The following is a 54,436-nucleotide window of genomic DNA, read 5'->3' on the forward strand; positions in this document are numbered from 1 at the left end:
CCCCGGTACCTCGTCGAGGTACCGGGGCCCGCGGCCGTTTCAGGGGCGCCACAGCGGATGTTCACGCTCCGCCCAGTCCCGGCCGACCGCTCCCGTGCGCATGCCGCGCCGGGCCTCGGGGTCCGCCAGGGCCATGCCGATGTGCCCGGCGAGGACGATGCCGATGGTCAGCGCCAGCCAGTCGTGGACGAAGGTCGCGCTGGTGCGCCACACCAGCGGGGTGAGGTGGGTGAACCACATCAGCAGTCCGGTGCCGAGCATCACCAGCGTGGCGCCCGCGATCCAGGCCGCGTAGATCTTCTGGCCGGCGTTGAACTTGCCGGCCGGTCGGGACGAAGGGCGCTTGTCGCGGCGCAGGGCGGCCCGCAGCCAGGTCCGGTCGTGCCGACCGAAGCGGTTGAGGCGCCCGAGGTCGGCGCGGAAGGCGCGGGAGACGAGACCGGCGAGGACGGGGACGGGCAGGGCGAGTCCGGACCACTGGTGGAGGGTGACGACGAGGGCGCGGCGGCCCACGAGCTGGGCGAGCTGGGGAACGTAGAGGCAGGCGGCCGTGACCACGCAGACGCCCATCAGCGCGGCCGTGGTCCGGTGCACCCACCGTTGGGCCCGGCCGAAGCGCCGTACGGCGGTGGCGGCGGGCGGGGCGTCAGTCCGTGGGCTCATCGTCGCGTCCGTTCGAGCGGCCGACCCAGGCGTCGACGTCGTAGCCGCGCTCCTCCCAGTAGCCGGGTTCGACGTCCTCGGTGACGGTGATGCCGGAGAGCCACTTGGCGGACTTGTAGAAGTACATCGGGGCCACGTAGAGGCGGGCCGGGCCGCCGTGGGCGTGGCCCAGGTCCTCGTCCCGCATGCGCAGGGCCACCAGGACGTCGGCGCGGCGGGCCTGGTCGAGGGTGAGGCTCTCGGAGTACGCGCCGTCGAAGCAGGTGAAGCGCACCGCCCCGGCCGAGGGGCGCACTCCCGCGGCGTCCAGGAGCCGGGACAGGCGCACCCCCTCGAACGGCGTGTCCGGCACCCGCCAGCCGGTGACGCACTGGACGTCCCGGACCGTGCGGGTCTGCGGCAGGGCCTTCAGTTCGGCCAGGGTGTAGGCGGTGGGGCGGTCGACGAGGCCGTCGACGGTGAGGCGGTAGGTGTCGGCGTTCTTCCGCGGGACGGACGAGGTGACCGAGTAGTAGCGGAAGCCGCCGCCGTTCGGGAGCAGTCCGGTCAGGCCGGTGGGGTCCTTGTCGGAGGCTCCGGCGAGGAAGGATTCGAGGCCGCGTTGCAGGGTGGGCGCGGTGACCACGCCGAGGGCGCCCAGTCCGAGGGTGCCGAGGAGGACACGGCGGCCGATGGGTGTGCCCCGCGCGTCCCTGTCGTCGTCCGGGTCCCGCGGCGGCTGTTCGGAGTTCACCCCTCCATTCGAGCACCCGCGTTCCCGGGGGACCAGGAATCGCGGGCGCCCGTCAGACTTCCGTAATCCGCGCTCTCCTACGAGGTGCGCTCGGCCTCCTTCGCCAGTTGGAACGCCTCGTTGCCGAGCCCGATGCGGGCGTGCTTCTCGGGGGCGCGGACGCGCAGGACCGCGCCCTGGACCAGGCCGACGGCCAGGGCGAGCCCGATGATGCCGGGCAGGATCCAGCTGAGCGAGGAGCCGGGGCCCGCACCGACCAGGACGTCGAAGTCCTTGACCGTGTAACCCGCGATGACGACCAGGGCGATGCCCGCCAGTGCGGAGGTGACCAGCCGCCAGCTCTGCGCGCCCGCGGCGCCGCGCCGGACGAAGAAGACGACGACGGACAGGGAGGCGACGGCCATCAGCACGATCACGCCGAGCGCGCCGACGTTGCCGCCCCAGGTGAACAGGTGCAGGACCGGCGCGGTCGGGTCGCCGGCCGGCTTGTCGTCGGTGAGCGCGAAGGCGAGGACGAGCACGGCGGCGATGCCGGTCTGGAGCAGGGAGCCGGTGCCGGGGGCGCCGCTGGTGCCGGTGGTACGGCCGAAGGCGGCGGGCAGCAGGCCCTCGCGGCCCATGGCGAAGGCGTACCGGGCGACGACGTTGTGGAAGCTGAGCATCGCCGCGAACATGCCGGTCACGAAGAGGATGTGCAGGACGTCGGTGAAGGTGCCGCCCAGGCGGTCCTCGGTGAGGAAGAACAGCAGTCCCGCGCTCTGCTCCCGGGAGGCGCCGACGATCCCGGCGGGGCCTGTGGCGACGGTGAGCGCCCAGCTGCTGAGGGCGAAGAAGACGGCGACGCCGGTGACCGCGAGGAACATCACGCGCGGCACGAGCACATGCGGCCTGCTGGTCTCCTCGGCGTACACGGGGGCCTGTTCGAAGCCGAGGAAGGCGGCGATGCAGAAGCACAGGGCGGTGCCGACGCCGGCGCCGGTGAGCGTGTCCGGGTTGAAGGCGTGCAGCGACAGGCCCTCCTTGCCGGGGTCGGCGACGGCGGCGATGTCGAAGACGACGACGAGCAGCACCTCGATGACCAGCAGCACGCCGAGCACGCGCGCGTTGACGTCGATCTTCAGCCAGCCCAGCGCGCCGACGGCGAGCACGGCCACCAGCGCCGGTATCCACCAGGCGACTTCGAGGTCGGCGTAGGTGGCGAAGAGGCCGGAGACCTCGAAGCCGAAGATGCCGTAGATGCCGACCTGGAGGGAGTTGTAGGCGACGAGCGCGACGAGCGCGGCACCCGCTCCGGCGGTGCCGCCGAGGCCGCGGGAGATGTAGGCGTAGAAGGCGCCGGCGTTGTGGACGTGCCGGCTCATCTCGGCGTAGCCGAGGCTGAAGAGGACCAGTACGACGCCGAGGGCCACGAAGAGCAGCGGCTGGCCGACGATGCCCATCACCGCGAATGTGGTGGGCATGACACCCGCGACCACCATGAGGGGGGCGGTCGCGGCGAGGACGGAGAGCAGCAGGCCCCCCGTGCCGAGGCGGTCGGCGCGCAGGGCGCGCTCCTGCCCCTTGAAGGTACTGATGCCGTCGGCGGCTGTCGCTCTGCTCGTGCTCGAACTGTCCGTCGTCATCGGAAGGCCGTCCTTGGTCGGTTGTGGTTGCGGCGGGCGGGATGCGGGGGGACGCGGAGGGCTTGGGTCAGGCCGTGCCCAGGGCTGCGGCGCGGGCGGTGCGGAAGGCGGTCAGGGCGTCGCGGCCGGGGTACGACCAGGGAGCGGGTGTGGCGTGGTCGCCGATGCGGTGGAAGAGGGCGGCGGCCTCGGCGCCCCGGCCCTCGCAGACCTTGGCGTGGGCGAGGAAGTTGAGGTCGACCAGGCGGCGCGGGTGACCCTCGTGCTCCCACTCCAGCCACCAGTCGAAGGCCGCCTTCATCACCTGCCGGGCGCGGCGGCCGACCCAGTGGCCGGAGGCGACCGGATCGGCGGGTTCGTGTCCGGCGGCGGCCAGGGTGCGGTAGCGCTCGGCGTGCGCGATGACCGGCAGGATCGCCAGCGGCGAGTCGGCGGGGGCCTGCTCGGCGGCCCAGTTGGCGAAGTCGTACACCTCGTGCAGCGGGTCCGGGCCCGCCTCCACGCGGCGCTCGGCGAGCCAGGCGACCACCAGGTGGTGAGCGTGGTGGTGGTCCGCGTACCGGGTGCGGATCTGCTCGAAGAGCCGCACCACGTCCCCCTCGGCCCCCTGGACGCACTCCAGCAGGAGCAGTCCGAGCCAGGGGGTGGGGTCGGCGGGCACGAGTTCCGCCGCCCGGTGGCAGACCTCGCGGGCACGGGCCGGTTTCTCCTTGCCGCGCAGCGCGCGCCGCACCTGGGCCAGGGCGAACAGCACGGACGCGTCACCGGAGTCGGGTTCGGCGAGCAGCCACTCGCGGGCCCAGGGGGCGCAGTACGACTCCTTGGCGAGCACCGTGATCCGGTGGCCCCGGCGGTCCCAGTCCTCCCCCGTGCGGACCAGCAGCGAGCGGGTGCTCTGCCATCGGCCCTGTGCCAGAGCGGCCCGCGCGGCCACGAGTTCGGCGTCGTCGAGAGCCTCGTCGTGGGCCTGTGCCGCACGTTTGCGGGCACGGCCGAGGGGAGGCGGGGGTGGGGGCACCGCGGAACTTCCTCACGCGCTCTTCTTGTGGTCGCCGGCTCACGACGGGTGGTCGGCACGGCAGTGGTCGGCTGCCGATTGCCATGAGCTGATCACTCACAGCAAACCGCCCGCCAACGGACCACGTCAAGGGCGCCCCATGCGTTACTCGCGTCAACTGCGTTCACGAACGGGCTACTTGTGACGTCCGGGGCCGGAAATCCGCCCAGGTGGGGTGAGCGGCCGGGCACGGGCCGGCGCTGCTTGGATGGCCGTATGAGTGCTGAGGAGATCATCGACATCGTCGACGAGAACGACCGGGTGGTCGGACGGTCCCCGCGCGGAGAGGCCTACGCACGGGGACTGCGCCACCGCTGCGCCTTCATCCTCGTCCGGGACGCCGAGGGGCGGATCTTCGTGCACCGCCGCACCCCGGCCAAGCAGGTCTTTCCCTCCCTGTACGACATGTTCGTCGGCGGGGTCGTCGGCGCGGGCGAGAGCTACGACGAGGCGGCGCTGCGGGAGGCCGAGGAGGAGCTGGGCGTGAGCGGGCTGCCGCGCCCCGAGTACGTCTTCACGTTCCTGTACGACGACGGGGCGGGCCACAGCTGGTGGTCGGCGGTGTACGAGGTGCGCTGCGACCGGCCCGTACGGCCGCAGGCGGAGGAGGTGGCCTGGGGGGACTTCCTGTCTGAGGCGGAACTGGAGCGGCGGCTCGGTGAGTGGGAGTGGACGCCGGACGGGCTGGCGGCGTACGGGCGGCTCAAGGCGTTCCGGTCGGGGCGGGCTGAGGGCTGAGGCTGAGGCTGAGGGCTGAGGGCTGAGGGCTGAGCAAGGCTTCGTCCCCGGTCGTCGGCCCGGCGCGGGGGTGGCCCCGGTAGGGTCGCGGCGTGATCGACTTTGTGCGGAACCTCCGGTTGTGGTTCGCGCCCGGCGAAGTGCGGCGGGAGGGCGACACGCCCGACTACCGGTTCTCGCTGGCGAACGAGCGGACGTTCCTCGCGTGGTTGCGTACCGCGCTCGCGCTGATCGGGGGCGGGTTCGCCGTGGACCAGTTCCTGCCGGATCTGCGGTGGGGGTGGCGGGTCGGGCTGGCGCTGGCGCTGCTGGCCGCGGGGGCGTTGTGCGCGTTGCGGGCGGTCAGTCACTGGGTGCGGTGTGAGCGGGCGATGCGGCGGGGGGAGGATCTGCCGGTGTCGCGGTTCCCGGCGCTGCTGAGTCTTGTGGTGGCGGTGGTGGCCGTGGCGATGGTCGCCGTCGTGCTCTTCGGGTGGAACGGGTGAACGAAGCGGCGGCTCGGGCCACGGAGCGGGATCCGGGGCTGCAGCCCGAGCGGACCCGGCTCGCGTGGCGGCGTACGACGTTGTCGGCCACCGTCGCTGCCGTGCTGGCCGTGAAGACGGCTCTGGCGGGTGGGGTGTCGGCGGTCGGGGTTGTCGCGTGCGTGCTGTGTTGCGCCTGTTGGGTGGGGTTCCTGGGGATCGCCCATCGGCGGATTCGGGGGCTGGCGGCCGTGAGTGAACCGGGGGCGCTTGTTCCGCCGTATGCGGCGGTTGCGGTGGTCTGTACGGTGGCCATGGCCGGGTGCGGGGTGGTGCTCGTCGGGTTGGGATGAGGTCGGGCCCGGTGGGTTTTTCGCCCCCGCCGCCCCTTCCCGTCCCGTCCCCGGGGCTGCGCCCCGGACCCCCTCCGGCCCTGAACGGGCCTTGTCCTCAAGCGCCGGACGGGCCGGAGGTGCCGGACGGGCCGACTTCAGCCGACCGTCACCACGATCTTGCCCCGGGTGCGGCCCTCCTGGTTCAGGCGGTGGGCGTCCGCCGCTCGTTCCAAGGGGAAGGTCTCCGAGACGTGGATGGTGACCGTGCCCTGGTCCGCCAGGTCGGAGAGGTGCTGGAGGTCCTGGGGGTCGGGGCGGACGAACCAGTAGCGGCCGCCGTAGTCCACCACCTCGGGGTCGGTGATCGAGGCCAGGCGGCCCTCGGGGGCCAGCAGGTTCGCGGAGGTCTTGAGGGCGTCGCCGCCCACCGTGTCGAACACCGCGTCCACGCCCTCGGGCGTCAGTCCCCGTACCCGTTCGGCCAGGCCCTCGCCGTGACTCACCGGTTCGCCGCCCAGCCCGCGTACGAAGTCGTGGTTGCGCTCGCTCGCCGTACCGATGACCCGGGCGCCGAGGTGGGCGGCGAGCTGGACGGCGATGGAGCCGACGCCGCCGGCCGCGGCGTGCACCAGGACGGTCTCGCCCCGCTTGACCTCGAGGACGCGGTGCAGCACCTGGTACGCGGTGAGTCCCGCGAGCGGGAGGCCGGCCGCCTCCTCGAAGGACAGGGCGCGCGGCTTGCGCGCGAGGGCGCGCGCCGGGGCGGCCACGTACTCGGCGAAGGTGCCGCGCGAGAGGACGTCCTCGCGCACGTAGCCGACGACCTCGTCGCCGACGGCGAACTCCGGTACGGCTGGACCGGGTCGGACGACCACACCCGAGACGTCCCAGCCGGGGATCACCGGGAACACCGGCTGGAGGATCGAGTCGAGATAGCCCTCGCGGCACTTCCAGTCGACCGGGTTGACGGCCGCCGCCCGCACCTTCACCAGTACCGAGTCGGGGCCGATCCTGGGGTCGTCGACCTCCCCGAGCTCCAGCACTTCGGGGCCGCCGTACCGTGAGTAGCTGATCGCCTTCATGGGTCCGACCCTCCGGTGTCCACGCGCACGGTGCAAGCCGAATGGCCCGATATACGCCATTCGCGTGGCGGCCGGACGAGGCACGGGCGCGACGAGCGCCTATCGTGGCCCCGATCACGTTCGGCCGCCGCTCTGGACGACATACCGACCGGTCGGCATCATGATGCGGGTACTGTTTCCTGCCCGTAGGAGCGACGATGAGCCCCGACCACCCGCCCGGACTCGATCTCGACCGGCTGCACGGCCTGCTCGAACGGGAGCGGCCCGGCCTGGTGAACGGCCCGCTCACCGGTCGGCTGATCGAGGGCGGCAGGTCGAACCTCACGTACGAGGTCTCCGACGGCGGCTCGAAGTGGGTCGTACGGCGTCCCCCGCTCGGCCATGTCCTGGCCACCGCGCACGACATGAAGCGCGAGCACCGGGTGATCAGCGCGCTGCACCCGACCGCCGTGCCGGTGCCGCGCACCGTGCTGCTGTGCGAGGACGAGGAGGTGCTCGGGGCGCCGTTCTACGTCATGGACTTCGTCGAGGGCACTCCGTACCGGACGGCCGGCCAGCTCGCCCCGCTCGGCGCCGGGCGCACCCGGGACGCCGTGCTGAACCTGGTCGACACGCTCGTCGAGCTGCACGCCGTCGATCCCGGTGCGGTGGGCCTGGCGGACTTCGGCCGACCCGAGGGCTTCCTGGACCGGCAACTGCGGCGCTGGAGCAAGCAGCTGGACGCCTCCCGCAACCGGGAGCTGGCCGGGATCGACGAGCTGCACGCGGCGCTCGGGCGCGCGCTGCCCGTCTCCCCCGCGCCGTCCGTGGTGCACGGCGACTACCGCCTCGACAACGCGCTGATCGGGGAGGACGACCGGATCAAGGCCGTCCTCGACTGGGAGATGTCCACGCTCGGCGATCCGCTGACGGACCTGGGGCTGCTGGTGATGTACAGCATGCCGCTGGGCATGCCGGACTCCCCCGTCTCCACGACCGCCGAGGCGCCCGGGCACCCCACGCCGGCCGAGCTGATCGAGCGGTACGCCGCGCGGTCGGGGCGCGACGTCTCCGCGGTGTCCTGGTACACGGCGTTCGCCTGGTTCAAGCTCGCCGTGATCCTGGAGGGCATCCACTACCGCTACACCCTGGGTCAGACGGTGGGCCGCGGCTTCGACCGCATCGGCGATCTGGTCCCCGTCTTCATCCGGCACGGTCTGACCACTCTTCAGGAAGGCTGACCCACCATGGACTTCGCGTTCGACGCGCGCACCGAGGAGCTGCGCGCCAAACTGCTCGCCTTCATGGACGAGTACGTGTACCCGGCCGAAGCGGTCGCCCACGAGCAGCGTGCCGGGCTGGACTCGCCGTGGCGGAACGTCCCCGTCGTGGAGGAGCTGAAGGCCGAGGCCCGCCGGCAGGGGCTGTGGAACCTGTTCCTGCCCGACTCCGAGTACGGTGCCGGGCTGACGAACCTGCAGTACGCGCCGCTCGCCGAGATCATGGGCCGGTCCCCGCAGATCGCGCCCACCGTCACCAACTGCGCGGCGCCCGACACCGGGAACATGGAGGTGCTGGCGCAGTTCGGCGACGAGCAGCAGAGGAAGCAGTGGCTCCAGCCGCTGCTCGCGGGTGAGATCCGCTCGGCGTTCGCGATGACCGAACCGGAGGTGGCCTCCTCGGACGCCACCAACATCACCACGCACATCGAGCGGGACGGCGACGAATACGTCATCACCGGCCGCAAGTGGTACATCTCCGGGGCGATGCACCCGGACTGCAAGATCTTCATCGTGATGGGGAAGACCGACCCGGACGGGGCGGACATCCGCCGTCAGCAGTCCATGGTCCTGGTCCCGCGCGACACCCCGGGCGTCACGATCACGCGCGCGATGCAGGTGTTCGGCTACGAGGACCACTACCACGGCGGGCACGCCGAGGTGGTCTTCGACCACGCGCGCGTGCCGGTGTCGAACCTGATCGGCGAGGAGGGCGGCGGCTTCGCCATCGCCCAGGCCCGGCTCGGCCCCGGCCGGATCCACCACTGCATGCGGCTGATCGGCATGGCCGAGCGGGCCGTCGAGCTGATGTGCCGCCGCGCGGTGTCGCGTGACGCCTTCGGCAAGGCGCTGGCGCAGCAGGGCGTGGTGCAGAACTGGATCGCCGACGCGCGCGTGGCGGTCGAGCAGCTGCGGCTGCTGGTGCTGAAGACGGCCTGGATGATGGACACCGTCGGCAACCGGGGCGCCCACACGGAGATCCAGGCCATCAAGATCGCCACTCCGCGCACGGTCGTCGGCATCCTCGACCGCGCGATCCAGCTGTACGGCGCGGGCGGGGTCAGCCAGGACTTCCCGCTGGCCGAGCTGTACGCCGGGGCCCGCACGCTGATGATCGCCGACGGCCCGGACGAGGTGCACCAGCGGTCGCTGGCGCGCCGGGAGCTGAAGAAGTACCTGTAGTCCCTGGACGTCCTGTGGCCCGCCGGTGCCGGCGGGCCACAGGACGTGGGGGTGTCCTCAGGGGCGCAGGGCCCGCAGCAGCAGGTCCGCCAGGTGGTCGGCGACCTCCTGCGGGCCGAGCGGGCCGTCGGGGCGGTACCAGGTCGACAGGTGGTGCACGGAGCCGAAGTGGTAGTCGACCACCAGGTCGGCCGGGGTCGCCGTGGAGAAGACGCCCTCGCGCTGGCCCTCCTCGATCAGCGCGCGGAAGCGCTCGTGGTAGCGGCGGCGCTCGGCGCGCACCTGCTTGTTCTTCTCCGGGCCGAGGTGGTGCATGGAGCGGAAGAAGATCGACGCGTCGTCGAGGTTCTCGATGGTGGTGACGACGACGTCCGCCGCCGCGCCGCGCAGCCGCTTCTCGATCGGCTCGTCGGCGTCCGCGAAGTGGTCCAGGCGTTCCTGCTGGAGGCGCAGCACGCGCGCGTACACCTCGTGCAGCAGGTCGTCCTTGGAGCCGAAGTAGTGGTAGAGCGCCCCCTTGGTGACGCCGGCCGCCTCGACGATCTCCTGCACCGAGGTGCGGTCGTAGCCCTGCTCGGCGAAGAGCCGGGTGGCGGCGGCCAGGAGCCGCTGCGGCACAGGAGTCCCGTCACCGTCCGTCGTCCTGGGCACTGCCGCCACCCGCCTTTCCGTGTCGCTGCTAGTTGTCGTGGGTCAGGGAACGCAGTTCCCGCCGGAGGATCTTCCCACTGGCCGTCTTCGGCAGGTCCGGCAGGATCTCCACCTGGCGCGGATACTTGTAGGCGGCCAGTCTCTCCTCGCAGTACGCGGCGAGCGCGTCCGGGTCCGCTTCGGCGCCGGGGCGCAAGCTGATGAAGGCCTTGACGGTCTCCCCGCGGTATCCGTCGGGCACGCCCACGACGGCCGCCTCGCGCACCGCCGGGTGCGTGTAGAGCACGTCCTCGACCTCGCGCGGCCACACCTTGAAGCCGGACGCGTTGATCATGTCCTTCTTGCGGTCGACGACGTACAGCCAGCCCTCGGGGTCCATGAAGCCGATGTCGCCGGTGCGCAGCTCCCCGTCCGGGAAGGTCCCGGCGGTGGCGTCGGGCCGCTGCCAGTACCCGGGCACGACCTGCGGGCCGCGCACGACGATCTCGCCCTGCTCGCCGAAGGGCACCTCCTCGCCCCGGTCGTCGACGATCCGTACGACGGTGTCGGGGCCGGGCACGCCGACGGCGAGCGTGCCGGAGGCCTCGTCGACGGGAGCCTCCAGGTGCGGCGGGACGGAGGCGCAGGGGGCGGTGCACTCGGTCAGCCCGTAACCGTTGCGGAGGTACGGCCCGAAGCCGGCCCGGAACTTCTCCACCAGGGCGGGCGGCAGCGGGGCGCCGCCGGAGGAGATCACCCGGAAGGAGGAGAAGTGGTCGCGGCTCGCCTCGGGGTGGGCGGCCAGCGCCATGAAGGCGGTGGACGGGCCGACGGTGTAGTGCGGCCGGTGCTCGGCGAAGGCGTCCAGGACGACGCCCGACTCGAAGCGGTACGCCAGGACGAGGGTGCCCGCGCTGTTGAGGCAGGCGCCGAGCTGGCAGACCATCCCGGTGATGTGGAACAGGGGCGCGAGGGCGAAGTAGACCGGCGCCTCGGGCAGACCGAGTCCCGTACGCTGCCGCTCGGCGTTGTACATGATGTTGCCGTGCGTGTTGGTGGCGCCCTTGGGGGTGCCGCTGGTGCCCGAGGTGTAGCTGATCAGCGCGGTGTCGCCGGGGGCGGGGTCGCGGTTGTCGGGGGCCGGCCGGCCCCCGCGGGCGACGCCGGTGAGGTCGTCGGCGTCCGGGGCCCCCGGGAGCCGCTCGAAGGAAAGCACCCGCGTGTCACCGCGGGTCTGGAAGTCCAGCTCGCAGCCGGTGAGCACGATCCGCACCGGCGACCCGGCGGCCGTGTCGCGCAGGTACGACTCCCAGGCCCGGTCGGAGCAGATCAGCGCGGCCGCGTCGGCGTCCCGCAGGACGTGCGTCACCTCGCCCGACTTGTACATCGGGTTGACGGGCACGACGACCGCGCCCGCCTTCCAGGCGCCGAGCAGGGCGAGGACGAAGAGCGGGGAGTTCTGCAGCAGGATCGCCACCCGCTCGCCGCGCTCCAGGCCGCGTGCGGCGAGGTGGCCGGCGACGGAGTCGCTGAGCCCGTCGGCCTCCCGGTAGGTCAGGCGGCCGTCGAAGTAGGCGAGAAAGGTGCGGTCGGGGGTCTCGGACACCGCGCGGCGCAGGGCGTGCACCAGGGAGTCCGCGGGAGCGACCGGGGCGCGCTGGACCTCGGTGAGAAGGGCCAGCCAGGGCTTGGCGGCGTAGCGGGAGGCGGTCACCGGGTCGCCTCCCACTGCCGCTGGATGCGGTTCATGCCGGAGAGCCAGCGCTCCGGCTCGGCGGCGCGGGCCCGGTAGTACTCGGCGACCTCGGGGTGCGGCAGGATCAGGAAGCGGTCCTCGTCGATGCCTCGGAAGAGGGCGTCGGCCACGTCCTCCGGTTCGATCGCGGTCGGCTTGAGGACCAGGTCGCCCGCGCTGCCGCTGGCGTCGAGCATGTCGGTGCGCACGCCCTGCGGGCAGATCGCGTGGACCTTCACCCCGCGGTGGCGGTACGTCAGTGACAACCACTCGGCGAAGGCGTAGGCGCCGTGCTTGGTGACGCTGTAGGGGGCGGTCCCGATCATGGTGAGCAGCCCGGCAGCGGAGACGGTGGAGACGAAGCGGCCGCTGCCGCGCTCCAGCCAGTCCGGGAGCAGCGCGTGCGCCGCGCGGACGTGCGCCATCACGTTGACGTCCCAGGAGAGCGCCCAGCCCTGCTCGTCGAGCGGTTCGCCGGGCTCCCCGCCGTCGCGGCCGACGCCCGCGTTGGCGCAGTACACGTCGACCGTCCCGCCGAGCGCGTCACGGGCCTCGGCGACGACCGAGGAGGCGTCGCCCACCACGGCCAGGCCCCCGATCTCCCCGGCGACGGCCTTCGCGCGGTCGGCGTCCAGGTCGTTGACGACGACCCGCGCCCCCCGGTCGGCGAAGCGGCGGGCGAGCGCCGCCCCGATGCCGCCCCCGGCTCCCGTGACGACCACCTTCGCACCTTGCACGGCTTGCACCATCGGTCTCCTTCGACGCGGCTCCCAGCGGTTACCGGCGTCAGACTAACCGGTCGGTATGTCCGGTGGAAGGGGTGTTCCGCGCGGGGCCGGTCCGGTTCGTTCCCCGGGGCGGTCGTGCGCGCTAGCGTGCGTGGGCATGACACCCGCCGCGATCAGGAGGCACCGCATGAAGCTGTCCAGACGGAGCCTGCTCGCCACCACCACGGCCGCGGTCGCGGCCTGTGCCGCACCGGCCGCCGCCGCTTCCGGGCCGGCGCACGAAGGCGGCCGCAGGCTGCGCACCGGGTTCGAACGGCTCGCCGCGGACGGCTACGGGCTGCTCGACGGCCGGCGCGTGGGCGTGGTCACCAACCCGACGGGCATCACCCGGGAGGCGCGGCACATCGTCGACGTCATGCACGCCGACGACCGGGTGGACCTGACCGCCGTCTTCGGCCCCGAGCACGGCTTCCGGGGCACCGCCCAGGCGGGCGGCTCGGAGGGCCGCCACGACGACCCGGCGACCGGTCTGCCCGTCTACGACACGTATCTGAAGAGCGGTCAGGCGCTCGCCGACATCTTCACGGCCTCCGGTGTGGACACGGTCGTCTTCGACATCCAGGACGTCGGCGCGCGGTTCTACACGTACATCTGGACGCTGTTCGACTGCATGGAGTCGGCCGCGCTCGCGGGCAAGCGGTTCGTCGTCCTCGACCGGCCGAACCCGGCGACCGGACGGGCGGCGCTGGGCCCGGTGCTGCACAAGGAGTTCGCGACGTTCGTCGGGCGGCAGCCCGTCTCCCAGGCGCACGGGATGACGGTGGCGGAGCTGGCGCTGCTGTTCAACGGGGAGTTCCTGACGACGCCGGTGCCGCTGGAGACCGTACGGATGTCGGGCTGGCGGCGGTCGGACTTCTACGACGCCTCCGGGCTGCCGTGGGTGCCGCCGAGCCCGAACATGCCGACACCGGAGACGGCACTGGTGTACTCGGGGACGTGCCTGTTCGAGGGGACGAACCTGTCCGAGGGACGCGGGACCACCCGGCCGTTCGAGCTGCTGGGGGCGGAGGGGATCGACGGGCGCTGGGCGGACGGGGCGAACGCGCTGGGCCTGGGGGGCGTCCGCTTCCGGGAGGCGTACTTCGCGCCGGTGTTCTCCAAGTTCCAGGGGAAGACCGTCGGGGGTGTCCAGCTGCACGTGCACGACCGGGAGGAGTTCGATCCGGTGCGGACCGGGATCGGGCTGCTGATCACTGCCAAGCGGTCGTGGAGCGGTTTCGCCTGGCGCCCGGACCACTGGATCGACAAGCTCACGGGCTCCACGCGCGTGCGCACCATGATCGACGCGGGCGCGGGCCCGGACGAGGTGGCGGCCGGCTGGCAGGAGGAGCTGGCGGGGTTCCGAAGGACGCGGCGGGAGTACCTGCTCTACCGCTGAGCGGGTGGTACGGGACGGCGGCGGGCGGCGGCCCGCCGCCGTTTTGCGTCGGGCGTGCATATCGGCGGGGTCTTCAGGAACCCGTGGAAGCCGCCGGGAGTTCTCAGGCTGTCGAGGAGGGACTCCTCCCCCGCGGGGAGGGCACGGAGCGGGTTACCGCCGGTATCCCCGTGAACGACCACAACTGAAGCAGGGACCACGGGAGTTGACCCGTGAGCCCCCGCGGCCGGCTGATGGGGGCCATCGAAAAAAGGATGGAGCCGATTCGCGTGTCGATACGTCTATTCGGCGACGTCCGTTCGACGACGCCGAAGTGACCGGATTACAGGTGCAGGTGTGACGGAGGTGCAGGACGATGGCCGGTTTCCGGAGTCTGGCGAGACAGGTCCGAGATCCGCGGTGCGATCTGGCACTGCGGCGCTACTCGCTGCGCAAGTGCCTTGAGCGATTCGCTCCCTACGGGCACAGGGCGACCTGGGACCATCTGTGCTCGCGGGCCGGGTTCGATCCCGAGGACCGCTCCGTCGACCCGGCGCGGCTCGTGGCCGCACTGGAGGAACTGGAGGAGGCCCGGGCGGTCTGGCTGGCCTACGAGGTGGAGTTCGCCGAGCGCCGCAGGAAGGAGAAGCACGACGGGCTGCGCAGACCGGGCAGTGTGGACGACTGGCACCGGCTGACCTGGGGCGGTTTCGGCGTGGCCTGGTGCGACGACCCGCGGGTGCATCCGCGTGAGCCGCTGGCCGAGGTGCTGCGGCGGCTGATAGCCGCGCTGGAGCGCGAGCCGGGTACGGTCTGCCCCGTGTGCCGGGGGGAACAGCTCATGTGGCGCTTCGACCTGGACCACGAACCGTCGACGGGCCCGGTCTGCACGGACTGCGGAATCCTGGTTCCGCGTCCCGTGCTCACCCCCGGAGCCCTGGCGGACGCCCGCCGGGCGAGGCTGCTGGTGTCCGCCTGAGCGACAGGGAGCGCCGGGACCGCAGGGGGTGCGGGTTGTTCGCCGGAGAGGTCGCACGAGAGTGTTTCAACTCGATCGTGTGATGGTCGGCGGGCAGGCGTGCGGCGTCCTGGGCCGTTCAGGCCACGGTGATCGTGCGATCCGGGACGCCGGGCACGGCGTCGGCGTGCGGGGCCCCGCTCCACCGGAGTGACGGTTCGGGGCCTCCCCGTCGCCTCTGGCCGTATCCATCCGGCCAGGCGCACAGGGAACCGACCTCCCGGGACCGGACCACGGACAGGATCCGTGTCGCCGCCCCGGGGTCAGCGGCCGTCCCTTGGCCGGTTGCCGCGGCGCGTGCCGTTCTCGCGCGTGCCGCCGTTCTCCACCAGCAGCCGGGAGCCTGTCAGCCGGCCGCCGAAGACGTCGTCCGGGTTGGACAGGACACAGCTGTCCAAGGAGAGGCAGCCGCAGCCGATGCAGTCCGTGAGGTGGTCGCGCAGGCGGTTGAGCTGCTTGATGCGTTCGTCCAGCTCGGAACGCCACACCTCGGAGAGATGCGCCCAGTCGTCGCGCGTGGGCGTGCGTTCCTCGGGCAGCTCGGCGAGCGCCTCGCGGATCGTGGCGAGCGGGATGCCGACGCGCTGGGCGGCGCGGATGAAGGCGACCCGGCGCAGGGTGTCACGGCTGTAGCGGCGCTGGTTGCCCGAGGTGCGGCGGCTGCCGATCAGACCCTTGGACTCGTAGAAGTGCAGGGCCGAGACGGCGGCACCACTGCGCGCGGAGAGCTGGCCGACCGTGAGCTCGTGGATCTTCTCGGGAAGCTGGGGCACTTCCGAAGCCTACCCACCCGTCCGGCGGCCGGTTGTCGTTGACAGGGACTGCCCGACACACCATGCTAAGCAGTTGCTTAGGCATGCGCACACCGGTGCGCTGCGACTACGTGACGCGAGAGGCCGGGACATGGCAGAGCCGAGGATCTTCACGTCCGTCGACGACCTGAAGGCGGCGGTGGGCGAGCAGCTGGGGTACACCGACTGGCTGGAGGTCGACCAGAAGCGCATCGACCTGTTCGCCGAGGCCACCGGGGACCACCAGTGGATCCACGTCGACCCGGAGAAGGCCGCGGCGGGGCCGTTCGGGACGACCATCGCGCACGGCTATCTGACGCTGTCGCTGCTGCCGCTGTTCGGCCCTCAGCTGATCTCCGTCGAGGGCGTGAAGATGGGCGTCAACTACGGCACCAACAAGGTGCGCTTCCCCGCCCCGGTCCCGGTCGGCTCGCGGGTGCGCGCCACCGCGACGATCACCGCCGTCGACGAGGTGCCGGGCGGCGTCCAGGTGGCCACGGCGTTCACCGTGGAGCGCGAGGGCGGCGACAAGCCGGTGTGCGTGGCCGAGTCGGTGGCCCGGTACTACCTCTGAGCGGGACCGGCTTCGCGGGCCCCGACCATCCTGAGCACGAGGTCGGCGTAGAGCGCGCCGACCTCCTCGGGGGTACGGGGGCCGTCGACGTTGAACCAGCGGGCCACGTCGATGCACAGGGAGAGCACGGCGAGCGTGGTGCCCTGGACGTCGATGACGTCGAACTCGCCGGAGCGCACGCCCTCCTCGATGATCCCGCGCACCTCGGCGTCGACCTGCCGGCGCAGTCCGAGGATCTCGGCGCGGGCCTCGGGTCCGAGCGAGTCGAGCTCGTACTGCACGACCCTGGCGGTGGTGCGGCCCCCCGCGTGCCAGCGGACGAAGGAGCTGACCGCTTCGGCGAGCCGCTCGCCGGGGCTGCCCTCGGTGCGGGCCGCCGTGCGCAGGATCGCCACGGCCTTCTCGTGGCCGATCCTGCTGATGCGGTGGAGCAGCTCTTCCTTGGTCTTGTAGTGGATGTAGAGCGCGGCCGGGCTCATCCCGGCGCGGCCCGCGATGTCGCGGGTCGTCGTGGCGTGGTAGCCGCGCTCCGCGAACGCCTCCACGGCGGCGAGCAGCAACCGCCGGGCCGCGTCGGGCGTGACCTCACCCCACGGCTGCGCCTCGGCGCCGGCCGTCTCCTCCGCCGTACTCATCGCTCACCTCGTTCGCTGGCAGGAGTAACACCATACCGGCAAGGGTGAGCGCTCGCTTAGCGTGCCCGTCGTCACAGCTTCTGCAGCGGGTCGTGCTCGGCGAGCAGCTTCTCCAGGCGGGCCTGGTCGACCCGGTTGACGATCTGCCCGGCCTCCTGGCGGTCGCGGATGACCTTGGCCAGGGTGAAGGCGGAGGTGACGAGGTACAGGACGGCGATGCCCAGGAAGGCGCGGACCCAGGAGTCGGTGTCGAGGTTGAAGATACCGACCGCGGTGGCGCCCATGGCCACTCCGAAGGACGCGACGGCCTGACCGTAGAAGGCGGCCGTGCTCTGCTGCTTGACCGGTGTGTCGCTCATGGGGACAAGGGTCGGCGGATGTGGCCGCGGCCACATCCGCTCAGCTACTCAGACGCGTACTCAAAAGGCCGAAACCCCGGTCAGCGCACGGCCGATGACCAGTTTCTGGATCTGGCTGGTGCCCTCGTAGAGGGTCATCACGCGCGCGTCGCGCAGGAGTTTGCCGGCCGGGTACTCGTCGATGTAGCCGTAGCCGCCGAAGACCTGCAGGGCGTTGTTGGCGGCGCGGACGGCCGCCTCCGAGGCGAAGAGCTTGGCCTTGGAGGACTCGACGGCGAAGGGCCGGCCCCGGTCGATCAGGTCGGCCACCCGCCAGGTGAGCAGCCGGGCCGCGTCGACGTCCACGGCGATGTCGCTGATCAGCTCCTGGACGAGCTGGTGACGGGCGATGGGCTTCCCGAACTGCTCCCGCTCCCCCGCGTACCGCACGGCCACGTCCAGGGCGGCCTGCGCTATGCCGACGCAGCCGGCCGCGACCGACATCCGGCCCTTGGCCAGGGCGGACATGGCGACCGAGAAGCCCTTGCCCTCCTCGCCCAGCATCGCGGAGGCGGGCACCCGCACGTCCTGAAGGACCAGTTCGGCGGTGGCCTGGCCACGCAGGCCGAGCTTGCCGTGGACGGCGCGGCGGGTCAGGCCGGGGGCGCTGGTGGGGACGAGGAAGGCGGAGACGCCCTTGTGGCCGGGGGCGTCGGTGGAGCGGGCGAAGAGCAGGACGACGTCGGCCCAGGTGCCGTTGGTGATGAACATCTTGGTGCCGTTGACGACGTAGTCGTCGCCGTCACGGACCGCGCGCGTGGTGAGGTTCCCGGCGTCGGAGCCGGTGCCCGGCTCGGTGAGGCCGAAGCAGCCGACGTACTCCCCGGAGGTGAGGCCCGGCAGCCAGGCGCGCTTCTGCTCCTCGCTCCCCCAGGCGGCGATCGTCTTGGCGACCAGACCGAGGGAGACGGAGACGATGCCGCGCACGGAGGAGTCGCCACGGCCCAGTTCCTCGGTGACCAGGCAGTACGCGAGATGGTCGCCGCCGCTGCCGCCGTACCCCTCGTCGACCGTCAGCCCGAGGAAGCCGACCTCGCCGAGCTTCTTCACGATGCCGCGGTCGACCTCCTCGGCACGGTCCCAGGCGGTGGCGTGGGGCACGACCTCGCGCTCCACGAAGTCCCGGGCGAGCCGACGGACGGCCTCCTGCTCCTCGCTGAGCTCCAGGTTCATACCGAGTCACCCCATGTGAGATCCGCTTGCCGCGCACATCCGAAAGACCGTGCACATTTAAATTAGCACTGCTAGTTTCCTGTCGCGGTCCTACTATGTGCGCCATGGCCCGACCGCGCAAGCCCTTGCTCAGCACCGACCGGATCGTCGGTACGGCCCGTGCGCTGGTGGACGCGGAGGGCCTCGCGGCCGTCTCCACGCGCCGGCTCGCCGCGGAGCTGGGGGTGAGCGGGCCCTCGCTCTACAACCACTTCCGCACCAAGGACGAGATCCTGGAGGCGGTGGCCGACTCGGTGAGCGCGCTGGTCGACCTGTCGATGTTCGAGGACGGCCGGGACTGGCGGACCGCGCTGCACGACTGGGCGGTCTCCTACCGGGCAGCGCTGCGCGACCACCCGAACATCGTCCCGGTCCTGGCCCGCGGCCCGGGCCGCCGTCCGGCGGCGCTGCGGCTGGCCGACGCGGTCTACGGCGCGATGGCCGAGGCCGGCTGGCCGCCCGCGCAGGCCACCTCCGTCGGCGCGCTGATGCGCTACTTCATCATGGGCTCCGCACTCGGCTCCTTCGCGGGCGGCTTCGTGGACGACGCCGGCGCCTACGACCCCGCCGACTACCCGCACCTCGGACAGGCCCATCTGCTCGCCGAGCAGCAGGAGAAGATCGACGAGCGGGCCTTCGAGGCGGGGCTGACGGCGCTGCTGGACGGGCTGGCGCTGCAGTACGAGCAGGTACGGGCCCGCGCCTAGGCAATGCACGGACACTTCGGTGAGCGCCGAAGCGTCCGTGCCGCATGCTGGGGGACATGACCACCAAGGACCCCCGGGCGGCCGGTCTCGCGCGGCTCGCCGCGCTGGCCGCCGACGAGACGCGGGCCGCGTGTCTGCTGGCGCTGCTGGACGGGCGGGCCTGGACGGCGGGCGAGCTGGCCCGGCACGCCGGTGTCGCCGCGTCCACGCTGAGCGAGCACCTGGGCAAGCTGGTCGCGGGCGGGCTGCTGGCCGAGGAACGGCAGGGGCGGCACCGGTACGTACGACTGGCCGACGCGCGGGTCGCACAGCTGGTGGAGGACCTGGCCGCGCAGGTGGCCCCGGGTGCCGCCGAACGCCCTCGCACACTACGGCAGGCGGGCGCCGGATCGGCCATGGCCCGCGGGCGCACCTGCTACGACCATCTCGCCGGGCGGCTCGGCATCGCCGTCACCGACGCGCTCACCGCGCGCGGGCTGCTCCTCCAGGACACCGGGTTCGCGCTCACCGACGCGGGACTGCGCTGGTTCGGCACGACCGGCATCGGCCTCGACCGCCGGGGCCGCCGCCCGCTGGCCCGCGCCTGTCTGGACTGGACGGAACGCCGCCCGCACCTCGCCGGAGTGGCGGGCGCGGCCCTGTGCCGGCACGCCCTGGAGACGGGCTGGTGCGTGCGCATCGGCTCCGAGCGGGCGGTGAAGGTGACGGAAGCGGGCGAACGCGCGCTGTCCGAGCTGCTGGGGATCGACGCGCGGACTCTCCGGTGACGGCCGGGCCCCGTCCGGAATCCGCGAGCGTCCCGCCCCTTGATCCTCCTAGCCTCAGGAGCATGATGCACTCCCCCGTCTCTCACCCCGTCCGTCGCACGGAGGTGCTCGCGGCCTGCGCGGCCGGTGTCACCGTCGTGCTGTGGGCATCCGCCTTCGTGTCCATCCGCAGTGCGGGGGCCGTGTACTCGCCGGGGGCGCTCGCGCTCGGGCGGCTGCTGGCCGGCGCGCTGACACTGGGGGTGATCTGTCTGCTGCGCCGGGAGGGGCTGCCGCCCCGGCCGGCCCGGCGCGGGATCCTGATATCGGGGGTGCTCTGGTTCGGGTTCTACATGGTGGCCCTGAACTGGGGCGAGCAGCAGGTCGACGCCGGCACGGCGGCGCTGGTGGTGAACATCGGGCCGATCCTCATCGCGCTGCTCGGGGCCCGGCTGCTCGGGGACTCGATGCCGCCGAGGCTGCTGGCGGGGATGGCCGTGGCGTTCGCCGGTGCGGTGACCGTGGGACTGTCGATGTCCGGCGGGGGCGGGTCCTCGGTGCTCGGGGTGGTGCTGTGCCTGCTGGCGGCCGTGGCCTACGCGGGCGGGGTGGTCGCGCAGAAGCCGGCGCTGGGCACGGCGAGCCCGCTGCAGGTGACGACGTACGGGTGCCTGGTCGGGGCGGTGGCCTGTCTGCCGTTCGCCGGGCGGCTCGTGGAGGAGGCCGCCGACGCGCCCGTCCCCGCCACGCTCAACATGGTCTACCTGGGCGTCTTCCCGACCGCCCTGGCCTTCACCACCTGGGCCTACGCACTGGCCCGTACGACCGCGAGCCGGATGGGCGCGACGACGTACGCGGTGCCCGCGCTGGTCGTGCTGATGTCCTGGCTGGCGCTCGGCGAGGTCCCGGGCCCGCTCACGCTGGTGGGTGGTGTCCTGTGTCTCGCCGGCGTGGCGGTGTCCCGGTCCCGGCCGGGGACGGCGGCACGGGGGGCCGCGCTCCCGGCCGCCCGGGAGGAGACCGCCCGCGAGCCCGGCCGGGGGGCGGCCGTTTCCGGGCCCCGGCAAGATCCGGACAACGCCCCCTAGAACACCACCAGCGCCCGTCCGCCCTTGCCCGCCAGCATGGTGTCGAAGGCGGCCGGGATGCCGTCCAGGGCGATGTGTTCGGTGACCAGGGCGCCCGGGTCGAGGCGGCCCGCCCGGATGTGGTCGGCGAGGACCGGGAGGTCCCGGGCGGGGTCGGAGTTGCCGTAGACGCAGCCGGAGAGGGTCCGGCCCCAGTGGAAGATCTCCAGGGCGTTGAAGGTGACCTGCTGGTCCTTGCCGCCGATGCCGACGACCGTGGTGCGTCCGCCGCGCCGGGTGGATTCCCAGGCCGTGCGGATGGTGACCGCGCGGCCGACGCACTCGACGGCCGCGTCCACGCCCTCCTTGCCGGTGAGGGCGCGGATCTGCCGGGCGGTGGTGTCGGAGGCGACGAGGTAGTCGGTGGCGCCCGCGGACCGCGCGAGCTCCTCCTTCTCCGGGGAGACGTCGACCGCGACGATCGTGGACGCGCCCGCGATCCTGGCCGACTGGAGCGCCGCGAGGCCCACTCCCCCGACGCCGAACACCGCGACCGTCTCCCCCGGCCGGACCCGCGCGGAGTGGTGGACGGCGCCGTAGCCGGTGAGCACCGCGCAGCCCAGGAGCGCGGCGTCGGTGAGCGGGACGCCGTCCGGGGCGGGCAGCACGCAGGAGGCGGGCACCACCGTCTCCTCGGCGAACGCGGCGACGTTCAGCCCCGGGTACAGGTCGGTGCCGTCGTCGGCGCGGCGGGCGTGCACCTCGGCGGCGCCGGCCAGGGCGCCCGCGCACAGCCAGACCTCGCCGCGCGCGCAGGCGGGGCAGGTGCCGCAGGAGGGCGCCCAGTTGAGGACCACGCCGTCACCGGGCACGACATGGGTGACGCCCTCGCCGACGGCGAGGACCGTGCCGGCGCCCTCGTGGCCCAGGACGGCCGGGACCGGCAGGCGCATGGTGCCGTCGGACAGGGACAGGTCGGAGTGGCAGACCCCGGCGGCGGCGAGCCGGACGCGGATCCGGCCGGGGCCGGGCTCGGGCAGGTCGATCCCGGTGATCTCCAGCGGGGCACCGACGGCGGGCAGAACGGCGGCACGTACGGCCATGGCGGATTCGACTCCCCTAGAACTGGAAGGACTTGGTCTGGAGGTACTCGGTCAGGCCGTGCGTGCCGAGTTCACGGCCCACACCGGACTGCTTGTAACCGCCGAAGGGCGCCAGCGGGTTGAAGCGGCCGCCGTTGATGTCGACCTGGCCGGTCTCCATGCGGCGGGCGAAGGCCACCGCCTCCGCCTCGTCGCCGGCCCAGACGGCACCGGCCAGGCCGTAGACGGTGCCGTTGGCGATGCGCAGGGCGTCCTCCTCGTCCGCGTAGCGCAGGATCGACAGGACGGGGCCGAAGATCTCCTCCTGGGCGATGACCATCTCCGGGGTGACGTCGGCGAAGACCGTGGGGCTGACGTGGTAGCCCTTCTCGTGCGGGGAGTCGGAGCCGCCCGCGACCAGCCGGGCGCCCTCGGCGACGCCCTTGTCGATGTAACCGCGCACGCGTTCCTGCTGCTTGGCGCTGACGAGCGGGCCGATGCGGTCGCCGTACTTCGCGGCGGCGGCCGCGGCGAGTTCCACGGCCTCGTCGTACCGGTCGCGGTGGACCAGCATGCGGGTCCAGGCGCTGCAGGTCTGGCCGGAGTTGGACATGACGTTGGCGACGCCGACGTTGACCGCGCGGGCCAGGTCGGCGCCCGGCAGGATGACGTTGGCGGACTTGCCGCCGAGTTCGAGGGCGACCTTCTTCACCATGCCGGCCGCGATCGCGCCGATGCGGCGGCCGACGGCGGTGGAGCCGGTGAAGGAGACCAGGTCGACGCCCGGGTGCTCGGCCAGGGCCTGCCCGGCCACCGGGCCGAGGCCGGTGACGAGGTTGAACACGCCCGCCGGGACCCCGGCTTCGTGCACGGCCTCCGCGAACAGCCGCGCGACCAGCGGGGTGTCCTCGGCGGGCTTGACGACAATGGTGCAGCCGGCCGCGAGGGCGGGGGCGGTCTTGGCGACGATCTGGTGGAGCGGGTAGTTCCAGGGAGTGATCGCGCCGACCACGCCGACGGGCTCGTGGAGGACCGTCGAGTTGCCCGTCCTCTCCTCGAAGGCGTACGTCGCCGCCAGTTCGGCGTACGAGCCGGTCACGGCGATCGGCACGCCCGCGTGGACGGCCTGCGAGAGCTTCGGGGGCGAGCCGAGTTCGGCTGTCACCGTCTCGGCGATCTCGTCCCGCCGGGCCATGAGCACGTCCCGCAGCGCGGCCAGCCGGGCGGCGCGCTCGGCGGGCGGGGTGGCGGCCCAGGCGGGGAGGGCGGCGCGGGCGGCGCGCACGGCGGCGTCGACGTCCTCCACGGTGCCCGCGGGGACGGTGGCGATCACCTGTTCGTCGGCCGGGTTCACCACTTCGATCACGTCCGGGCCGGCGGCGGGGCGCCAGGCGCCGTCGATGTACATGCCGTCGTATGCCTTCATCGCGCTTCCTCCGGGGCGGGGCGTCGGTGTCCGACCGCTCAGTTCGTGCGAGATCCTAAACTAGCGGTGTTAGTTTTCTCGCGCCAGAGGTCTCCGCACGTCGGTGTCACTCCTCCAGGTCGGGCAGCCGTGCCGGGTTCGGACAGATCCGTTCGCCGCTCCGGTCGAAGACGAAGAGGTGGGCGAGGTCGACCAGGAGCGGTACCTGCATGCCGTGCCGGAGACGGATGTCGGGGGTGGTGCGGACGATGAGGTCGCCGGGCAGGCGCAGCTCGGCGGAGGCGGAGGCGGAGGCGGAGGCCGGGTCCGGCTGTCCGGGCCGGGCCGGCGTCGCCGCCGGTCCCGCGCGCAGCGCTCCGGCCCGTTCCCGCAGCCGGTGCAGGACCGCGCCCTCGCGGCGGCGCCGGGCCGGGCGCTCGGGCCGCGGACGCGGGGCCTCGAGATCGGGGACGACGGCGGGGCGGGAGCCGGTGTCGAAGTGGACGAGGACCTCGTGGCCCTGGAACTCCAGGTGCTCCACCAGGCCGGTGAGCACCACCTCGCCGGTCCGTGCGGCGGCCGGCTCGGCGATCCGCACGGCCTCCGAGCGCAGGCCCACGATGACTTCGCGGCCCTGCTGGACCCGCAGCAACTGGTGGTCCAGGGAGAGGGGTTCGGGCAGCCGCAGAAACTGTTTGCCCAGACTGATGGTCATCGCCCCATCGAGCGGGGCGCGCACCAGGCCGCGCAGGAGGTTGATGCGCGGGGTGCCGATGAACGCGGCGACGAAGACGTTGCCCGGCAGGGAGTACACCGTGCGCGGGGTGCCGACCTGCTGGAGGACGCCGCCGCGCAGGACGGCGACGCGGTCGCCGAGCGACATGGCCTCGGACTGGTCGTGGGTGACGTAGACGGTGGTGACGCCCAACTCCCGGGTGAGCCGGTAGATCTCGGCGCGCAGATGGTTGCGGAGCTTGGCGTCGAGGTTGGACAGCGGCTCGTCCATCAGGAAGGCGGAGGGGTGGCGGGCGATGGCCCGGCCCATGGCGACGCGCTGGCGTTCACCGCCGGAGAGCTGGGCGGGGAAGCGGTCGAGGAGGTCCTCGATGCCCAGCATGCGGGCGGTGGCGTCCACGCGCGGGGCCGGGTCGGCGCCGGGGGACTCGATGCGCAGCGGGAAACCTATGTTGTCGCGGCTGGTCATGCTCGGGTAGAGGGCGAAGTTCTGGAACACCATCGCCATGTCCCGGTCGGAGGGGGGCAGTTCGTTGCCGTACTCGCCGTCGAGGAACAGCCGGCCCTCGTCGATGTCCTCCAGTCCGGCGATCATCCGGAGCACGGTGGACTTGCCACAGCCGGAGGGGCCGAGCAGGACGAGGAACTCGCCGGGCGCGATGTCCAGCGACAGCCGGTCCACCACGCGGACGCCTCGCGTGTATGCCTTGCTCACGTCGTGCAGGGAGATGGCGCGTGTCATGAGGGTGCCCCCGGGGGCGGATCAGGGCGCTGGTGCTCCGCGTTCGGAACGCCCCGTGCGGGTCGCGCGGGGCGTGTGAGTCACGGAAGCTAACGGAAAGTAGCAGCCGGGGGAAGATGCCGGGCGGGATCAGGGCGCTCCGGTCCAGCAGGTGAGAAAGCGGACGTCCGGATTCAACGGAGTGACCGGTGTTCCGCGTCAGTCGTTCCCGTCGTCGCTTCCCGTGCGGTTGCTCGAACGGCTCGACCGGAGCAGCTCACCCGCCGTCAGGGTCGCCTTCGCCACTCCGCGCGTCCAGCGCGGACCGCCACGGGCCGCCCAGACGACGCAGGCGCATCCTCCGACGGCGAGAACGAGGACACCGGACAGGACGATCAGAAGCATATGGCCCCCTCTATGTGTGCACGACCCATGCGTGCACGGCCCATGCGTGCACGGCCTATGCGTACACAGCCCATGTATGCACGGCCTATGTGCGCACGACCTATGTGTGCACGGCCCGCCTCTCCGTGGGCGGTGTGTGCGATCGCGCCATCCTGCCAGTGCGGACGCGTCCACCGGGCACCGGCTAGCGAGCCGTACGGCGCCGGGGGCGGGCCTCGGTGCTCTTCCGGGCGGCCGGCGGGTCCTCCGCCGGCCGGGACGGGGTGCGCAGGGCGACGCCCGAAGCCAGGAACAGCAGGGCGCCGAGCATCACGAACGGGGCTGCCACGCCCGCGACTCCCGCGATCAGGCCCGCCGCCGCGGGCGCGGCGACCTGGCCCAGGCGGTTGCCGGTGAGGCGCAGGGCGAGGGCGGTGGAGCGGGCCTCGGCGGGGGCGGCCTGGACGACCGTCGTCATGGACAGCGGCTGGCCGACGCCCAGGCAGAAGCCGAGGACGGCCAGGACCAGGGCCAGCGCCCAGACCGGCAGCGGCAGCGCGAGGCCCGCGCACAGCAGCGCCGCCAGCAGGCAGGTCACCGTCAGCAGCGCCGTGCGGCCGAGCAGGCGCAGCAGCGGGGTGAGGACCAGCCGGCAGGCGATGGTGGCCGCCGCGCGGAGGCTGAGCAGCAGGCCGACGACGGCCGGGGCGATGCCCCGGTGCTCACCGACCACCGGGAGGTAGGCGGTGAGGATGTCGGTCGCGGACAGCACGGCCAGGCTGATGAGGATGCCCGCGGGGACCCCCCGGGCACGCAGGATGCCCCGTACCGGCACCCGTGCGCCCTGTCCCGTACGGGGTTTCAGGGCCCCGGGCCGTTCTATGCGCCACAGCGAGGTGAGCGCGACGGCGCCGCCCGCTCCCGCCGCCAGCAGGGCGAGCGCGCTGGTCCGGGCCATGTCCGCGCCGATCAGCGCGCCCGCCGCGATGGGGCCGACCAGCTGGCCGAGCGAGGCGCCGATGGTGAAGTGGCCGAAGTTGCGGTCCTGTTCGTGCGGCGCGGACTGGCGGGCGACCAGCGACTGCGCGCCGATGACGAAGCAGAGGTGGCCGAGGCCCATCACCCCGCTCCACAGGGCCATCGCCCACAGCGAGCCGGCGAGGCCGCTCAGCGCGCAGCCGCCGGAGATGAGCACCACGCCGACCGGGAGCAGGGGCGCGCAGCGGCCGTGGTCGGTGCGCCGGCCGAGGGGTACGGCGGCGAACAGCGGCAGCAGCGCGTACACGCCCGCGATCACACCGATGGCCCGCTCGTCCGCGCCCAGTGCCAGCGCCCGGTAGGAGACGGCGGGCCGGGCCATCGACACCGCCCCCTGCGCGAAGCCGAAGGCGATGACGAGGCGGAGCAGCCAGCCGCGGTTCCCACCGGGCGCCATGATCGGGTCCTTCCTGACAGTGGTCCGGGTGTCCGGCTCAGATGATGCCGAACAGGATTCCGGCCGCGAGGATCACCAGGCAGATCATGGCCGCCCACTTCACCACGAACCTGGTGTGGTCGCCGAACTCGACCCTGGCCATGCCGACCAGGACGTACACCGCGGGGACGAGCGGGCTGGACATGTGCAGCGGCTGCCCGACGAGGGAGGCGCGGGCCATCTCCAGCGGGGAGACGCCGTGCGCGGCGCCGGCTTCGGCGAGGACGGGCAGGACACCGAAGTAGAAGCCGTCGTTGGACATGAAGTAGGTCAGCGGAAGGCTCAGCAGGCCGGTGACCAGGGCCATGTGCGGACCCATGCCCTCGGGGATGACGCCCACCATCCACTCGGCCATGTGGTCGACCATCCCGGTGCCCTGGAGGACACCGGTGAAGACGGCGGCGGCGAAGACCATGCCGGAGACGTTGAGGACGTTGTCGGCGTGGGCCGCGAGCCGGGCCTTCTGGTCGGGGAGGTGCGGGAAGTTGACGGAGAGCGCGAGGGCGGCGCCGAGCAGGAACAGCACCGGGATCGGCAGCAGCTCCATGATCATGGCGGTGAGCAGCGCGACCGTGAGCAGCGCGTTGAACCAGTAGAGCCTGGGGCGCAGGGTGGGGCGGTTCGGGTCGAGGCCCTGGAAGTCGTCGTCGTCCTCAGCGTCGGCGTCCGTGCCGGAGCCGGAGCCACCGGTGGGCCGGGCGTCCTTGCCGAAGTCGCCGGCGGAACCCGCGCCGACCAGGACGGTCTCCGTCTCCTCGGCCTCCTCCTTCACCAGCGCCTCGTCCAGCGTCAGCACGCCCAGCCGCCTGCGCTCGCGCAGACCGAGCACGTACGCGAGGACGACGACGCCCAGCAGGCCGACCAGCAGGGCGGGGATCATCGGGACGAAGATGTCGCTCGCGTCGAGCTTGAGCGCGGTCGCCGCGCGGGCCGTCGGGCCGCCCCAGGGGAGGGTGTTCATCACGCCGTTGGCCATGGCGGCGACACCGGTCATCACGACCAGGCTCATCTTCAGGCGCTTGTACAGCGGATACATCGCCGAGACGGTGATCATGAAGGTGGTGGAGCCGTCGCCGTCCAGCGACACGATCGCGGCGAGCAGCGCGGTGCCGACGACGATCCGCATCGGGTCCGCCTTGCAGAACCGGAGGATGCCGCGGACGATCGGGTCGAAGAGTCCGACGTCGATCATCACACCGAAGTAGACGATCGCGAACATGAGCATCGCCGCGGTGGGGGCGAGGGTCGAGACGCCGTCGATGACGTAGTCACCGAGGTGGGCGCCCTTGCCGACGAACACGCAGAACAGCGCGGGGATCAGCACGAGCGCCGCGATCGGCGACATCTTCTTCAGCATGATCAGGACCAGGAAGGTCGCGATCATGGCGAAGCCGAGGATGGTCAGCATGAATGGATACCTAACGTTCGCCCTTGAACTCCCACCAGGGCCGGCGGTGCGTCGACGTTAGGTTCCTCAAAGCGGCGTTAACAAGACGTTGACCTGCGAGCAATAAGCGCAAAACCCCAGGTCACAGCTTTGCTCAGGTCAGCGCGCCGAACGTTTCGGTCACGGTGGCGCTCAACGGGGCCACCTCGACGGGTACGCCGTTGAGGACGGCGTTGCCCGACAGCGGGTCGAGGAGGCTGCCGTCGAGGAGCTGGTTGACGTTGGCGCCGGGGTCGGCGGCGGCGTGCCGTATGCGGGTGCCGGGCCGGTCGTGGCCCCAGCCGTGCGGCAGGCTCACCACCCCCGGGCGCACGCCGTCGGTGACCTCGGCGGGTGCGGTCACCTCTCCCCCGGCGCCCTTGATCCGCACCGGCTGTCCGTCCCGTACGCCGAGGCGTTCGGCGTCCTCGGGGTGGAGGTGCAGGGTGCAGCGGTTGGAGCCGCCGGTGAGGGCGGGCACGTTGTGCATCCAGCTGTTGTTGGAGCGCAGGTGGCGGCGGCCGACGAGGACGAGTCCGGCGGGGCGTTCGCCGAGGGCGGCGCGCAGTCGGGGGAGGTCGGCGGCGATCGGTTCCGGGAGCAGCTCCACTTTCCCGCTGCGGGTCTTCAGCGGCTGGGGCAGCCGCGGGCGCAGGGGGCCGAGGTCGATGCCGTGGGGGTGGGCGAGCAGCCTGTCCAGGGTGAGCCCGTCCGGGTCGGCGCCGAAGCCGTCGCCGTACGGGCCGAGGCGCAGCATCATGTCGAGGCGCCGTTCGGGGCCGTTGTCGCCGGTGAGCAGGGCGGCGAGTTCCTTCGGGTCGCGGCCGTGGACCGGGGAGTGCGGCTCCCGGACCGCCTTGCCGAGGGTCTGGTCGATCACCATGGCGTCCACGGCGTCGGGGTCGGCGCCGTGCATGCCGGTCGCGGCGAGGACGAGCCGGGCGAGGATCTCGGTCTCGGCCATGCGGCCGGGTTCCAGGGGGACGGCGGGGCGGGTGTAGCGGACCTGGTTGCGTACGGCGAGGGTGTTGAAGGCGAAGTCGTGGTGCGGGCTCTGCGCGGGCGGGGGCGGCGGCAGGACGACGTCGGCGTGGCGTGAGGTCTCGTTGAGGTACGGGTCGACGCTCACCATGAAGTCGAGCGAGCCGAGCGCCTTGTCGAGCCGGTCGCCGTCCGGGGCGGAGAGCACCGGGTTGGCGGCGACGGCGACGAGGGCGCGTACCGGCTCGCCGTCGTCGGTGGCGGTGTCGATCTCCTCGGCGAGGGCGGACAGCGGCAGTTCGCCCTTGGCCTCGGGGTGCCGGCTCACCCGGGAGTGCCAGCGTCCGAGGGCGAAGCCGCGGCCGGGTCCGGCGGGGCGCGGGGCCTTGTCGGTGGCGGCCTGCGGGAAGAGGGCGCCGCCGGGCCGGTCGAGGTTGCCGGTGAGGATGTTGAGGACGTCGACGAGCCAGCTCGCGAGGGTGCCGTGCGGGACGGTGCAGCTGCCGATGCGGCCGTAGACGGCGGCGGTGGGGGCGGCGGCGAGTTCCCGGGCGAGGGTGCGGAGGGTGGCGGCGTCCACGTCGCAGGCCGGGGCCACCGCTTCGGGGGTGAAGTCGTGCAGCGCCGCGGCGAGGTCGTCGAGGCCCTGGATGTGCGGCGCCCGCTCCCCCGGGTCGACGAGGCCCTCGTCGAACAGGGTGTGTGCCATCGCCGCGAGCAGCAGCGCGTCGGTGCCGGGGCGGACGGCGAGGTGCCGGTCGGCGAGGCGGGCGGTGCGGGTGCGGCGCGGGTCGATGACGGTGAGGGTGCCGCCGCGGGCCTTGAGGGCCTTGAGCCGGCCGGGGAAGTCGGGTGCGGTGCACAGGCTGCCGTTGGACTCCAGGGGGTTGGCGCCGATCAGCAGCAGGTGGTCGGTGCGGTCGAGATCGGGTACGGGGATGGCGTTCGCGTCGCCGAAGAGCAGTCCGCTGGAAACGTGTTTGGGCATCTGGTCGACGGTGGAGGCGGTGAACAGGCTCCGGGTGCCGAGCCCGGCGACGAGTACCGGCGGGTAGAGGGCGCCGGCCACGGTGTGGACGTTGGGGTTGCCCAGGACGAGGCCGACGGCGTGCGGTCCGTGCCGTTCGACGACGGGCCGTATCCCGGCGGCCACGGCGTCGAACGCCTCCGCCCAGGTGGCCTCGCGCAGCTCCCCGTCGACGCGGACGAGCGGGGTGCGCAGCCGGTCGGGGTCGGAGTCGACGGCCCCGAAGGCGGCGCCCTTGGGGCAGATGAAGCCCCTGCTGAACACGTCGTCGCGGTCGCCGCGGGCGCCGGTGACCCGGCGGCCGTCGATGGTGAGCGTCAGGCCGCAGGTGGCCTCGCACAGGGGACAGATACGAAGGGCGGTGCGGGACACGGGACCTCCCGGGTGCGGCGGCGGTGACGCGCGGACGAGCCGAGCATACCGACCGGTATGCACGGAGGGGAGGGGGTCGCCGGGGACGGCTCAGTCCAGCGTCCGGGCCAGGTACGCCCGCAGCATCTCGCGCAGTTCGCCGATGACCTTCTCGTCTCCTTCGGGCGTCATCCGGAACGCCAGGTGGACGAGGGCGTCGGCGGTCTCGACCGCGACGAGGAAGGTGCGGCGCAGGTCGTCGTCGGCCTCGCGGCCGAGGTAGCCGGAGAGCAGGTCGGTGAGACGGTCGGCGACGCGGTGGTTGGGTTCGGCGCGGCGGGTGCCGACGGGTATCTGGTTGCCGAAGTCGACGAGGGAGAAGCCGGGGGCGGTGCGCTTCATGTCGAGGTACTCGTCGAGCACGACGTCCATGGCGCGCCGCCAGCCCCGGTCACCGGTGACCTGGAGGCGTTCGGTGACCCGTTCCGTGAAGCGCTCCAGGTTGCGCTGGGCCAGCGCGTCGGCCATCTGGCGCTTGTTGCCGAAGAAGCGGTAGACGGAACCGATGGGCACGCCGGCGCGCTGGGCGACGGCACGGGTGCTGAGGTCGTCGTAGCCGGCCTCGTCGAGGAGTTCGGCGCAGGCGTCGAGGATCCTGGCCAGCCGTTCGGCGCTGCGCCGCTGCACCGGCGCTCGGCGGAGCGATGTCGCGTGGGGCACGGGCCTCATCATGCCCGCTCGCCCCCGCCCGGTGAACCTCGCCCTCCGCCACGGTCCCGTCCGTCCGTTTCGCGCACCCGTTCCGCGGGTGCCGCGGCGACCGGGCCGGCGCTCGGACCGGGGCCCGGCTCCCGGTCCGACACCGTGATGCCGGCCGCACCCTCCACGGGCTCGCCGCCCACGGCCCACACCGAGCCGTCGTCGATGCCGGGAGTGACCTCTGCGCCGACGGCGGGCGTGTCCTTCCCGTCCGCCTCGCGGCAGGGGCGGCCCTCCTCGTCCCGCTCGTCCAGGAGCTCGCCGGCCGGTGAGGGCGCCTTTCCGCCCTGCTCCCGGGCATCACTCGGACCGCGGCCCGCGGATCCGGCCAGAAGTGCGACACGGACCGCGAGCGCGGTGATCAGGCCCCGCGTCCACGACATGCCCGGGAGCGCAGAACACGGGTGCGACCCCGCGGATCCCCCTGAAGTCGGGTTCCGCGCCCTCCGTCGAGAGGAGGAGGGCGGCGGGACGGAGACCGCGCGGGCCTCTTGCGCCGCGGGGATCACGCGGCCCTCTTGCGCTGCGGAAATCGCAATCCTACGGTGTTGCATAGGAATTCGATCGCAAGGGAGCACCGGGCATGAGCGGGGACACGCGCAAGATCGCCGAAGGGCTGGAACACCTCTCCGGTTTCGGAAACGAGCACAGCTCCGAGGCGGTCCCGGGCGCCCTGCCCGAGGGCCGCAACGCGCCGCAGCGCGCGCCGCTCGGGCTGTACGCGGAGCAGCTGAGCGGTACGGCGTTCACCGAGCCCCGCGCGGAGAACCGCCGCTCCTGGCTGTACCGGATCCGCCCGTCGGCCGCCCACCCGGCGTTCACCCGCACGGGCAACGGATCGCTGCGTACCGCGCCCTTCACCCAGACCGTGCCCGACCCCAACCGGCTGCGCTGGAACCCGCTGCCGGAGCCCGCCGGGGGCACCGACTTCCTGGCCGGACTGTGGACCCTGGGCGGCAACGGCGACGTCACCCAGCGCACCGGCATGGCCGTGCACCTGTACCACGCCACCGCCTCGATGGACCGCGTCTTCAGCGACGCCGACGGTGAGCTGCTGATCGTCCCCGAGCACGGCGGACTGCTGCTGCGCACGGAGTTCGGACTGCTGCATGTGGAGCCGGGACACATCGCGTTGATTCCTCGTGGAGTGCGGTTCCGTGTGGACCTCCTGGAGGACTCTGCCCGCGGTTATGTGTGCGAGAACTACGGGGCGGCGTTCCGGCTCCCCGACCTCGGCCCGATCGGCGCCAACGGGCTGGCCAACGCCCGGGACTTCCGGGCGCCCGTCGCCGCGTACGAGGACGTCGAGGGGCCGGTGGAGGTGGTGAACAAGTTCTGCGGCAACCTGTGGTCGGCCACCTACGACCACTCCCCGCTGGATGTCGTCGCCTGGCACGGCAACCATGTGCCCTACGCCTACGATCTGCGCCGCTTCAATGTGATGGGCACCATCTCGTACGACCACCCGGACCCGTCGATCTTCACGGTGCTGACGTCTCCGAGCGACACCCCGGGTCTGGCCGGGGTGGACTTCGTGGTCTTCGCACCCCGCTGGCTGGTGGGCGAGGACACCTTCCGGCCGCCGTACTTCCACCGGAACGTGATGAGCGAGTACATGGGTCTGATCGAGGGCGCGTACGACGCGAAGGCGGAGGGCTTCGTGCCGGGCGGGGGTTCGCTGCACAACATGATGTCGGCGCACGGCCCCGACCGGGAGACGTTCGACCGGGCGAGCGCCGCGGAGCTGCGCCCGCAGAAGATCGACGACGGCCTGGCCTTCATGTTCGAGACCCGCTGGCCGGTGTCGCTCACCCCCCAGGCCGCACGGGCGGAGCACCTGCAACAGGGCTACGACACCGTGTGGCAAGGGCTCGAGCGTCACTTCCAGCCGTTGCACTGAACCGTTCCCGACCGGTACGGATAGCCCGTGACCTCCTTCGCTCCGGATTCGATCGTCCTGAACCGCAAGTTGCCGCTCTGGTATCAGGTGTCGCAGTCGCTGCGCGCCTCGATCCTCGGCCGCTCACCCCAGGACCCCCTGCGTCTGCCCACCGAGGAACAGCTGGCCGGGCACTACGGGGTGAGCGTGCTGACCATGCGGCAGGCGCTGAAGGAGCTGGAGGACGAAGGGCTGATCACCCGCCACCGCCGGCGCGGCACGTTCATCGAGCCCGGCGCCCGGCGGGGCGCCCCGGTGCGGCTGCTGGGCTCGGTGGACGCGATCGTGGCCCAGCAGTCCGGTATGACGACCGAGTTGCTGGAGCACGGTCCGGCGCCGGTGCCGGCGGAGATCGCCGAGTACTTCCCGGACCTGTCCGAGGCGGCGGCGTACCACCGGCTGCGCGGCGACGAGAAGACGGGCGAGCCGACCAACCACGCCCGCAACTGGGTCCGTCCCGAACTGGCCGCCCGCATCGACCCGGCCGACCTGGTGCGGTGGCCGATGACCAAGGTGCTGCGGGATGTCGTCGGGGCGGACATCAGCCGGATCACGGACACGGTGGAGGCGCGGCTCGCGGACCCGGAGACGGCCCGGCTGCTCCAGGTGCCGCTGCTCAGCCCGATCCTGCACTACACGGGCGTCACCTACGACACCGACGGTCGGCCCCTGGACGTGGCCGTCATCCACTACCGGGGCGACCGCTTCTCCTTCACGGTGACGCTGGACGCCACCTGATCCGCCGCGCCCACACGTCGTACGATGCCCTGCGTGACGCGTGACGACGCTCCGCTGCTGGCGGATCTCATGCCGTGGTCCGTCGCACCGCCGCGGCTCGGCCGGGGGTGGCCGGCGGCCCCCGACGCGGCGTCCCTGAAGGCCCGTTGGGACGCCCTGGTGAAGGCCGAGGGGCCGGACCGCGAGGCGCTGTTCCGGCCGACGCGCTCCCGGACGCCGCACACGGCGGTCGGTCAGCTGCCGGGCCGCAGCGGCGGCACGGAGAGGCTGGCCCGCGCGTCGGGCCCGTGCCCCGAGCCGGTACGGGTCCTGTACGCCCCGTTCGACGAGCAGTGGCTGATACCCGACCAGCGGCTGATCGACGCGGCCCGGCCGGAGTTGTGGCGGGTGGCGGACGAGCGGCAGATCTTCGTCGTGGAGGCGGGCACGACCCGGGACCTCACGGGTCCGCCCCTGCTGGCCACTTCCCTGCTGCCGCTGCTGCGCACCGGCCGCGTCCGCCCGTTGTACCGCCGGCCGGGCGCCGCGGAGCCGAACCTGGCCCCGGGCCTGACGGAACACCTCGCCGCCAGGCTCGGCCGGGACACCTCGCCGGTGGACGTCCTCGCCTGGGTGATGGCGGCGGCACGCGCCACGCCAGCCGGGCTCGCGGTGCCGCTCACCGGGGACGCCGGTGTGTGGGCCCGGGGCGTCTCGGTGGGCCGCCGGATGCTGTGGCTGGTGCGGCGCGACGGGGAGCGGCCCCGACTTCCCGGCGGGCGCCGCCCGTACGTACGCGCTCCGCTGCCCTCCCGGCCGGTGACCGTGGACTACGACCGGGACGAGGAGGCCCTGTCGCTCGGCGAGGGCCGTATCTCCCCGGTGCCGCCCGGGGCCTGGGACTTCGAGGCCGGCGGCGTGCGGGTGCTGGAGCAGTGGTTCGCGGCCCGCACGGAGCCGGCCGAGCCGGGCACCCTGGCCGCGATCGGGCCGGCCGGCTGGCCCCAGACCTGGACCTCGGAACTCCTGGAGCTGATCACGGTCCTCACCCTGCTGGCCGAACTGCGCCCGGAGCAAGGGGCGCTGACGGACCCTGCCCTCCCCGACCCGGTCACGCCGGCCGAGCTGCGCGCGGCGGGCGTGCTCCCGGTGCCGTCCTCCGCACGCCGCCCCGCCTCGGTGCTGGACGCCCGCGAGGAGGGGCCGGAGGGCCAGCTCACGCTGCTCTGAGGGCCGGCCCGCGGCTGATCCGGGGGCCGGCCCGCAGCTGATCCGAGGGTCAGCCGCGGGGCTCGAAGCCGTCCAGCATCCGGCCGAGCGCCCGCTCGAACACCGCTTCCAGATCGATCGGCCCGGTGTCCTCCGCGAAGGCCGCCGCCATCCGCGGGTACTCACCGGTCGCGATCCGGCCGCCCAGGTAGGCGATCCGGATCGCGTTCTCCTGCTCCTGCGACCAGGGCAGCGAGCGGGTGCGTTCGGCGGTGGCCAGCTCGTTGGTGACGTAGGTCGTCACGATGCCGTTCAGCATCGCGATCAGTTCCAGCTTGGTGCCGTAGGGCCTGGGGAGCGGGTCCAGGCAGACCAGGCAGTGTTCGAGGTAGCGCAGGGAGTTGGGGCTGAAGCCGTAGACAGGCGACATCAGCCGCGGCAGCCACGGGTGGCGGTGCATCAGCGCGCGGGTCTGGTGGGCCACCCGGAGCATGTCGGCGCGCCAGTCACCGCCGGGCTCCCACAGCTCGTGCTCGCCGCCGGCCGCGTCCACCATCAGCTCGTACAGGTCCTCCTTGCGGGGGACGTAGTTGTACAGCGACATGGTGCCGCAGCCCAGCTCGGCGGCGACGCGGCGCATGGAGACCGCGTCCAGGCCCTCGGCGTCCGCGATCCGCACCGCAGCCGCCGCGATGTCGGCGCGCGTGTACGCCGGTCTGGGTCCACGGCCGGCGCGCTCGGGGCGCGCCCAGATCACTTGGGGTTCGGCCGCTCGGCCCGCCATCGGTCATCACCTCGCCCACCATCGTAGTTACGTACACCGTACGTAGTGCGCTATGGTCACCCCATGACTACTACGTACGCTGTACTTAGTGAGGGTCTGGAGAAGCGTTTCGGGCGGGTCCATGCCCTGCGCGGGCTGGATCTGGCGGTGGCCGAGGGCACGGTGTGCGGGGTGCTCGGACCCAACGGGGCGGGCAAGACGACGGCCGTCCGGCTGCTGACCACGCTGCTGCGGCCCGACGCGGGCTCCGCGCGGATCGCGGGCCACGACCTTCTGCGGGAGGCCGCCGCCGTACGGCGCAGGATCGGCGTCACGGGCCAGGACACCTCGATCGACGGGGACCTCACGGGCCGCGAGAACCTGCGGCTGTTCGCCCGGCTGCACCGGGTGGGCGGGGCGGCCGCACGGGCCGCCGAGCTGCTGGACCGCTTCGGCCTTGCGGAGGCGGCCGACCGGCCGGCGTCCGGCTGGTCGGGCGGTATGCGGCGCCGGCTGGACCTGGCGGCGAGCCTGATCCGCCGTCCCGAGGTGCTGTTCCTGGACGAGCCGACGACCGGACTCGACCCGGCGAGCCGCAATCTGATCTGGGACGCCGTGCGGGAGCTGACCGGTGAGGGCACGACCGTGCTGCTCACCACCCAGTACCTGGAGGAGGCCGACCGGCTCGCCGACGGCATCGCCCTGGTGGACCGGGGCCGGGTCGCACACACCGGCTCGCCGGCCGAACTCAAGGCGCTGGTCGGCACGCACGCCGAGGTGGTCGTGGCGGACGCGGAGGCGCTGGTGGCGGCGGCCGGGGTGCTCGACCGGCTGACGGGCGCGCAGCCGTCCCTCGACCGGGAGCGCAACGCCGTCGGCGCGGTCACCAAGGACCCCACGCTCACCCTCCCGCACCTGGTGCGCACGCTGGACGCGGCGGGCGTGCCGCTGCTCGACGCGAGCCTCAGGCCACCGACCCTCGACGACGTGTTCCTGCGGCTGACCGACGGGCAGGGATTCCACCCCTTCGACGACAAGGAGCGTGCCGCATGAGCACATTGGCGTACGACGGCACCGCGATGCTCGGCCGGCAGCTGCGGCGGATGCGGAACAACCCGGGGCTGCTGGTCCTCACCCAGACGATGCCCATCAGCATGCTGCTGTTCTTCGGCTACGTCTTCGGCAGCGCGCTCGCCGTGCCGGGCGCGGAGTACCGGTCCTTCCTGGTGCCGGGGCTGCTGGTGGCGACGGCGGCGGGCGGTGTGATGACCGGCATGTTCCAGTCGGCGCAGGACGTCCACCGGGGGGTGACGGACCGGTTCCGCACGCTGCCGATGAGCCGGGCGGCCGTGCCGGCGGGCCAGGCGGCCGCGGACGTGCTGGTGACGGCGGCCGGGACGGTGCCGTTCCTGCTGGTGGGGCTCGCGGTGGGCTGGCGGGTGGAGGGCGGCGTGCTCGAAGCCGTGGGCGCCGTCGCCCTGTTGCTGCTGTTCCGGTTCGCCTGCGTGTGGATCGGGATGTACCTCGGCCTGCTCACCCGGAACGAGGAGGCGGCCGGCCAGCTGGGCGGGGCGACCTTCCTGTTGCCGCTGCTGTCCAGCGCGTACATCCCGACGGCGGGGCTGCCGGACGGGCTGCGTACGGTCGCGGAGTGGAACCCGATCAGCGCGGTGGCGACGGCACTGCGGGACCTGTTCGGCAACGCGCCCGTGCCCGACGGGGCGGCCTGGCCGGTGGCGCATCCCGTCGCGGGGTCACTGGGGTGGTGCGCGGTGCTGCTCGTGGTGTTCGTGCCCCTGGCGGTACGGCAGTACGGGCGCGGGAGGGGGTGAAGCCCCTGGGTGGATGTCAGGTTCCTGCCAGGAGGGGGAGCCGACCGGTGCGCCCCGGAGCACTGCCGGGTGGGAACGGGGGCGCCGGCATGGGGAAGTGCCGGTGTCGCATCGGGCGCCGGATGCCGCCGGCACCGCGGGGACGACGGACGGGGCGGGGCGCTGCGCCGGGACGGTGGCGGGCCGTCCGGGCGCTGGCGCTACCGGCTGCCGAACAGGGAGCGGCGCAGCCGACGCAGCGGGGCGAAGAGCGAGACGCGGCTCGCCCGGGCCCGTGCGCTCCTGGCGCCGCGGTCGTGCGCGGTGTCACGCGCGATGAGCTCACGCATCAGTGACGTCGCCTCGGCCGTCTCCCGCTGTGGGACCGCGGGTCCTCCGAGGACCGAGAGATGGCGGTCGAGGCGCGAGCTGGTCGCGCTGCTGCCGCAGGTGATCGCAGGGACCCTCGCCCTGCTGCGCACTGTTATCTGTTCCATGTCACTCCCCACCCGTACGAGTCCACCCGGCCCGGGCAGGGTAACCCTATCGCCCCGTACAGGCACTCGTGTATCGAGGTCACAGGATTCACCTTCCCCATAAGGGGGTTGACGAACACGCGTCGATTACTCTCCGAATCCGACCGTTTTCAGGGCGAGTTGAACGACAGGCTGCGAGGTGGGCTGCGGTGATCCGCCATCGGGTTCGACGGTCACGGCGAGTGACGTCGCGGCGGTGTCCAGGCCGGAGGCGATCAAGGGTGTGTCGCCCTCGAACAGCCCCAGGGAACGCGGTCGTGCGTCCGGACCCATGAGCCAGAGCTGGCGCACACGTCCGTTCGGAGGGTCGCCGTAGCCGCCGAGGGTGACGACCGCGCTGCGGGTCGATGCGGAGGCGATCACTCCGATCGTGCGGCCGCGCGCGTCCCGGCCGCTGCTCGCGCGGGCGTCCGGGGCGGCGAGAACGTGGGCGATCTCACGTGACCGGTCGCGTTCGGCGGTCAGCTGGTCCTGGGTCCGGTTCGCCTGGACGGCGAAGAGCGCGGCGACGACGAGCGCCGCGGCGGCGGTGGCCGTCGCGAACGGCACGAACAGCGGCGTACGGCGCCGCTCCCGGGGGCGCGGCGGGGGTGCGGTGCCCCAGACGTGCGGCGGGAGTCGCGGCGCACGCGCGCGTGCCGGTTCCCGGGGCGCGGGTTCCTGCGGGGTGGTCCGTACGGCGGCCAGGACCCGGTCCCGCAGCGCGGCGGGCGCGGGGGCGACCGTGGACCAGGCGAGGCGGACGGCGTCCTCGGCGAGGGCCCGCACCTCGGCGGCGCAGCGGGCGCAGGACGTCAGATGCCTCTCGAAGCGGACGCGTTCGGCGGGTTCCAGGGCGTCGAGGGCGTAGGGGGCGGCGAGCGAGTGCGGGTCCCCGCGGCGCGGCAGTCGGTCGAACAGGCTCATGCCGCGCCTCCCAGGCAGTCGCGCAGGCGGGTCAGTCCGTCGCGCATACGGGTCTTGACCGTGCCCAGCGGCAGTGACAGCCGCTCGGCCACCTCCCGGTAGGTGTAGCCGTCGTAGTAGGCGAGGGTGACCGACTGTCTCTGGAGTGCGGTGAGGCGGTCCAGGCAGCGGCGCACCCATTCACGTTCGAGTCCGGCCTCGACCTCCTCGGCGACCTGGTCGAAGGCGGGGCCGTGGCCGCGCCGGGCCTCGCGCTGCTCGCGTTCGCCGGCCGCGCGGGCGCTGCGCACCCGGTCGACGGCGCGGCGGTGGGCGAGGGTGAGGACCCAGGACAGCGCGCTGCCCCGGCCGGGGTCGAACCGCGCGGCGGAGCGCCAGAGTTCGAGCAGCACCTCCTGGGCCACCTCCTCCGACTGGGCGGGATCGCGCACCACGCGCCGCACCAGCCCGTACACCGGCCCGGAGACCAGCCCGTACAGGTCCTCGAACGCCTTCTGGTCGCCTCCGGCCACCAGCACCAGCAGCTCGTCCGCCTCCAACGCGCATCCCCCCTCTCCGGCCCCGGCGGGCCGCCCGGTCACACGAGGCGTGCGCGGCGAGCGAGCCTCCGGACGGTAAGTACGGATCAACGGACCGAAAACGCGGGTCGGCAGCGAGAAATGCTACGGGCGGACCGGCGTGGGGGAAGAGGGCCCGGACGAGTTTCGGAACTCGACCAATCCGGCCCGCCGCGCGTTCCGAATGCCGTTGCGTCAAAGCAAGTCGGCACGGAGGACGGACGGCATGACATCTGATTCCAGGACCGGTGCGGGGCGCAGGAGTCTCGCGACCCTGATCTGTGGTGCGCTGGCCGCCGGAGGGCTCGCAGCCGCCGGCGTGACCGCGCTGGAACCCGGGGCGGCCTCCGCCTCCAGCCACCGGGAGGCCCCGCTGATCTCGGGCACCCCGCAGTACGACAACACGGACCTGTACGCGTTCGTCAGCCCCGACAAGCCGGACACCACGACGGTCATCGCGAACTGGATCCCCTTCGAGGAGCCGGCCGGCGGGCCGAACTTCTTCACGTTCGCCGAGGACGCGCAGTACGACATCCACATCGACAACAACGGGGACGCGCAGGGCGAGCTGCTGTTCCGCTACACGTTCAGGACCCACACGAAGAACGACAGGACGTTCCTCTACAACACGGGTCCGGTCACCGGCCTGGACGACCAGGATCTCAACATCACGCAGACCTACGACATCGAGCTGCTGAAGCTGAAGGACCAGCACGCGGTGTCCCGTACGAAGATCGCGGACGACGTCCCGGTCGCGCCGTCGAACGTCGGCAAGGCGTCCATGCCGGACTACGACACGCTGCGCGAGCAGGCGGTGCGCGAACTCGCGGGCGGGGCGACGACGTTCGCCGGGCAGGCCGACGACCCGTTCTTCCTGGACCTGCGGGTCTTCGACCTGCTGTACGGCGGGAACCTCTCCGAGGTCGGCAACGACACCCTCAAGGGGTACAACGTCAACTCGCTGGCGCTCCAGGTGCCGACCGACATGATCACCGAGTCGGCGGACCAGCCGGTCGTGGGCATCTGGTCGACGACGCAGCGCAAGAACGCCGAGGGGCACTTCGTGCAGGTGTCGCGGCTGGGCAACCCGCTGGTGAACGAGGTCGTCAATCCGCTGAAGGACAAGGACACGTTCAACGCGTCCGCGCCGTGGGACGACGCGCAGTTCCTGAAGAACGTCACCGAGCCGGAGCTGCCGAAGCTCATCGAGGCGATCTACAAGATCGACGCGCCCGACGAGCCGCGCAACGACCTCGTCGACGTGTTCCTGAAGGGCGTCGAAGGGCTCAACCGGCCGCCGCACGTGACGCCGTCGGAGATGCTGCGTCTGAACACGTCCGTCGAGCCGGCCGCCGAGCCGAAGCGGCTGGGCGTGCTGGACGGGGACAACGCCGGTTTCCCCAACGGGCGGCGGCTGACGGACGACGTAATCGACGCGTCGCTCCAGGTGGTCGAGGGGGAACTGGTCGGGGCGAAGAACGACCTGGGGGACGCGGTCGACGCCAACGACAAGGAGTTCGGGGCGGCGTTCCCGTATCTGGCGAACCCGACGGAGGGGTCGCGCGGTCCGCTCGCCAAGGGCGTGGACGGCGGCAACGACGTGCGCAACCAGCTCGGTGACGCGCTGCGGCCGGCGGGTGCGGAGGGGGCCGACAACACGGCCCTCATCGCCGCGTCCGCCGGTGCGGGGGCCGGCGGACTGCTGCTGATCGGAGTGGCGCTGCTGTGGTGGCGCCGGATGCGCGGCCGGGCGTACTGACCCGGCCCTCCCCGACCGGCGCGGTCCGTCCCCATCCGTCCCCACGGCACGGGCCGCGCCGCCGACTTCCGCACACCCGGCGAACGACCGAGGAGCAAGGCCATGCCTCCGCGTACGAACGACAGCCCTCCGGACGGCGAGCGCGGCACCGTACCGCCCGCACCGGCGGAGCCCGGCCACGACAGGACACCGGACGAGGCGGCCCATCGCCGCGGCCCGGGGGAGGAACGTGCCCGGCCCGGGACGCGGGAACAGCCGCCCCGGGAAGCGGACCGACGGCGCGTGCCGCCGGACGGACGACGGGCAAGGAGCGGTGGCGGAGCGCCGGGCAGGCCGCGGTGAGGACATGTCCGACGGACAGTCGCACCGCCGGTACGAGACCCCGCCGGCCGACGACGCCGGCCGCCGGGCCCCGGCCGCCCCTGGCGCCGACAGCGGCGGCGAGGACGCCGGATCAGCCGGCCCGGACGCCGACGGCCACAGCCAGGACGTCGAACCGGCCGGCCCCGACGGCGCAGGGCAGCGGGCCGGCGCGCTGCGGCGGTTCTCCGCTGCCGCGCGGCGGTCGCGCGGGGCACGTCTCACGGTGTGTGCCGGGTTGCTGGCCGTCGCGATGACCGCCGGGGCCGTCGCGGTGGGCGGTGGAGGGAACGAGGGGCGGGCCGGGGCGGCCGGTGCCGCGCCGGCGGTCGTCGCCGGGATGCTCGCCGGGGGTGAGCTCGGTGCCGGTATCCGGTCGTTGCAGGCCCATCTGCGGGCGCAGCCGCGTGACTTCGGCGGCTGGGCCGCCCTCGGGACCGCCTATGTCGAGCAGGCGCGGACCCAGGGGGACCCTTCGCGCTATCCGCAGGCCGAGCGGGCGCTCGAGCGTTCCCTCGCGCTCGAACCCGGCAACGAGCAGGCCCTCGCCGGGCAGGCCGCCCTCGCCGCCGCGCGGCACGACTTCACCGGCGCCCTGGCGTACGCCGACCGGGCACTGAGGCAGAACCCCTACAGCGAACGCGCCCTGTGCTCCCGTATCGACGCGCTGGTCGAGCTCGGCCGGTACGAGGAGGCCGCCGGGGCCGCCGCCACCGCCGACCGCAGGCGGCCGGGGGTGCCCGTGTTCACGCGGTACGCGTACGTACGGGAACTGCGCGGCGATGTGCGCACCGCGCGGGAGGTGCTGCGGCGGGCCCTGGACAGCGCGTCCTCGCCCGCCGACGTGGCGTACGTCGCGACCGCGCTGGGACAGCTCGCCTGGAACCGGGGCGAGTACAAGACGGCTCTCACGCACTACGCGCGGGCGCTCGCCGCCGACGACGGCCACCTCCCCGCCCTGGAGGGCCGGGCCCGCGCACAGGCCGCGAGCGGCGACCGCGCGGGCGCCGTGAAGACGCTGGAGCAGGTCGTCGTCCGCTCCCCGTTGCCCGGCCCCCTGGTCGCGCTCGGTGAGCTGTACGAGGACCGCGGCGCCGGCGGCGACCGCGCGAAGGCACACGACCAGTACGCCCTCGTCGACGCCTGGACCGCGCTGGCCCGGGCCGGCGGGGTCGACGCCGACCTCGACACCGCGCTCGCCGCCGCCGATCACGGGGACGCCGGTGAGGCGCTGCGCGCGGCCCGCGCGGAGTGGGACCGGCGGCACAGCGTGCACACCGCGGACGCCCTCGCCTGGGCCCTGCACGTCAACGGCCGCGACGAGGAGGCCCTTCCGTACGCCCGCCGCGCCACGGCCACCGGATACCGCGACGCCGCCTTCCTCTACCACCGGGGCATGATCGAGAAGGCCACCGGGCGCGACCGCGCCGCCCGCGGCTCCCTCACCGCCGCGCTGGAGCTGAACCCCGGCTTCTCCCCGCTCGGCGCCCGTGCGGCCCGGGCCGCGCTGAAGGAACTGGAGGCGGCGCGTTGAACCTCCGCCGCCGCGTCGCCGCCGGTGCCGCCGTCCTCACCGCCGCCTGCGCGCTCGCGCTGGTCCCGGCCGGCACGGCGAGCGCGCACCCGCTCGGCAACTTCACCGTCAACCGCTACGACGGGCTGGTGGCCGCGCCCGGTGAACTCCGCGTCCGCCATGTCGAGGACCTCGCCGAGATCCCTGCCACCCAGGCCGGGCCGGACATCGAACGGCTGGGCCTGGACGCCTGGGCCCGGCAGCACTGCGCCACGGCCGCGCGGGACAGCGAGGTGCGCGTCGACGGGCGGGCGGTCCCGCTCACCGCAGGCACCGCCCGTGCGCGCGTGCGGCCCGGTCAGGCCGGGCTCGACACCCTGCGCGTGGAGTGCCGGCTGACCGCGCCCCTCCCCGAGGAAGAAACGGTCGGCCTCCGCTTCCGCGGGGCGGGCGCGTCGTCCGGGCCGGGCTGGCGGGAGATCACCGCGCGGGGCGACCGTACGACGCTCACCGCATCGGACGTGCCGACGGCCTCGCTGTCCGGCGAACTGACCCGGTATCCGGAGAAGCTGCTCTCGTCCCCGGCCGACACCAGGACCGCGGCCCTGCGCGTCCGTCCGGGCGGCCCGGCCCTGGCGGAGGAGGAGGCCGACGCGCCCGCTGCCGCCGTACTCCCGCGCGGTGCCGACCGCTGGACCCGCGCGCTCGACGACCTCGTCGCCCGGCGCGACCTGACCGCGGGTCTCGCCGCGCTCGCGCTGCTGATCGCCGTCGGACTCGGCGCGATGCACGCGCTCGCCCCCGGTCACGGCAAGACGCTCATGGCCGCGACGGCTGCGGCGCGCGGAGGCAGTGCCCGGCTCAGGGACGTCCTGCCCATGGCCGCCTCGGTCACCGTCACCCACACGCTCGGCGTGGTCGCCCTGGGGCTGCTGGTCACGGCCGGTTCGGCCGCCGCGCCCTCGGTGATCGCCTGGCTGGGCATCGTGAGCGGCGCACTTGTCACCCTGGCCGGCGCGAGCCTCGTACGCCGGGCCCTGCGCAACCGGAACCACACACACCACCACGAGCACGGCCACACACACCCGCATGGACACACGCACACCCACGGCGGTCGCGCCCACACCCGTCCCACCGCCCCCACCCTGCGCGGCACGGTCCTGCTCGGTTTCGCCGGCGGACTGGTGCCCAGTCCGTCCGCCGTCGTGGTGCTGGTCGGCGCCGCGGCCCTCGGCCAGGCCTGGTTCGGGCTGCTGCTCGTCGTCGCGTACGGCGTCGGGCTGGCCCTGACGCTCACCGCGGCCGGGTACGCGGTCGTGAAGGCCGGCAGCGGTGTGACCGGGCTGCTGGCCCGGCGTCCCCGCTGGACGGCGGCCCCGTGGGCGGCTCTTGTGCGCCGGAGCGCGCCCCTGGGGTCGGCGTTCGTCGTCGTGGCCCTGGGTGCCGGACTGGTGTTCAAGGGGGCGGCATCCGCACTGGGCTGAGCTACTTTCATGAGCAAAGGGAGAATTCGCCCGGATGCGAAGGGGGCGCCGTGTCCGAGGAACCGGGCAGTGAGCGGGTGATCGCGGGCCGGTACCGGCTGCTGTCACCGCTGGGCGAGGGCGGCATGGGGACCGTGTGGCGGGCCCGCGACGAGGTGCTGCACCGCGAGGTCGCCGTCAAGGAGGTGCGCGCCCCGGCCGGACTGCCGGCGTCCGACGTGGAGCGGATGTACGCCCGGCTGGAGCGGGAGGCGTGGGCGGCGGCCCGGGTCGCCGACCGCAATGTGGTGACGGTGTACGACGTGGCCATGGAGGACGGCCGCCCGTGGATCGTCATGGAGCTGGTGCGCGGCCTGTCGCTGGCCGAGGTGCTGGACGCGGAGGGAGTGCTGTCTCCGCGGCGGGCCGCGCACATCGGCGCGGAGGTGCTCGCCGCGCTGCGGGCCGCGCACGGGGCGGGGGTGCTGCACCGGGACGTGAAACCGGCCAACGTGCTGATCGCGAACGACGGGCGGATCGTGCTCACCGACTTCGGGATCGCCATGGTGGAGGGCAGCTCCGCGCTGACCATGACCGGTGAGGTCGTCGGTTCGCCCGAGTTCCTCGCGCCGGAGCGGGCGCTGGGGCGTACGCCGGGACCCGAATCGGACCTGTGGTCGCTCGGTGTGCTGCTGTACGCGGCGGTCGAGGGTCACTCGCCCTTCCGCCAGGACACCCCGCTCAGCACCCTGCGGGCGATCGTCGACGAGGAGCTGCCGCCGCCGCGCCGGGCCGGGCCGCTCGCCCCGGTCGTCGAGGGGCTGTTGCGCAAGGATCCGGCCGAGCGGCTGTCCGCGGAGCGGGCGCAGCAGGACCTGCGGATCGTCGGGGCGGGAGGCGCTCCCCGCGCGGACACGGCGCGCTCGGCGCCGTACACCCCGACGGTGGCCGCGCTGTCGCGGCCGTACCCGGAGACGTACTCGTCCGCTCCCCCGGTGCCGGCCGCGGGAGCGCCGGCGGCGACCACCGCGGTCACCCGGCCCGGGCGCGATCGGCGTACCGCGGTCGTTCTGGTGGTGGGCGTGGTCGTCCTGGCCCTGGCGCTGGCCGGGCTGACGTACGCGCTGCTGAACCGCGGGGACGGCGACCCCGGGGCCAAGGGCACGGGTGGTCAGGTGAGTTCGCCCGCGCAGACGGGCGACGAGGACGACGGCGGTGGGACGCCGAAGACGGACGAGCCGACGCCGTCCCCCACCGCGAGCGAGGAGAAGGAGGAGAAGTCCACTCCCCCGCCGCAGACGGTGTCGGTGACGGTGACCGGCGCGCACACGGAGTACTCCGGAAGCTGTCCGCCGGCGCACGCGCAGGCGCCCGCGTTCACAGCGACGTTCACGGTGGGGCGGTTGCCTGCCGAGGTCTCCTACCGCTGGGTGGCCGAGGACGGCTCGGTGGACGATCCGGGCTGGCGGAAGCTGTCGTTCCCCGAGGGGGGCGCGCGCACGAAGCACGACACGGTGGTCGTGACGACGTATTCGGAGACCGGGGTGTTCGAGAGCGAGATCGGCGTGGAGGTCCGGGAGCCGGTGCGGACGACGTCCGAGACGGTGCCGTTCTCGGTGACGTGCGAGGCGGAGACCCCGACGGGCGGGGCCTCCGCCTCTCCTTCCGGTTCGGACGACGGGTACTGACGGACGCCGACGGGTCAGGCCACGGCGTCGAGCACCGGCAGATAGCCGCCGGACTGTCCGGCGGCCGTCGGGTGGTACGAGTTGCCGATGTTCAACCAGTCCATGCTGTGCAGCCAGGAGCTGCCGGAGCAGATCTCGTGGCCGGTGAAGGTGGTGCGTACGTCGCCGAAGGTGAAGCCGTGGGCGCCGGCGCGCCGGGCGATGGCGTTGTCGAGGTGGTCGGCGGCGTCGTTGATCGCCTTCCGCTTGGTCTCGGAGAGACCGATGCAGGAGGTGCCGAGCTTGTAGAAGCGGGGATAGCCGAGCACCACGACACGGGCGTTGGGGGCCCGGTCGCGGATCGCCGAATAGACGCCGTCGAGCCTGCCGGGCAGCGTCGAGTCGACGTACGCCTTCGCGGTGGCGATCCGCGAGAGGCAGGCGCTGTCGGACTGGAGCACACAGGTCGTCATGACGTCGGCGAAACCGGCGTCGTTGCCGCCGACGCTGATCGAGACCAGGCCGGTCGCGGTGGAGAGCGGGCCGAGCTGCCCGGAGAGAACATCACCCGTTCGAGCGCCCGAGCAGGCCGTGAAGTCGAAGGACGAGGGTGAGTTGGCGGCCGCCCAGAGGTAGGGGTGGGCCTTCGTGCTGCGCTTGCAGTCGCCGCTGCCGGAGATGTAGCTGCCGGCTCCGACACCGGAGGCGTAGGAGTCGCCGAGCGCCACATAGCCGCCCGCAGCGGCCTGCGGGGACGCCTGCGCCGTCGCGGCCCCGGTCAGGGCGGTGGTGACGGCGAGGAGGAGCGAACCGAGGAAGATGACAAGTCGGGAACGTCTCATGGAACCTCCCTTTAGCAGGATCTCTGCCGTAACCGTCGTACCAACTACGCGTGTTGACTGGAAGTGTCCATGCCAAAATTGTTGCCGTTCAATCCCGGACGAAAACCGACCGCAGGCACTTTCGGGCCCTTGACGCCCCCTACGGGGTGCGCCACATTGAATCCCGGCATCCGACGCTTCAGGGGGCAAAGTCGGCCATGCGGAAACACGCATTCAGGCAAGAGACTTACGTAACGGCCAAACCAACGAAAACGTGATCGGCCGCTCCAGGTCTTGCCATTCGGGTTCAATCGTCAATACCGTCATACATCTCACCCGCATCGGTCCGTCAGCAAGCGGCTCCAGGGGAGGGCTCAGGACCGCGACGAACCGGCGCGGGGCGCGGTAGGGGGGTGCCGTGCTCGGTGACCGCATGCGGTGACCGAGCCGTGCCGCGCGGTCGGCTGACGTTTTCGCGGCCGGCCAGATTTGCCAGCTCACCCGGCGTGCATGTCAGTACCATCGGCGTGCCCGTGGGGTGAGAACCCCCCTTTCGAACCGGACGAACAGCCGGGCCGCCCGAGGGGCGGGCGGTCCACCGGACGAGAGGGACCAGACTCATGAGTTCCGTTCTGCAGCCGGCGACCGAGGACCAGGATCCACCGGTCGCCCGCACGTACCGGCCCATCTCCTCTCACCTGGCCATCGCGCCGCCGGTGAGCGTGGTGATACCGGCCATGAACGAGGCGGAGAACCTGCCGTACGTCTTCAAGACGCTTCCCGACTGGATCCACGAAGTGGTCCTGGTCGACGGCAACTCCACCGACAACACCGTCGAGGTGGCCCGCGAACTGTGGCCCGGCGTCAGGGTCGTCGGCCAGAGCGGCAAGGGCAAGGGGGACGCGCTGCGCTCCGGCTTCGAGGCCTGCACCGGCGACATCATCGTGATGGTCGACGCGGACGGCTCGGCGGACGGCAACGAGATCGTCAGCTACGTCTCCGCGCTGGTCTCCGGCGCGGACTTCGCCAAGGGGTCCCGTTTCGCCAACGGCGGCGGCACCGACGACATGACGTTCATCCGCATGCTGGGCAACCGGGCGCTGTGCGCCGTCGTCAACCGCAAGTTCGGCGCGCGGTACACCGACCTCTGCTACGGCTACAACGCCTTCTGGCGGCACTGCCTGGACAAGATCGAACTCGACTGCACCGGCTTCGAGGTCGAGACCCTGATGAACATCCGGGTCGTCAAGGCCGGCCTCAAGGTGCAGGAGATCCCCAGCCACGAGTACCTGCGCATCCACGGCACGAGCAATCTGCGGGCCGTGCGCGACGGGCTGCGCGTGCTGAGAGTCATCCTCGGGGAGCGTTCCAACCGGCGTGCGCTGCGCCGGCGTCCGCACCCCTCGCCGCTGCTCGACACGGTCCGGGGGAAGGTGTCTTGAACGATCCCGGCACCCCGGGCGTCTCGGTCGTGATCTGCGCCTACACCGAGGACCGCTGGGAGGACGTCCTCGCGGCGGTCGCCTCGGTACGGGCGCAGTCACGGCCGGCCCTGGAGACCCTGCTGGTCGTCGACCACAACCAGGGTCTCCTGGACCGTCTGGGCAAGGAGTACAAGGAGACCGACGCCGTGCGGGTGCTCGCCAACGCGGGCCCCCGCGGCCTGTCCGCCGGCCGCAACACCGGAATCGCCGCCTCGCGCGGCGGCATCGTCGCCTTCCTCGACGACGACGCCGTGGCCGAACGCGACTGGCTGAAGCACTTCGCCGAGGCGTACGACGATCCGCGCGTGATGGCGGTCGGCGGGCGCACCGAGCCCGTCTGGGCGTCGGGCCGGCGACCCGACTGGTTCCCCGAGGAGTTCGACTGGGTGGTGGGCTGCACCTACCGGGGCCTGCCGCGCGGGCGGGTACGGGTGCGCAACGTGCTCGGCGGCAACGCCTCCTTCCGGCGCGAGGCCTTCGACGCGGCGGGCGGCTTCGCCACCGGCATCGGACGCGACGGGAACAAGCGCCCGCTGGGTGGGGAGGAGACGGAACTGTGCATCCGCCTCAGCCGCGCCCGGCCCGACGCGGTCCTGCTGATCGACGACCGCGCGGTGATCCACCACCGGGTGCCCGAAGTCCGGGAGCACTTCCGCTACTTCCGTACGCGCACCTACGCCGAGGGGCTGTCCAAGGCGCTGGTGGCGCGCAGTGTGGGGGCGGAGAAGGGGCTCGAGTCCGAACGCCGGTACACCACGCGCGTCCTGCCGGCCGGGGTGGTGCGGGGGGTGCGCGACGCCCTGCTGGCCCGCCCGGGCGGCGCGGGGCGCGCGGGGGCGATCGTGGCCGGGGTGCTCACGGCGGCGGGCGGCTACGTGGTGGGGAGCGTGCGGGCCCGGCGGGGCGGGGTCACGTTCTCCGTGGTGGGGATCGAGGAGGCCGGCCGTGACTGACGTACGCGTGCCGATCCTCATGTACCACGCGGTCGCGGCCGACCCCGGCGAGGCGACCCGCGCCCTGTCCGTGACCCCGGAGGCGTTCGCCGAGCAGATGGCGGTGATCGCGGACCGGGGCCTCACCCCCGTCACCACGGCCGGACTGGCCGCGCACTGGCGCTCGGGCCGCCCGCTGCCCGAGCGGCCGGTCCTCGTCACGTTCGACGACGGCTACGAGGGCGTGCACCGGCACGCGCTGCCCGTGCTCGCCGAGCACGGGTTCCCGGCCACCCTGTTCGTCTCCACCGGCTGGCTGAGGGGGCCGTACGACACCGGTGGCGGCCCGGACACCATGCTCGACTGGGACCAGGTGCGCGAACTGGCCGCCGCGGGCGTCGAGATCGGCGGGCACAGCCACAGCCATCCGCAGCTCGACCAGCTCGACGAGGGCCGGCTGCGCTCCGAGCTGATCCTGTGCAAGGAGATCGTCTCGGACCAGCTGGGCTCCGTACCCGCCTCGTTCGCGTATCCCTACGGCTACTCCAGCCGCCGGGTGCGCCGGGCGGTGCGGGAGACGGGGTACGCCCAGGCCCTCGCCGTCGGCAACGGCCTCGCCCGCCGCGCCCAGGGGCCGTACGCCCTGCGGCGTGTGACGGTGCGGCGGTCGACGTCCGCCGCCGAGTTCGAACGGCTGGTGGAAGGGCGGGCCGTCGCGCGGGCCTTCGCCCGGGACCGCGCGCTGACCAAGGGGTACGCGGTGGTGCGCCGGGCCCGGCGGGCACGGGGGCCGGCCGGCCGGCCGCCGGACTGAAGCGCGGGCGACAATCCGCGTGCACCCCGGAAACCGGGTGCACGCGGCGCCCGGGTGACCGATCATGGCGGCATGTCCGCACAACCGCACGACGCACTGCCGATCCGGCTCAACGTCGACGACAGCGACTCCCCGTCCGATGTCGTCGACGCGCTGTTCCTCGGCCGCTTCGCGACGGGCGAGCAGCCGTACTCGCACGCCGTCAACATCGAGCGCGTACGCTCCGGCGCGACCCTGCTGCCCGCGAACGCGCGGGTGCTGCGGCTCGCCAGGGACGACGACCGCAGCGCCACCCTGGCCGAGGGCGAGGGCTGGACCCTGCTGGTCTCCCGCTGGAACCGGGGCGCCGACGTCACGGTCACCGCGACCAGCGCCGAACTCGCGGCGCTGATCCTGGAGGAAGCCACCGACGGCGCGGCGGACGAACCCGAACCGCAGCCGGAGAACGTCACCATGGGCTTCTGGTACGTCTCCCCGCGGCGCGGCCCGCACCGCACCACCCGGCAGATCTCGGCGGGCACCTGGGAGGAGATCCGGCCCAACTACACGGCGCCGGTGGCGGACGCGATGGACCGCCTGATGAAGACCACCCCCGAGGACATCTCGGGCCGGCTGCTCCTGCTGCACGGCCCGCCGGGCACCGGCAAGACCTCCGCGCTGCGCACGCTGGCCCGGTCCTGGCGGGACTGGTGCCAGGTGGACTGCGTGCTGGACCCCGAGCGGCTGTTCAACGACGTCGGCTATCTGATGGACATCGCGATCGGCGAGGAGGACGCGACGGGCAAGGGCCGCTGGCGGCTGCTGCTCCTGGAGGACTGCGACGAGCTGATCCGGGGCGAGGCCAAGCACACCGCCGGGCAGGCGCTGTCCCGGCTGCTGAACCTGACGGACGGTCTGCTCGGCCAGGGCCGCAACGTCCTGGTGGGCGTCACCACCAACGAGGACCTGGAGCGCCTGCACCCGGCCGTGGTCCGCCCCGGCCGCTGCCTCGCCCGGATCGAGGTGGGGCAGCTGACCCGTGCGGAGGCGGTGAACTGGCTCGGCGGCGAGGAGGGCGTCGGCCGCGAGGGCGCGACCCTGGCCGAGCTGTACGCCCTGCGCCGGGGCACCTCCCCCACGTCCCTGCCGGAACCTCGCGGGGACGCGGACGCGGGCCTGTATCTGTAGACAGGGGGTGGCAGCACCCCCCAAGGGCGCGGGGCCGTGCCGACTTGCGGCTCCGCCGCGCGGGCGCGACCGGCCACAACGGACCTGCACCCGGCGTCAAACCCCCGCCGCCACGGCGCTCACCCGGCAAGCCCCGCAGGAAACCGGCGCTCACGCCCCGTAAGCCGCACGCAGTGCGTCCCGCACGGCAGCCAGTGCCTCCTCCTCCGAGCAGCCGAGCCGCCGCGCCCGCGAGGCGAATTCCTGCGCGGCGGACGCCAGCTCCCGCTCCGCCGCCGCCCCCGCCGCGGCGATCAGCGTCCCGTTGCGCCCCCGCGTCTCGATCACCCCGTCCGCCTCCAGCGCCCGGTACGCCTTGGCCACCGTGTTCGCGGCGAGCCCGAGCGTCTCGGCCAGCCCCCGCACCGTCGGCAGCCGATACCCCACCGGCAGCGCTCCCGACCGTGCCTGCTCGGAGATCTGCGCCCGTACCTGCTCGTACGGGGGCGCGCCGTCGTCGATCCGGATCTTCAAGGTCACGGCCCGATTGTCGCGCACCCCGACGGAAAAGAGGAGGCGCCCCGGGCGCGTCCCCCGTAGCGTGCGCCTCCATGACAGTGACCGTCCGCGATCTTCGTCCCGACGCCCGCGCCGACCTCGAGGGCTTCGCCCGCGTCCGGCACGCCGCGCTGCCGTTCCTCCTCGTCACCCCGGAGTCCCTGGCCCACGACCTGACCCATCTGCACCCCGACGCCCACTACCGGCCCCTGGTCGCGGTGGCCGGCGGCGAGGTGATCGGCACGGCGCAGGTGCATCTGACCCACGAGAGCTCCGAGCCCGGCCAGGGCAACATCAACGTGTACGTGCATCCCGGCCACACCCGCCGGGGCGCCGGGACACTGCTCGTGCGCGCCGCCGAGGAGCACCTGGCCGCGCACGGGGCGGCCAGGCTGTTCGCCTGGGTGCTGGACGAGCCGGGCAACCGCGCCTTCGCCGAAGCGCACGGCTACCGGGCGAGCCGCGCCGCCCACTTCCTCCGCCTGGACCTGGCGAACGGCACCCTCCCGCCGCTCCAGGATCCGCCGCCGGGCGTGGAGCTGCGCCCGGGCTCGGACTTCGCCGGTGACCCGCGCCCGCTGTTCGAGCTGGACGCGGAGACCACGGCGGACGAACCGAGCGATGTGGACACCGAGTTCACCAACTACGAGGCCTGGCTGGAGGAGACCTGGCGGCACCCCCTGTTCAATCCCGGGCTGACCACGGTGGCGGTGGTCGACGGCCGTCCCGCCGCGTTCTCCGCGGCCCGCACGGACGGCGGCGCCCGGTACGGCACGGTCATGACCGGCACCGCCCGCGCCCACCGGGGCCGGGGCCTGGCCAAGCTCGCCAAGAACGACTCCCTGCATCGCGCCCGCGCGGCCGGGTACACGGAGGCGTTCACGGGCAACGACACCGGGAACGGGCCGATGATCGCGATCAACGAGTGGTTCGGGTACGAGATCTGCGGGACGGAGGTGCGGTATGTCCGCACACTGGGCTGACGGGACGACGCTGGTGGAGGTCGTCCTGGTCAAGGCGGGACGGATGAAGATCCGCTATCCGGCCGAGCTGCTCGCCGACGACGGCACCCGCGCCACCGTGCGCGCCCCCTGGGCGGGTGGCGGCGTGCGCGACTTCGGCTTCGTCCGCTTCGAGCCCGGTGACGTGTTCACGGAGCACTACTGGCGCGACCGGTGGTACTCCGTGAAGGAGGTCCGCACCGCCGACGGCGCCCTCAAGGGCCACTACTGCGACATCACCCGGCCGGCCGAGCTCTCCGGCGGCCGGCTGGTCGTCGAGGACCTCGACCTGGACCTGTGGGTCTCCGCGGACGGCGCGGACGTACGGCGACTGGACGAGGACGAGTTCGCGGCGAGCGGTCTGCTCACCACGGATCCCGAGGCGGCCGCCGCCGCGGTGGCCGCCCTCGACGAACTGGACGCCCGGGCCCGCGAGGGCGGGCTCGGCGCGCTGCTCGCCTGAGGGTGCCGGTTCGGTCCGGGCCCGCGACCACCGCGTACCGCTCGTCGAACGCGGCGGTCCGGCCGCCCCCGTCCACACCGTGCGTATCCGTCCCGTCACCGTCGTGGATCGTCATGGCCCCAGAGTGACACCCCCCACTGACAACCGATTCGTGACAGCGGCCACAGACAGAACAGGGCCGATGAGGAACTCTCCCCCGAAAGGTCTACCTCCGTGAGAACGCGGAACCCGGTGGACCCCGAAGGAGGCAGTCATGCGCCGTGTCACCGTGCAGAAGCCCCCGAGGAAGACGGACGCCCGCCGGAGCCGCGAGGAGGCCGACGAGCGCCCCGCGGGACGACCCGAGGTCCGCAAGGACATCGCCCGCACCTGGTGGCCCGACGGCTGACCGTCCGGACACCCACCTGATCCGGGCACCTACCTGATCCCAGCCTGAGCACTCCCTTAACGCGGCCATAAGGATCTCCCTCCAGGGCCTTCGGCAGGCGATTCCACTGGTTCGGGGGGCTAGTTTCTGAGCCACCCCCCACGGGATTCACCACCCCCCACCCCGATCCAGTGATCGCTGTCGAGGAGTTGCTGCCCCATGTCCGCACGCCGCAAGGCCGCTGTCGCCGCCGTCGGTCTCGTTCCGCTCGCCCTGACCGGGCTGTCCGCCGCGCCGGCGTCCGCGCACGGTTCCATGGGCGACCCGGTCAGCCGGGTCTCGCAGTGCTTCGCCGAGGGCCCGGAGAGCCCGAAGTCGGCGGCGTGCCGGGCGGCGGTCGCGGCCGGCGGCACCCAGGCGCTGTACGACTGGAACGGCATCCGCATCGGCGACGCCGGCGGACGCCACCAGGAACTCATCCCCGACGGCAAGCTGTGCAGCGCCGGCAGCGA

At 72.9% G+C, this 54,436-nt stretch carries 55 protein-coding genes (1 of these 55 cut by a window edge); 28 read left to right on the forward strand and 27 right to left on the reverse strand.

Translation table 11 applies throughout. From position 1 onward, the window contains the following. Window positions 1–39 precede the first annotated feature (39 nt). The 4 genes from ACFXAE_RS21350 to ACFXAE_RS21365 all read right to left on the reverse strand — a co-directional run bounded on the left by ACFXAE_RS21350 (window position 40) and on the right by ACFXAE_RS21365 (window position 4,036). Window positions 40–663, reverse strand: coding sequence for a cytochrome b/b6 domain-containing protein (locus ACFXAE_RS21350; RefSeq protein WP_384717044.1), 624 nt, complete (start codon window positions 661–663; stop codon window positions 40–42). Further along, a complete protein-coding gene (locus ACFXAE_RS21355) occupies window positions 647–1,396 on the reverse strand; it encodes a molybdopterin-dependent oxidoreductase (protein ID WP_384717047.1) in 750 nt (249 codons plus the stop codon). The genes ACFXAE_RS21350 and ACFXAE_RS21355 overlap by 17 nt, the downstream gene beginning before the upstream one ends. Before the next feature lie 77 nt (window positions 1,397–1,473). After that, window positions 1,474–3,018 carry an APC family permease gene (locus ACFXAE_RS21360; protein ID WP_384717050.1) on the reverse strand — a complete coding sequence of 515 codons (1,545 nt, stop codon included), beginning with the start codon at window positions 3,016–3,018 and terminating at the stop codon, window positions 1,474–1,476. 67 nt (window positions 3,019–3,085) lie between these two features. Beyond that, window positions 3,086–4,036 (reverse strand): hypothetical protein, encoded by a 951-nt coding sequence (locus ACFXAE_RS21365; protein ID WP_384717053.1) that lies wholly within the window; start codon window positions 4,034–4,036, stop codon window positions 3,086–3,088. 255 nt (window positions 4,037–4,291) lie between these two features. Between ACFXAE_RS21365 and ACFXAE_RS21370 the strand changes: the two genes are divergently transcribed. The 3 genes from ACFXAE_RS21370 (at window position 4,292) to ACFXAE_RS21380 (ending at window position 5,630) form a co-directional block, all read left to right on the forward strand. After that, complete coding sequence (locus ACFXAE_RS21370) at window positions 4,292–4,813, forward strand: NUDIX hydrolase (RefSeq protein WP_384717056.1); 522 nt, start codon at window positions 4,292–4,294, stop codon at window positions 4,811–4,813. A gap of 92 nt (window positions 4,814–4,905) precedes the next feature. Further along, window positions 4,906–5,298, forward strand: a complete 393-nt coding sequence (locus ACFXAE_RS21375) for a YidH family protein (protein ID WP_384717059.1) — start codon at window positions 4,906–4,908, stop codon at window positions 5,296–5,298. Next, entirely contained in the window at window positions 5,295–5,630 is a 336-nt protein-coding gene (locus ACFXAE_RS21380; RefSeq protein ID WP_384717061.1) for a DUF202 domain-containing protein, read from the forward strand. The genes ACFXAE_RS21375 and ACFXAE_RS21380 overlap by 4 nt, the downstream gene beginning before the upstream one ends. 137 nt (window positions 5,631–5,767) lie before the next feature. Here the strand turns inward: ACFXAE_RS21380 and ACFXAE_RS21385 are convergent, their stop codons facing one another. Continuing rightward, a complete protein-coding gene (locus ACFXAE_RS21385) occupies window positions 5,768–6,694 on the reverse strand; it encodes an NADP-dependent oxidoreductase (RefSeq protein ID WP_384717064.1) in 927 nt (308 codons plus the stop codon). Between the two features lie 197 nt (window positions 6,695–6,891). Between ACFXAE_RS21385 and ACFXAE_RS21390 the strand changes: the two genes are divergently transcribed. Beyond that, on the forward strand, window positions 6,892–7,914 hold the full coding sequence (locus ACFXAE_RS21390) for a phosphotransferase family protein (RefSeq protein ID WP_384717067.1): 1,023 nt from the start codon (window positions 6,892–6,894) through the stop codon (window positions 7,912–7,914). Between the two features lie 6 nt (window positions 7,915–7,920). Continuing rightward, the gene (locus tag ACFXAE_RS21395) at window positions 7,921–9,135 is read left to right on the forward strand and encodes an acyl-CoA dehydrogenase family protein (RefSeq protein WP_384717070.1); all 1,215 of its coding nucleotides are present in this window, start codon (window positions 7,921–7,923) and stop codon (window positions 9,133–9,135) included. A 57-nt stretch (window positions 9,136–9,192) separates the two neighbouring features. On the opposite strand, the gene ACFXAE_RS21400 is transcribed toward ACFXAE_RS21395, so the two are convergent. Genes ACFXAE_RS21400 through ACFXAE_RS21410 form a run of 3 tightly spaced genes read right to left on the reverse strand, consistent with a single transcriptional unit; the run spans window position 9,193 to window position 12,249 of the window. Then, entirely contained in the window at window positions 9,193–9,786 is a 594-nt protein-coding gene (locus ACFXAE_RS21400) for a TetR/AcrR family transcriptional regulator (RefSeq protein ID WP_384717073.1), read from the reverse strand. A gap of 28 nt (window positions 9,787–9,814) precedes the next feature. Beyond that, window positions 9,815–11,479, reverse strand: coding sequence for a class I adenylate-forming enzyme family protein (locus ACFXAE_RS21405; RefSeq protein ID WP_384717076.1), 1,665 nt, complete (start codon window positions 11,477–11,479; stop codon window positions 9,815–9,817). Continuing rightward, window positions 11,476–12,249 carry an SDR family oxidoreductase gene (locus ACFXAE_RS21410; RefSeq protein ID WP_384717079.1) on the reverse strand — a complete coding sequence of 258 codons (774 nt, stop codon included), beginning with the start codon at window positions 12,247–12,249 and terminating at the stop codon, window positions 11,476–11,478. Before ACFXAE_RS21410 ends, ACFXAE_RS21405 begins: the two co-directional genes overlap by 4 nt. Before the next feature lie 166 nt (window positions 12,250–12,415). Between ACFXAE_RS21410 and ACFXAE_RS21415 the strand changes: the two genes are divergently transcribed. Beyond that, window positions 12,416–13,666: an exo-beta-N-acetylmuramidase NamZ domain-containing protein gene (locus tag ACFXAE_RS21415; protein WP_384717082.1), complete on the forward strand. Its 1,251-nt coding sequence runs from the start codon at window positions 12,416–12,418 to the stop codon at window positions 13,664–13,666. A 355-nt stretch (window positions 13,667–14,021) separates the two neighbouring features. Then, complete coding sequence (locus ACFXAE_RS21420; protein WP_384717085.1) at window positions 14,022–14,624, forward strand: hypothetical protein; 603 nt, start codon at window positions 14,022–14,024, stop codon at window positions 14,622–14,624. A 302-nt stretch (window positions 14,625–14,926) separates the two neighbouring features. Here the strand turns inward: ACFXAE_RS21420 and soxR are convergent, their stop codons facing one another. Further along, window positions 14,927–15,436, reverse strand: coding sequence for a redox-sensitive transcriptional activator SoxR (gene soxR / locus ACFXAE_RS21425; RefSeq protein WP_384717088.1), 510 nt, complete (start codon window positions 15,434–15,436; stop codon window positions 14,927–14,929). Window positions 15,437–15,566: 130 nt separating this feature from the next. Here soxR and ACFXAE_RS21430 point away from each other — a divergent pair, with 130 nt between their 5' ends. Continuing rightward, window positions 15,567–16,028, forward strand: a complete 462-nt coding sequence (locus ACFXAE_RS21430) for a MaoC family dehydratase (RefSeq protein WP_030867150.1) — start codon at window positions 15,567–15,569, stop codon at window positions 16,026–16,028. Here ACFXAE_RS21430 and ACFXAE_RS21435 read toward each other — a convergent pair. The 3 genes from ACFXAE_RS21435 to ACFXAE_RS21445 all read right to left on the reverse strand — a co-directional run bounded on the left by ACFXAE_RS21435 (window position 16,019) and on the right by ACFXAE_RS21445 (window position 18,234). Beyond that, entirely contained in the window at window positions 16,019–16,663 is a 645-nt protein-coding gene (locus ACFXAE_RS21435) for a TetR/AcrR family transcriptional regulator (protein ID WP_384717091.1), read from the reverse strand. The two genes, ACFXAE_RS21430 and ACFXAE_RS21435, sit on opposite strands and share 10 nt — an antisense overlap. 71 nt (window positions 16,664–16,734) lie before the next feature. Continuing rightward, on the reverse strand, window positions 16,735–17,022 hold the full coding sequence (locus ACFXAE_RS21440) for a YiaA/YiaB family inner membrane protein (protein WP_384717094.1): 288 nt from the start codon (window positions 17,020–17,022) through the stop codon (window positions 16,735–16,737). A 60-nt stretch (window positions 17,023–17,082) separates the two neighbouring features. Next, window positions 17,083–18,234 carry an acyl-CoA dehydrogenase family protein gene (locus tag ACFXAE_RS21445; protein WP_384717097.1) on the reverse strand — a complete coding sequence of 384 codons (1,152 nt, stop codon included), beginning with the start codon at window positions 18,232–18,234 and terminating at the stop codon, window positions 17,083–17,085. A 104-nt stretch (window positions 18,235–18,338) separates the two neighbouring features. On the opposite strand from ACFXAE_RS21445, the gene ACFXAE_RS21450 reads away from it, so the two are divergent. From ACFXAE_RS21450 to ACFXAE_RS21460, 3 genes are all read left to right on the forward strand, one after another. Continuing rightward, window positions 18,339–18,980 carry a TetR/AcrR family transcriptional regulator gene (locus ACFXAE_RS21450; RefSeq protein ID WP_384717100.1) on the forward strand — a complete coding sequence of 214 codons (642 nt, stop codon included), beginning with the start codon at window positions 18,339–18,341 and terminating at the stop codon, window positions 18,978–18,980. 56 nt (window positions 18,981–19,036) lie between these two features. Further along, the gene (locus ACFXAE_RS21455; RefSeq protein ID WP_384717103.1) at window positions 19,037–19,747 is read left to right on the forward strand and encodes an ArsR/SmtB family transcription factor; all 711 of its coding nucleotides are present in this window, start codon (window positions 19,037–19,039) and stop codon (window positions 19,745–19,747) included. A 62-nt stretch (window positions 19,748–19,809) separates the two neighbouring features. After that, entirely contained in the window at window positions 19,810–20,814 is a 1,005-nt protein-coding gene (locus ACFXAE_RS21460; RefSeq protein WP_384717106.1) for a DMT family transporter, read from the forward strand. On the opposite strand, the gene ACFXAE_RS21465 is transcribed toward ACFXAE_RS21460, so the two are convergent. From ACFXAE_RS21465 to ACFXAE_RS21505, 9 genes are all read right to left on the reverse strand, one after another. Then, a complete protein-coding gene (locus ACFXAE_RS21465) occupies window positions 20,811–21,896 on the reverse strand; it encodes a Zn-dependent alcohol dehydrogenase (protein WP_384717108.1) in 1,086 nt (361 codons plus the stop codon). The genes ACFXAE_RS21460 and ACFXAE_RS21465 overlap by 4 nt on opposite strands. A 16-nt stretch (window positions 21,897–21,912) precedes the next feature. Continuing rightward, window positions 21,913–23,301, reverse strand: a complete 1,389-nt coding sequence (locus ACFXAE_RS21470) for an aldehyde dehydrogenase family protein (RefSeq protein WP_384717111.1) — start codon at window positions 23,299–23,301, stop codon at window positions 21,913–21,915. Between the two features lie 106 nt (window positions 23,302–23,407). Next, complete coding sequence (locus ACFXAE_RS21475) at window positions 23,408–24,757, reverse strand: ABC transporter ATP-binding protein (protein ID WP_384717114.1); 1,350 nt, start codon at window positions 24,755–24,757, stop codon at window positions 23,408–23,410. A 198-nt stretch (window positions 24,758–24,955) separates the two neighbouring features. Then, window positions 24,956–25,141: a hypothetical protein gene (locus ACFXAE_RS21480; protein ID WP_384717117.1), complete on the reverse strand. Its 186-nt coding sequence runs from the start codon at window positions 25,139–25,141 to the stop codon at window positions 24,956–24,958. A gap of 184 nt (window positions 25,142–25,325) precedes the next feature. Continuing rightward, window positions 25,326–26,555: an MFS transporter gene (locus ACFXAE_RS21485; protein ID WP_384717120.1), complete on the reverse strand. Its 1,230-nt coding sequence runs from the start codon at window positions 26,553–26,555 to the stop codon at window positions 25,326–25,328. Between the two features lie 37 nt (window positions 26,556–26,592). After that, entirely contained in the window at window positions 26,593–28,002 is a 1,410-nt protein-coding gene (locus ACFXAE_RS21490; RefSeq protein WP_384717123.1) for a CitMHS family transporter, read from the reverse strand. A gap of 133 nt (window positions 28,003–28,135) precedes the next feature. After that, window positions 28,136–30,400, reverse strand: a complete 2,265-nt coding sequence (locus ACFXAE_RS21495) for a molybdopterin oxidoreductase family protein (protein WP_384717126.1) — start codon at window positions 30,398–30,400, stop codon at window positions 28,136–28,138. Window positions 30,401–30,490: 90 nt separating this feature from the next. Then, window positions 30,491–31,108 carry a TetR family transcriptional regulator gene (locus ACFXAE_RS21500; protein ID WP_384717245.1) on the reverse strand — a complete coding sequence of 206 codons (618 nt, stop codon included), beginning with the start codon at window positions 31,106–31,108 and terminating at the stop codon, window positions 30,491–30,493. Further along, a complete protein-coding gene (locus ACFXAE_RS21505; RefSeq protein ID WP_384717129.1) occupies window positions 31,108–31,521 on the reverse strand; it encodes a hypothetical protein in 414 nt (137 codons plus the stop codon). The genes ACFXAE_RS21500 and ACFXAE_RS21505 overlap by 1 nt, the downstream gene beginning before the upstream one ends. Before the next feature lie 200 nt (window positions 31,522–31,721). Here ACFXAE_RS21505 and hmgA point away from each other — a divergent pair, with 200 nt between their 5' ends. From hmgA to ACFXAE_RS21520, 3 genes are read left to right on the forward strand one after another with little or no spacing between them, the layout of a single operon-like run. Then, the gene (gene hmgA / locus ACFXAE_RS21510) at window positions 31,722–33,038 is read left to right on the forward strand and encodes a homogentisate 1,2-dioxygenase (protein WP_384717132.1); all 1,317 of its coding nucleotides are present in this window, start codon (window positions 31,722–31,724) and stop codon (window positions 33,036–33,038) included. 27 nt (window positions 33,039–33,065) lie between these two features. Further along, window positions 33,066–33,815 (forward strand): GntR family transcriptional regulator, encoded by a 750-nt coding sequence (locus tag ACFXAE_RS21515; RefSeq protein ID WP_384717135.1) that lies wholly within the window; start codon window positions 33,066–33,068, stop codon window positions 33,813–33,815. Between the two features lie 24 nt (window positions 33,816–33,839). Then, entirely contained in the window at window positions 33,840–35,024 is a 1,185-nt protein-coding gene (locus tag ACFXAE_RS21520) for a type ISP restriction/modification enzyme (RefSeq protein ID WP_384717138.1), read from the forward strand. A gap of 49 nt (window positions 35,025–35,073) precedes the next feature. On the opposite strand, the gene ACFXAE_RS21525 is transcribed toward ACFXAE_RS21520, so the two are convergent. After that, a complete protein-coding gene (locus tag ACFXAE_RS21525) occupies window positions 35,074–35,787 on the reverse strand; it encodes a TetR/AcrR family transcriptional regulator (protein WP_384717141.1) in 714 nt (237 codons plus the stop codon). Window positions 35,788–35,850: 63 nt separating this feature from the next. Between ACFXAE_RS21525 and ACFXAE_RS21530 the strand changes: the two genes are divergently transcribed. Next, window positions 35,851–36,819, forward strand: coding sequence for an ATP-binding cassette domain-containing protein (locus ACFXAE_RS21530; protein WP_384717145.1), 969 nt, complete (start codon window positions 35,851–35,853; stop codon window positions 36,817–36,819). Then, complete coding sequence (locus ACFXAE_RS21535) at window positions 36,816–37,598, forward strand: ABC transporter permease (RefSeq protein WP_384717148.1); 783 nt, start codon at window positions 36,816–36,818, stop codon at window positions 37,596–37,598. The genes ACFXAE_RS21530 and ACFXAE_RS21535 overlap by 4 nt, the downstream gene beginning before the upstream one ends. A gap of 200 nt (window positions 37,599–37,798) precedes the next feature. Here the strand turns inward: ACFXAE_RS21535 and ACFXAE_RS21540 are convergent, their stop codons facing one another. From ACFXAE_RS21540 to ACFXAE_RS21550, 3 genes are all read right to left on the reverse strand, one after another. Then, entirely contained in the window at window positions 37,799–38,074 is a 276-nt protein-coding gene (locus tag ACFXAE_RS21540) for a hypothetical protein (protein ID WP_344561509.1), read from the reverse strand. Window positions 38,075–38,200: 126 nt separating this feature from the next. Further along, window positions 38,201–39,019, reverse strand: coding sequence for an anti-sigma factor domain-containing protein (locus ACFXAE_RS21545; RefSeq protein WP_384717151.1), 819 nt, complete (start codon window positions 39,017–39,019; stop codon window positions 38,201–38,203). Then, entirely contained in the window at window positions 39,016–39,558 is a 543-nt protein-coding gene (locus ACFXAE_RS21550) for a sigma-70 family RNA polymerase sigma factor (protein ID WP_384717154.1), read from the reverse strand. The genes ACFXAE_RS21545 and ACFXAE_RS21550 overlap by 4 nt, the downstream gene beginning before the upstream one ends. 244 nt (window positions 39,559–39,802) lie before the next feature. Here ACFXAE_RS21550 and ACFXAE_RS21555 point away from each other — a divergent pair, with 244 nt between their 5' ends. The 4 genes from ACFXAE_RS21555 to ACFXAE_RS21570 all read left to right on the forward strand — a co-directional run bounded on the left by ACFXAE_RS21555 (window position 39,803) and on the right by ACFXAE_RS21570 (window position 46,359). After that, window positions 39,803–41,335 carry a DUF4331 domain-containing protein gene (locus ACFXAE_RS21555; protein ID WP_384717157.1) on the forward strand — a complete coding sequence of 511 codons (1,533 nt, stop codon included), beginning with the start codon at window positions 39,803–39,805 and terminating at the stop codon, window positions 41,333–41,335. Window positions 41,336–41,681: 346 nt separating this feature from the next. Then, window positions 41,682–43,229, forward strand: coding sequence for a tetratricopeptide repeat protein (locus ACFXAE_RS21560; protein WP_384717160.1), 1,548 nt, complete (start codon window positions 41,682–41,684; stop codon window positions 43,227–43,229). Beyond that, window positions 43,226–44,692 (forward strand): sulfite exporter TauE/SafE family protein, encoded by a 1,467-nt coding sequence (locus ACFXAE_RS21565; RefSeq protein ID WP_384717163.1) that lies wholly within the window; start codon window positions 43,226–43,228, stop codon window positions 44,690–44,692. The genes ACFXAE_RS21560 and ACFXAE_RS21565 overlap by 4 nt, the downstream gene beginning before the upstream one ends. Before the next feature lie 77 nt (window positions 44,693–44,769). Next, complete coding sequence (locus ACFXAE_RS21570) at window positions 44,770–46,359, forward strand: serine/threonine-protein kinase (RefSeq protein ID WP_384717249.1); 1,590 nt, start codon at window positions 44,770–44,772, stop codon at window positions 46,357–46,359. Between the two features lie 14 nt (window positions 46,360–46,373). Here ACFXAE_RS21570 and ACFXAE_RS21575 read toward each other — a convergent pair whose 3' ends face one another. Then, window positions 46,374–47,180 (reverse strand): SGNH/GDSL hydrolase family protein, encoded by an 807-nt coding sequence (locus ACFXAE_RS21575; RefSeq protein ID WP_384717166.1) that lies wholly within the window; start codon window positions 47,178–47,180, stop codon window positions 46,374–46,376. Between the two features lie 599 nt (window positions 47,181–47,779). Here ACFXAE_RS21575 and ACFXAE_RS21580 point away from each other — a divergent pair. The 4 genes from ACFXAE_RS21580 to ACFXAE_RS21595 all read left to right on the forward strand — a co-directional run bounded on the left by ACFXAE_RS21580 (window position 47,780) and on the right by ACFXAE_RS21595 (window position 51,556). Next, window positions 47,780–48,601 carry a glycosyltransferase family 2 protein gene (locus tag ACFXAE_RS21580; protein WP_384717169.1) on the forward strand — a complete coding sequence of 274 codons (822 nt, stop codon included), beginning with the start codon at window positions 47,780–47,782 and terminating at the stop codon, window positions 48,599–48,601. Further along, window positions 48,598–49,596 carry a glycosyltransferase gene (locus ACFXAE_RS21585; protein ID WP_384717172.1) on the forward strand — a complete coding sequence of 333 codons (999 nt, stop codon included), beginning with the start codon at window positions 48,598–48,600 and terminating at the stop codon, window positions 49,594–49,596. The genes ACFXAE_RS21580 and ACFXAE_RS21585 overlap by 4 nt, the downstream gene beginning before the upstream one ends. Continuing rightward, window positions 49,589–50,389: a polysaccharide deacetylase family protein gene (locus ACFXAE_RS21590; protein ID WP_384717175.1), complete on the forward strand. Its 801-nt coding sequence runs from the start codon at window positions 49,589–49,591 to the stop codon at window positions 50,387–50,389. Before ACFXAE_RS21585 ends, ACFXAE_RS21590 begins: the two co-directional genes overlap by 8 nt. 72 nt (window positions 50,390–50,461) lie before the next feature. Next, on the forward strand, window positions 50,462–51,556 hold the full coding sequence (locus ACFXAE_RS21595) for a DUF5925 domain-containing protein (RefSeq protein ID WP_384717178.1): 1,095 nt from the start codon (window positions 50,462–50,464) through the stop codon (window positions 51,554–51,556). A gap of 150 nt (window positions 51,557–51,706) precedes the next feature. On the opposite strand, the gene ACFXAE_RS21600 is transcribed toward ACFXAE_RS21595, so the two are convergent. Further along, on the reverse strand, window positions 51,707–52,075 hold the full coding sequence (locus ACFXAE_RS21600; RefSeq protein WP_384717181.1) for a GntR family transcriptional regulator: 369 nt from the start codon (window positions 52,073–52,075) through the stop codon (window positions 51,707–51,709). 71 nt (window positions 52,076–52,146) lie between these two features. Here ACFXAE_RS21600 and ACFXAE_RS21605 point away from each other — a divergent pair, with 71 nt between their 5' ends. The 4 genes from ACFXAE_RS21605 to ACFXAE_RS21620 form a co-directional block, all read left to right on the forward strand. Beyond that, entirely contained in the window at window positions 52,147–53,076 is a 930-nt protein-coding gene (locus tag ACFXAE_RS21605; protein WP_384717184.1) for a GNAT family N-acetyltransferase, read from the forward strand. Next, window positions 53,057–53,557, forward strand: coding sequence for a DUF402 domain-containing protein (locus ACFXAE_RS21610; RefSeq protein ID WP_384717187.1), 501 nt, complete (start codon window positions 53,057–53,059; stop codon window positions 53,555–53,557). Before ACFXAE_RS21605 ends, ACFXAE_RS21610 begins: the two co-directional genes overlap by 20 nt. A 253-nt stretch (window positions 53,558–53,810) precedes the next feature. Then, the gene (locus ACFXAE_RS21615) at window positions 53,811–53,945 is read left to right on the forward strand and encodes a hypothetical protein (RefSeq protein WP_384717190.1); all 135 of its coding nucleotides are present in this window, start codon (window positions 53,811–53,813) and stop codon (window positions 53,943–53,945) included. 198 nt (window positions 53,946–54,143) lie between these two features. Then, window positions 54,144–54,436: the beginning of a lytic polysaccharide monooxygenase gene (locus ACFXAE_RS21620; RefSeq protein ID WP_384717192.1), read on the forward strand. Its footprint extends 748 nt past the window's final position; 293 of the gene's 1,041 nt are visible here — the first part of the coding sequence; its start codon is at window positions 54,144–54,146; its stop codon lies beyond the right edge, outside the window.

The organism is Streptomyces sp. NPDC059454, from assembly GCF_042749965.1.
Classification (GTDB): Bacteria; Actinomycetota; Actinomycetes; order Streptomycetales; family Streptomycetaceae; genus Streptomyces.

Excerpts from the sequence above, each read along its gene's own strand:
- ACFXAE_RS21350 (WP_384717044.1), bottom strand. The coding sequence starts at position 663 with ATGAGCCCACGGACTGACGCCCCGCCCGCCGCCACCGCCGTACGGCGC.
- ACFXAE_RS21360 (WP_384717050.1), bottom strand. The coding sequence starts at position 3,018 with ATGACGACGGACAGTTCGAGCACGAGCAGAGCGACAGCCGCCGACGGC.
- ACFXAE_RS21370 (WP_384717056.1), top strand. The coding sequence starts at position 4,292 with ATGAGTGCTGAGGAGATCATCGACATCGTCGACGAGAACGACCGGGTG.
- ACFXAE_RS21385 (WP_384717064.1), bottom strand. The coding sequence starts at position 6,694 with ATGAAGGCGATCAGCTACTCACGGTACGGCGGCCCCGAAGTGCTGGAG.
- ACFXAE_RS21390 (WP_384717067.1), top strand. The coding sequence starts at position 6,892 with ATGAGCCCCGACCACCCGCCCGGACTCGATCTCGACCGGCTGCACGGC.
- ACFXAE_RS21395 (WP_384717070.1), top strand. The coding sequence starts at position 7,921 with ATGGACTTCGCGTTCGACGCGCGCACCGAGGAGCTGCGCGCCAAACTG.
- ACFXAE_RS21410 (WP_384717079.1), bottom strand. The coding sequence starts at position 12,249 with ATGGTGCAAGCCGTGCAAGGTGCGAAGGTGGTCGTCACGGGAGCCGGG.
- ACFXAE_RS21415 (WP_384717082.1), top strand. The coding sequence starts at position 12,416 with ATGAAGCTGTCCAGACGGAGCCTGCTCGCCACCACCACGGCCGCGGTC.
- ACFXAE_RS21420 (WP_384717085.1), top strand. The coding sequence starts at position 14,022 with ATGGCCGGTTTCCGGAGTCTGGCGAGACAGGTCCGAGATCCGCGGTGC.
- ACFXAE_RS21430 (WP_030867150.1), top strand. The coding sequence starts at position 15,567 with ATGGCAGAGCCGAGGATCTTCACGTCCGTCGACGACCTGAAGGCGGCG.
- ACFXAE_RS21435 (WP_384717091.1), bottom strand. The coding sequence starts at position 16,663 with ATGAGTACGGCGGAGGAGACGGCCGGCGCCGAGGCGCAGCCGTGGGGT.
- ACFXAE_RS21440 (WP_384717094.1), bottom strand. The coding sequence starts at position 17,022 with ATGAGCGACACACCGGTCAAGCAGCAGAGCACGGCCGCCTTCTACGGT.
- ACFXAE_RS21445 (WP_384717097.1), bottom strand. The coding sequence starts at position 18,234 with ATGAACCTGGAGCTCAGCGAGGAGCAGGAGGCCGTCCGTCGGCTCGCC.
- ACFXAE_RS21450 (WP_384717100.1), top strand. The coding sequence starts at position 18,339 with ATGGCCCGACCGCGCAAGCCCTTGCTCAGCACCGACCGGATCGTCGGT.
- ACFXAE_RS21455 (WP_384717103.1), top strand. The coding sequence starts at position 19,037 with ATGACCACCAAGGACCCCCGGGCGGCCGGTCTCGCGCGGCTCGCCGCG.
- ACFXAE_RS21460 (WP_384717106.1), top strand. The coding sequence starts at position 19,810 with ATGATGCACTCCCCCGTCTCTCACCCCGTCCGTCGCACGGAGGTGCTC.
- ACFXAE_RS21465 (WP_384717108.1), bottom strand. The coding sequence starts at position 21,896 with ATGGCCGTACGTGCCGCCGTTCTGCCCGCCGTCGGTGCCCCGCTGGAG.
- ACFXAE_RS21470 (WP_384717111.1), bottom strand. The coding sequence starts at position 23,301 with ATGAAGGCATACGACGGCATGTACATCGACGGCGCCTGGCGCCCCGCC.
- ACFXAE_RS21475 (WP_384717114.1), bottom strand. The coding sequence starts at position 24,757 with ATGACACGCGCCATCTCCCTGCACGACGTGAGCAAGGCATACACGCGA.
- ACFXAE_RS21480 (WP_384717117.1), bottom strand. The coding sequence starts at position 25,141 with ATGCTTCTGATCGTCCTGTCCGGTGTCCTCGTTCTCGCCGTCGGAGGA.
- ACFXAE_RS21485 (WP_384717120.1), bottom strand. The coding sequence starts at position 26,555 with ATGGCGCCCGGTGGGAACCGCGGCTGGCTGCTCCGCCTCGTCATCGCC.
- ACFXAE_RS21490 (WP_384717123.1), bottom strand. The coding sequence starts at position 28,002 with ATGCTGACCATCCTCGGCTTCGCCATGATCGCGACCTTCCTGGTCCTG.
- ACFXAE_RS21500 (WP_384717245.1), bottom strand. The coding sequence starts at position 31,108 with ATGAGGCCCGTGCCCCACGCGACATCGCTCCGCCGAGCGCCGGTGCAG.
- ACFXAE_RS21505 (WP_384717129.1), bottom strand. The coding sequence starts at position 31,521 with ATGTCGTGGACGCGGGGCCTGATCACCGCGCTCGCGGTCCGTGTCGCA.
- hmgA (WP_384717132.1), top strand. The coding sequence starts at position 31,722 with ATGAGCGGGGACACGCGCAAGATCGCCGAAGGGCTGGAACACCTCTCC.
- ACFXAE_RS21520 (WP_384717138.1), top strand. The coding sequence starts at position 33,840 with ATGCCCTGCGTGACGCGTGACGACGCTCCGCTGCTGGCGGATCTCATG.
- ACFXAE_RS21525 (WP_384717141.1), bottom strand. The coding sequence starts at position 35,787 with ATGGCGGGCCGAGCGGCCGAACCCCAAGTGATCTGGGCGCGCCCCGAG.
- ACFXAE_RS21530 (WP_384717145.1), top strand. The coding sequence starts at position 35,851 with ATGACTACTACGTACGCTGTACTTAGTGAGGGTCTGGAGAAGCGTTTC.
- ACFXAE_RS21535 (WP_384717148.1), top strand. The coding sequence starts at position 36,816 with ATGAGCACATTGGCGTACGACGGCACCGCGATGCTCGGCCGGCAGCTG.
- ACFXAE_RS21540 (WP_344561509.1), bottom strand. The coding sequence starts at position 38,074 with ATGGAACAGATAACAGTGCGCAGCAGGGCGAGGGTCCCTGCGATCACC.
- ACFXAE_RS21545 (WP_384717151.1), bottom strand. The coding sequence starts at position 39,019 with ATGAGCCTGTTCGACCGACTGCCGCGCCGCGGGGACCCGCACTCGCTC.
- ACFXAE_RS21555 (WP_384717157.1), top strand. The coding sequence starts at position 39,803 with ATGACATCTGATTCCAGGACCGGTGCGGGGCGCAGGAGTCTCGCGACC.
- ACFXAE_RS21560 (WP_384717160.1), top strand. The coding sequence starts at position 41,682 with ATGTCCGACGGACAGTCGCACCGCCGGTACGAGACCCCGCCGGCCGAC.
- ACFXAE_RS21575 (WP_384717166.1), bottom strand. The coding sequence starts at position 47,180 with ATGAGACGTTCCCGACTTGTCATCTTCCTCGGTTCGCTCCTCCTCGCC.
- ACFXAE_RS21580 (WP_384717169.1), top strand. The coding sequence starts at position 47,780 with ATGAGTTCCGTTCTGCAGCCGGCGACCGAGGACCAGGATCCACCGGTC.
- ACFXAE_RS21595 (WP_384717178.1), top strand. The coding sequence starts at position 50,462 with ATGTCCGCACAACCGCACGACGCACTGCCGATCCGGCTCAACGTCGAC.
- ACFXAE_RS21605 (WP_384717184.1), top strand. The coding sequence starts at position 52,147 with ATGACAGTGACCGTCCGCGATCTTCGTCCCGACGCCCGCGCCGACCTC.
- ACFXAE_RS21610 (WP_384717187.1), top strand. The coding sequence starts at position 53,057 with ATGTCCGCACACTGGGCTGACGGGACGACGCTGGTGGAGGTCGTCCTG.
- ACFXAE_RS21615 (WP_384717190.1), top strand. The coding sequence starts at position 53,811 with ATGCGCCGTGTCACCGTGCAGAAGCCCCCGAGGAAGACGGACGCCCGC.